The sequence below is a fragment of the Marinobacter sediminicola genome, assembly GCF_031157525.1.
Lineage (GTDB): Bacteria > Pseudomonadota > Gammaproteobacteria > Pseudomonadales > Oleiphilaceae > Marinobacter > Marinobacter sediminicola.
In genome coordinates, this window is the sequence record NZ_JAVIXR010000012.1 from 57,672 (window position 1) to 115,342 (window position 57,671).

General features: G+C 53.2%; 54 protein-coding genes and 1 tRNA gene (2 of these 55 cut by a window edge). 18 read left to right on the forward strand and 37 right to left on the reverse strand.

Translation table 11 applies throughout. The features are described from left to right. Positions 1-230, forward strand: the 3' portion of a protein-coding gene (locus tag RG807_RS14925) for a FecR family protein (protein ID WP_309045601.1). The gene continues 1,408 nt to the left of window position 1, outside the view; 230 of the gene's 1,638 nt are visible here — the last part of the coding sequence; the start codon falls outside the window, past its left edge; it ends in the stop codon at positions 228-230. 31 nt (positions 231-261) lie between these two features. After that, positions 262-2,829, forward strand: a complete 2,568-nt coding sequence (locus RG807_RS14930) for a CHASE2 domain-containing protein (RefSeq protein WP_309045602.1) — start codon at positions 262-264, stop codon at positions 2,827-2,829. 48 nt (positions 2,830-2,877) lie between these two features. Here RG807_RS14930 and RG807_RS14935 read toward each other — a convergent pair whose 3' ends face one another. The 10 genes from RG807_RS14935 to RG807_RS14980 all read right to left on the reverse strand — a co-directional run bounded on the left by RG807_RS14935 (position 2,878) and on the right by RG807_RS14980 (position 14,520). Further along, complete coding sequence (locus tag RG807_RS14935; RefSeq protein WP_309045603.1) at positions 2,878-3,303, reverse strand: fibronectin type III domain-containing protein; 426 nt, start codon at positions 3,301-3,303, stop codon at positions 2,878-2,880. A 327-nt stretch (positions 3,304-3,630) separates the two neighbouring features. Then, positions 3,631-4,842: a YncE family protein gene (locus RG807_RS14940; RefSeq protein WP_309045604.1), complete on the reverse strand. Its 1,212-nt coding sequence runs from the start codon at positions 4,840-4,842 to the stop codon at positions 3,631-3,633. A 179-nt stretch (positions 4,843-5,021) separates the two neighbouring features. Next, a complete protein-coding gene (locus RG807_RS14945; RefSeq protein ID WP_309045605.1) occupies positions 5,022-5,864 on the reverse strand; it encodes a DUF7281 domain-containing protein in 843 nt (280 codons plus the stop codon). Next, positions 5,854-7,098, reverse strand: coding sequence for a hypothetical protein (locus RG807_RS14950; RefSeq protein WP_309045606.1), 1,245 nt, complete (start codon positions 7,096-7,098; stop codon positions 5,854-5,856). The genes RG807_RS14945 and RG807_RS14950 overlap by 11 nt, the downstream gene beginning before the upstream one ends. Continuing rightward, positions 7,098-7,733, reverse strand: a complete 636-nt coding sequence (locus RG807_RS14955) for a condensin complex protein MksE (RefSeq protein ID WP_309045607.1) — start codon at positions 7,731-7,733, stop codon at positions 7,098-7,100. Before RG807_RS14955 ends, RG807_RS14950 begins: the two co-directional genes overlap by 1 nt. Next, positions 7,726-11,451 (reverse strand): ATP-binding protein, encoded by a 3,726-nt coding sequence (locus tag RG807_RS14960; RefSeq protein WP_309045608.1) that lies wholly within the window; start codon positions 11,449-11,451, stop codon positions 7,726-7,728. The genes RG807_RS14955 and RG807_RS14960 overlap by 8 nt, the downstream gene beginning before the upstream one ends. A gap of 147 nt (positions 11,452-11,598) precedes the next feature. Further along, positions 11,599-12,198 carry an NAD(P)H:quinone oxidoreductase gene (gene wrbA, locus RG807_RS14965; protein ID WP_309045609.1) on the reverse strand — a complete coding sequence of 200 codons (600 nt, stop codon included), beginning with the start codon at positions 12,196-12,198 and terminating at the stop codon, positions 11,599-11,601. Between the two features lie 121 nt (positions 12,199-12,319). Next, a complete protein-coding gene (locus tag RG807_RS14970; RefSeq protein ID WP_309045610.1) occupies positions 12,320-13,018 on the reverse strand; it encodes a pirin family protein in 699 nt (232 codons plus the stop codon). Between the two features lie 49 nt (positions 13,019-13,067). Further along, positions 13,068-14,027, reverse strand: coding sequence for a quinone oxidoreductase family protein (locus tag RG807_RS14975; protein WP_309045611.1), 960 nt, complete (start codon positions 14,025-14,027; stop codon positions 13,068-13,070). Positions 14,028-14,061: 34 nt separating this feature from the next. Then, positions 14,062-14,520 (reverse strand): DoxX family protein, encoded by a 459-nt coding sequence (locus tag RG807_RS14980; protein WP_309045612.1) that lies wholly within the window; start codon positions 14,518-14,520, stop codon positions 14,062-14,064. A gap of 164 nt (positions 14,521-14,684) precedes the next feature. Between RG807_RS14980 and RG807_RS14985 the strand changes: the two genes are divergently transcribed. Further along, the gene (locus RG807_RS14985) at positions 14,685-15,584 is read left to right on the forward strand and encodes a LysR family transcriptional regulator (protein ID WP_309045613.1); all 900 of its coding nucleotides are present in this window, start codon (positions 14,685-14,687) and stop codon (positions 15,582-15,584) included. Between the two features lie 37 nt (positions 15,585-15,621). Here the strand turns inward: RG807_RS14985 and RG807_RS14990 are convergent, their stop codons facing one another. From RG807_RS14990 to RG807_RS15000, 3 genes are all read right to left on the reverse strand, one after another. Further along, on the reverse strand, positions 15,622-17,508 hold the full coding sequence (locus RG807_RS14990; protein ID WP_309045614.1) for a monovalent cation:proton antiporter-2 (CPA2) family protein: 1,887 nt from the start codon (positions 17,506-17,508) through the stop codon (positions 15,622-15,624). A gap of 195 nt (positions 17,509-17,703) precedes the next feature. Beyond that, positions 17,704-18,522, reverse strand: coding sequence for a sterol desaturase family protein (locus tag RG807_RS14995; protein WP_309045615.1), 819 nt, complete (start codon positions 18,520-18,522; stop codon positions 17,704-17,706). Between the two features lie 55 nt (positions 18,523-18,577). Beyond that, positions 18,578-19,669 carry an MBL fold metallo-hydrolase gene (locus RG807_RS15000; protein ID WP_309045616.1) on the reverse strand — a complete coding sequence of 364 codons (1,092 nt, stop codon included), beginning with the start codon at positions 19,667-19,669 and terminating at the stop codon, positions 18,578-18,580. 117 nt (positions 19,670-19,786) lie between these two features. Here RG807_RS15000 and RG807_RS15005 point away from each other — a divergent pair, with 117 nt between their 5' ends. From RG807_RS15005 to phnE (RG807_RS15030), 6 genes are all read left to right on the forward strand, one after another. Further along, complete coding sequence (locus tag RG807_RS15005) at positions 19,787-20,821, forward strand: AraC family transcriptional regulator (protein ID WP_309045617.1); 1,035 nt, start codon at positions 19,787-19,789, stop codon at positions 20,819-20,821. Positions 20,822-20,974: 153 nt separating this feature from the next. Next, complete coding sequence (locus tag RG807_RS15010; RefSeq protein WP_309045618.1) at positions 20,975-22,225, forward strand: glycerophosphodiester phosphodiesterase family protein; 1,251 nt, start codon at positions 20,975-20,977, stop codon at positions 22,223-22,225. Between the two features lie 194 nt (positions 22,226-22,419). Continuing rightward, positions 22,420-23,364 carry a phosphate/phosphite/phosphonate ABC transporter substrate-binding protein gene (phnD, locus tag RG807_RS15015; protein WP_309045619.1) on the forward strand — a complete coding sequence of 315 codons (945 nt, stop codon included), beginning with the start codon at positions 22,420-22,422 and terminating at the stop codon, positions 23,362-23,364. A gap of 94 nt (positions 23,365-23,458) precedes the next feature. Then, positions 23,459-24,277, forward strand: a complete 819-nt coding sequence (gene phnC / locus RG807_RS15020) for a phosphonate ABC transporter ATP-binding protein (RefSeq protein WP_309045620.1) — start codon at positions 23,459-23,461, stop codon at positions 24,275-24,277. Continuing rightward, the gene (phnE, locus tag RG807_RS15025; protein WP_309045621.1) at positions 24,274-25,083 is read left to right on the forward strand and encodes a phosphonate ABC transporter, permease protein PhnE; all 810 of its coding nucleotides are present in this window, start codon (positions 24,274-24,276) and stop codon (positions 25,081-25,083) included. The genes phnC and phnE (RG807_RS15025) overlap by 4 nt, the downstream gene beginning before the upstream one ends. Then, positions 25,080-25,889: a phosphonate ABC transporter, permease protein PhnE gene (gene phnE / locus RG807_RS15030; RefSeq protein ID WP_309045622.1), complete on the forward strand. Its 810-nt coding sequence runs from the start codon at positions 25,080-25,082 to the stop codon at positions 25,887-25,889. Before phnE (RG807_RS15025) ends, phnE (RG807_RS15030) begins: the two co-directional genes overlap by 4 nt. A gap of 79 nt (positions 25,890-25,968) precedes the next feature. Here phnE (RG807_RS15030) and RG807_RS15035 read toward each other — a convergent pair. The 16 genes from RG807_RS15035 to rpsB form a co-directional block, all read right to left on the reverse strand. Further along, positions 25,969-26,045 (reverse strand) — tRNA-Met (locus RG807_RS15035). A 67-nt stretch (positions 26,046-26,112) separates the two neighbouring features. Then, a complete protein-coding gene (rnhB, locus tag RG807_RS15040) occupies positions 26,113-26,802 on the reverse strand; it encodes a ribonuclease HII (protein ID WP_309045623.1) in 690 nt (229 codons plus the stop codon). Next, complete coding sequence (gene lpxB, locus RG807_RS15045; RefSeq protein ID WP_309045624.1) at positions 26,803-27,984, reverse strand: lipid-A-disaccharide synthase; 1,182 nt, start codon at positions 27,982-27,984, stop codon at positions 26,803-26,805. Between the two features lie 20 nt (positions 27,985-28,004). Then, a complete protein-coding gene (gene lpxA / locus RG807_RS15050; protein ID WP_309045625.1) occupies positions 28,005-28,796 on the reverse strand; it encodes an acyl-ACP--UDP-N-acetylglucosamine O-acyltransferase in 792 nt (263 codons plus the stop codon). Then, a complete protein-coding gene (gene fabZ / locus RG807_RS15055; protein ID WP_298450381.1) occupies positions 28,796-29,233 on the reverse strand; it encodes a 3-hydroxyacyl-ACP dehydratase FabZ in 438 nt (145 codons plus the stop codon). Before fabZ ends, lpxA begins: the two co-directional genes overlap by 1 nt. Before the next feature lie 11 nt (positions 29,234-29,244). Beyond that, entirely contained in the window at positions 29,245-30,270 is a 1,026-nt protein-coding gene (gene lpxD / locus RG807_RS15060; protein ID WP_309045626.1) for a UDP-3-O-(3-hydroxymyristoyl)glucosamine N-acyltransferase, read from the reverse strand. Positions 30,271-30,318: 48 nt separating this feature from the next. Continuing rightward, entirely contained in the window at positions 30,319-30,813 is a 495-nt protein-coding gene (locus RG807_RS15065) for an OmpH/Skp family outer membrane protein (RefSeq protein ID WP_309045627.1), read from the reverse strand. 63 nt (positions 30,814-30,876) lie between these two features. Next, positions 30,877-33,195, reverse strand: coding sequence for an outer membrane protein assembly factor BamA (gene bamA, locus RG807_RS15070; protein ID WP_309045628.1), 2,319 nt, complete (start codon positions 33,193-33,195; stop codon positions 30,877-30,879). 44 nt (positions 33,196-33,239) lie between these two features. Next, the gene (gene rseP / locus RG807_RS15075) at positions 33,240-34,589 is read right to left on the reverse strand and encodes an RIP metalloprotease RseP (RefSeq protein ID WP_309045629.1); all 1,350 of its coding nucleotides are present in this window, start codon (positions 34,587-34,589) and stop codon (positions 33,240-33,242) included. A gap of 47 nt (positions 34,590-34,636) precedes the next feature. Next, on the reverse strand, positions 34,637-35,821 hold the full coding sequence (ispC, locus tag RG807_RS15080) for a 1-deoxy-D-xylulose-5-phosphate reductoisomerase (protein WP_309045630.1): 1,185 nt from the start codon (positions 35,819-35,821) through the stop codon (positions 34,637-34,639). A 2-nt stretch (positions 35,822-35,823) separates the two neighbouring features. Continuing rightward, positions 35,824-36,663 carry a phosphatidate cytidylyltransferase gene (locus RG807_RS15085; RefSeq protein ID WP_309045631.1) on the reverse strand — a complete coding sequence of 280 codons (840 nt, stop codon included), beginning with the start codon at positions 36,661-36,663 and terminating at the stop codon, positions 35,824-35,826. Between the two features lie 21 nt (positions 36,664-36,684). Then, positions 36,685-37,455, reverse strand: a complete 771-nt coding sequence (gene uppS / locus RG807_RS15090) for a polyprenyl diphosphate synthase (RefSeq protein WP_309045632.1) — start codon at positions 37,453-37,455, stop codon at positions 36,685-36,687. Positions 37,456-37,522: 67 nt separating this feature from the next. After that, positions 37,523-38,080 (reverse strand): ribosome recycling factor, encoded by a 558-nt coding sequence (gene frr / locus RG807_RS15095; RefSeq protein ID WP_298450524.1) that lies wholly within the window; start codon positions 38,078-38,080, stop codon positions 37,523-37,525. A 41-nt stretch (positions 38,081-38,121) separates the two neighbouring features. Further along, complete coding sequence (pyrH, locus tag RG807_RS15100) at positions 38,122-38,850, reverse strand: UMP kinase (protein WP_298450365.1); 729 nt, start codon at positions 38,848-38,850, stop codon at positions 38,122-38,124. Positions 38,851-39,031: 181 nt separating this feature from the next. Next, positions 39,032-39,901, reverse strand: coding sequence for a translation elongation factor Ts (gene tsf / locus RG807_RS15105; RefSeq protein ID WP_298450364.1), 870 nt, complete (start codon positions 39,899-39,901; stop codon positions 39,032-39,034). A gap of 93 nt (positions 39,902-39,994) precedes the next feature. Further along, complete coding sequence (gene rpsB / locus RG807_RS15110) at positions 39,995-40,741, reverse strand: 30S ribosomal protein S2 (protein ID WP_298450362.1); 747 nt, start codon at positions 40,739-40,741, stop codon at positions 39,995-39,997. A gap of 262 nt (positions 40,742-41,003) precedes the next feature. Here rpsB and map point away from each other — a divergent pair, with 262 nt between their 5' ends. The 6 genes from map to dapE are packed head-to-tail and all read left to right on the forward strand — an operon-like array spanning position 41,004 to position 48,141. Further along, positions 41,004-41,774, forward strand: coding sequence for a type I methionyl aminopeptidase (map, locus tag RG807_RS15115; RefSeq protein WP_298450360.1), 771 nt, complete (start codon positions 41,004-41,006; stop codon positions 41,772-41,774). Beyond that, positions 41,775-44,420, forward strand: a complete 2,646-nt coding sequence (locus RG807_RS15120) for a [protein-PII] uridylyltransferase (RefSeq protein ID WP_309045633.1) — start codon at positions 41,775-41,777, stop codon at positions 44,418-44,420. After that, on the forward strand, positions 44,417-45,613 hold the full coding sequence (dapC, locus tag RG807_RS15125; protein ID WP_309045634.1) for a succinyldiaminopimelate transaminase: 1,197 nt from the start codon (positions 44,417-44,419) through the stop codon (positions 45,611-45,613). The genes RG807_RS15120 and dapC overlap by 4 nt, the downstream gene beginning before the upstream one ends. A gap of 3 nt (positions 45,614-45,616) precedes the next feature. Further along, complete coding sequence (locus RG807_RS15130; RefSeq protein WP_309045635.1) at positions 45,617-45,958, forward strand: ArsC family reductase; 342 nt, start codon at positions 45,617-45,619, stop codon at positions 45,956-45,958. 31 nt (positions 45,959-45,989) lie between these two features. Next, positions 45,990-47,018 carry a 2,3,4,5-tetrahydropyridine-2,6-dicarboxylate N-succinyltransferase gene (gene dapD / locus RG807_RS15135; RefSeq protein ID WP_309045636.1) on the forward strand — a complete coding sequence of 343 codons (1,029 nt, stop codon included), beginning with the start codon at positions 45,990-45,992 and terminating at the stop codon, positions 47,016-47,018. Then, positions 47,005-48,141, forward strand: a complete 1,137-nt coding sequence (gene dapE, locus RG807_RS15140) for a succinyl-diaminopimelate desuccinylase (protein WP_309045637.1) — start codon at positions 47,005-47,007, stop codon at positions 48,139-48,141. The genes dapD and dapE overlap by 14 nt, the downstream gene beginning before the upstream one ends. 81 nt (positions 48,142-48,222) lie before the next feature. Here the strand turns inward: dapE and RG807_RS15145 are convergent, their stop codons facing one another. Beyond that, the gene (locus tag RG807_RS15145) at positions 48,223-48,441 is read right to left on the reverse strand and encodes a SlyX family protein (RefSeq protein ID WP_298450348.1); all 219 of its coding nucleotides are present in this window, start codon (positions 48,439-48,441) and stop codon (positions 48,223-48,225) included. A gap of 263 nt (positions 48,442-48,704) precedes the next feature. On the opposite strand from RG807_RS15145, the gene RG807_RS15150 reads away from it, so the two are divergent. Continuing rightward, positions 48,705-49,268, forward strand: coding sequence for a cold-shock protein (locus tag RG807_RS15150; RefSeq protein WP_298450347.1), 564 nt, complete (start codon positions 48,705-48,707; stop codon positions 49,266-49,268). Positions 49,269-49,351: 83 nt separating this feature from the next. Here the strand turns inward: RG807_RS15150 and RG807_RS15155 are convergent, their stop codons facing one another. From RG807_RS15155 to gloA, 3 genes are all read right to left on the reverse strand, one after another. Further along, positions 49,352-49,726, reverse strand: a complete 375-nt coding sequence (locus RG807_RS15155) for a hypothetical protein (RefSeq protein ID WP_309045638.1) — start codon at positions 49,724-49,726, stop codon at positions 49,352-49,354. Continuing rightward, entirely contained in the window at positions 49,698-51,122 is a 1,425-nt protein-coding gene (locus RG807_RS15160) for a hypothetical protein (RefSeq protein WP_309045639.1), read from the reverse strand. Before RG807_RS15160 ends, RG807_RS15155 begins: the two co-directional genes overlap by 29 nt. A gap of 124 nt (positions 51,123-51,246) precedes the next feature. Next, on the reverse strand, positions 51,247-51,687 hold the full coding sequence (gloA, locus tag RG807_RS15165) for a lactoylglutathione lyase (protein WP_309045640.1): 441 nt from the start codon (positions 51,685-51,687) through the stop codon (positions 51,247-51,249). A 106-nt stretch (positions 51,688-51,793) separates the two neighbouring features. Between gloA and RG807_RS15170 the strand changes: the two genes are divergently transcribed. Continuing rightward, positions 51,794-52,690 (forward strand): DUF1853 family protein, encoded by an 897-nt coding sequence (locus RG807_RS15170; protein ID WP_309045641.1) that lies wholly within the window; start codon positions 51,794-51,796, stop codon positions 52,688-52,690. Positions 52,691-52,804: 114 nt separating this feature from the next. Continuing rightward, on the forward strand, positions 52,805-54,682 hold the full coding sequence (locus RG807_RS15175; RefSeq protein WP_309045642.1) for an MFS transporter: 1,878 nt from the start codon (positions 52,805-52,807) through the stop codon (positions 54,680-54,682). A gap of 362 nt (positions 54,683-55,044) precedes the next feature. On the opposite strand, the gene RG807_RS15180 is transcribed toward RG807_RS15175, so the two are convergent. The 4 genes from RG807_RS15180 to RG807_RS15195 form a co-directional block, all read right to left on the reverse strand. After that, the gene (locus tag RG807_RS15180) at positions 55,045-55,392 is read right to left on the reverse strand and encodes a hypothetical protein (RefSeq protein ID WP_309045643.1); all 348 of its coding nucleotides are present in this window, start codon (positions 55,390-55,392) and stop codon (positions 55,045-55,047) included. A 158-nt stretch (positions 55,393-55,550) separates the two neighbouring features. Beyond that, positions 55,551-56,624 carry a hypothetical protein gene (locus RG807_RS15185; protein WP_309045644.1) on the reverse strand — a complete coding sequence of 358 codons (1,074 nt, stop codon included), beginning with the start codon at positions 56,622-56,624 and terminating at the stop codon, positions 55,551-55,553. Positions 56,625-56,689: 65 nt separating this feature from the next. Then, positions 56,690-57,037, reverse strand: coding sequence for a hypothetical protein (locus RG807_RS15190; RefSeq protein ID WP_200369990.1), 348 nt, complete (start codon positions 57,035-57,037; stop codon positions 56,690-56,692). 160 nt (positions 57,038-57,197) lie between these two features. After that, positions 57,198-57,671, reverse strand: partial view of a hypothetical protein gene (locus RG807_RS15195; protein WP_309045645.1) — the final stretch only. The gene runs 600 nt beyond the window's last position; the window shows 474 of its 1,074 coding nt (coding positions 601-1,074); its start codon lies off the right edge, out of view; the stop codon is at positions 57,198-57,200.

Below are 57,671 nucleotides of genomic sequence, written 5' to 3' on the forward strand. Positions count from 1 at the left end.
ACAGCCAGGTGCGCGTGTTCTGGGAAAAGGTCGATACGGCGGCCAATTACCGGTTACAGCTGGCAGAAGAGCCCGGTTTTAACGACATAATTAAAGAAGCTACACTACCAGACACTACAGCAGCCTTGCGTCTTATTCCCGGAAGGCGGTATTTTGTGCGCCTGAAAGCACTTTCTGATGGCCCACTACAGAGCCGCTGGGGACCAGGGAGGGAACTGTACCTGGAATAACTCCGAACACTTAACATGCAAAGCAGGACTCATGAACCGGGATTGGTTGCCAATTAAGACGACTCCATGGACGCTCGGCCTGTCACTCCTGCTCCTGTTTTTGCTCGCCGAAACAACGGAGTTGCCCCAACGTATTGATTACTGGCTCCTGGACTCTGCCCTGCTCGCCAGTCCTGCTTCTATTTCCCCAGACATAGCCATTGTCGCCATTGACGACCACAGCCTCGCCCAACAAGGCCGCTGGCCTTGGCCAAGACACACCCACGCCGATCTTATCAGGAAGCTTCACCAGGCCGGTGCAAGCACCATTGTGTTCGACGTACTGTTCATAGAACCCTCTCCAGACGATGGTGAGCTAAGCAGTGCCATGCAGGCCCACGGCAAGGTAATACTGCCCATTCATCTGGCTCCCTCAAGCTCCCGTCTTTTACTCAGTGAACAGCTTCCTCCTGGCAGCCTGATCTCTGCAGCGGCCAACCTTGGACATGCCCATGTAGAACTGGACCACGACGGAATTGCCAGAGGCCTATACCTGTTTAATGGCATGGGACGACAACTCTGGCCCAGCCTCGCACTCGCAGCATCAGGGGTCGCTCCCCGACAACCTCACACCCAAGGACTACCTGCATTTGTAAACGTGCGGGACGACTATCGAATCGTTCCCCTTGCGGGTGGAGCCGGCACCTTACCTACATACTCCTACAGCGACGTACTTGGTAATCCTCCCGCAACCGATGCATTTCGTGGCAAAACGGTTTTTGTCGGAGCCACAGCAGCAGGCCTGGGTGACATTCTACCGACCCCCTTCTCCGGTTTAAGCCAGCCGATGTCGGGCGTGGAGTTTCATGCAAACACATTTTCTGCCATCAATCAGCGTTTGCTGATTATCACAGCCCCGAAATGGGTTGGCCTTGCTCTGGCGATGATCACACTTATAACCCTGGCCTTGCTATTACCCCGAATACGCCCTGCGCGCACGCTGCCCACATGCCTCATGGCCAGCGGTGCAGTTATTGGCATCTATCTGGTCATGCTGAGCGTATTCCAGGTCAGGCTGTTAGTTGCTCAGGCGTTGATCATTCCTCTATTTGCGTTTCCGATAGCCAGCGGCTTGCGACTGGCCATGGCCAACCAGTTTCTGAACCGGCAACTTGATGAACTGGTGCGCAGCCCCAGGGTCGCCTTACCGGAGCCGTCGAAACGCCCGGCAACCCAGCTTCTTGAGCACTTCCAGGCGCTGTTCCAACCCCAGAGTTGGCTGCTAATGGAAGCCCACAATATTATCTCCCTGCGAACCCTGAATCCGGCCGACGTTCCAGAAAACCTGGAGCCAGGACTTTGGCACCACAATGGCAATCAAAGCTGGATACAGCTTTACCGTGGCAGCAATTACTACACATTAGGATTCACACTCCCCAACGACCTGAGTCGTGAGGCCATACAGCGCTATCTGCGCCGCCTAAAGCTCTCCGACATGGCCCCAGCCGTAATAAAGCCAAAACCCAGTGAAAACATATCTGCCCGCATTGAGCGCGTTAAAGTAGCGACCGACCGCCTGAACCACATTCAGGAATTCATCAGGCGCAGCTTCGAGCACATGCCCGATGGCATCATCGTAACCGACGAACTTGGCATAATCCGGTTTGCCAACGGTCACATTGAAAAGTGGTTCAGAGAGCCCATGCCAAGCTTAGGTGGACTGCCTCTGACACGGCTTCTTGAAGGCCACGATCCGCGTGAAACACCACCGTGGCATGAGACCGTCTCCGAAACGCTGACGCTACTTCAAAGCCGGACCGTGGAGCTCAAAATCCATGAGAAAAACTTTCTGATCCACTTCGCACCCTTTGCGCTTCCCGATAGCGTGCAATACGGAATCATTGCCAACATATCCGACATATCCGAACTGCGGGAACAGCAGCGCCAACACAGAGAAGCCATCGACTTTATATCCCACGATGTACGCTCGCCCCTTGTGTCGCAACTGGCTCTTATCGAGCAACTAAAGCGCGATCCGACTCATATTGATCAAAGCCAGCTAGAGCAATTAGGCCGCCTTGCAAGGCGAAGCTACCACCTGGCTGAAGAGTTCGTTCAACTGGCACGTGCCGAGCAACTTACCGAAACCCGATTTTATGAATGCGAGTTTCTGGCCATAGTAGAAAACGCCCGCGACAGTGTCAGCGAGCAGGCTGTAGAAAAACGAATTTCACTGCAACTGCAAGGAACAGAGGATCTATGGCTGAGAGGCAATGCAGAACTGCTTGAAAGGGCTGTTATTAACCTGCTAACCAACGCCGTGCAATACAGCCCGAATGGCTCAGTAGTCAGCCTTCAGGTGTTTAGAGCCGGGCATGAGGCCTGCCTGACCATTGCTGACGAAGGCGCTGGTATCGATCCGGAAGAGCTGCCTTTCTTGTTTGACCGCTACCGGCGCCAAAAAAGCAGCGAACTGGCAGGTATCCACGGAACCGGCCTGGGGCTTTCGTTTGTAAAAACCGTGGTAGAAAAACACCGTGGCGAGATATACGTTGTGTCCAAACCCGGGGAAGGCTCAGCTTTTACGCTAAAATTACCCATTGCCGATCCCTTGTCATAAGCCCTGTGAGCCAGGGCCTATGAGCAGCGATCCGATCTCACCTTTTCTTCAGGATTTGATTTCCTTGTTAACGAGTGCAGAAGGTGCACTCAACAACCCATTACTGTCCTGAACCAGAATCGTGAAGTACCAGACGCCTGTGTCCAGTCCACTCACCTTGTGCGTCATGTGCGCATCCACCTGGGCATCCGCAATAACAATTTCATGATCCAGAGCGTCTGCATTTTGGCCGTACTGAATAATGTACTTGTCTAGCTCGGCCATTTTGATGCCTTCCCCGTTCACGCGACTATCGGGGGCGCTCCAGCTCAACACTGCGGCCTTCTCGATTCCTGGAGAGACAGACTCATTGCCGGAACCTACGGATCCTACGGAACCTGACCCCGAAGAATCACCACCACCACACCCAACAAGCAAAACTCCTACAGAAAACGCGGCGATCCATGCCTTCGACATTTTAATGACGCGTTTCATATATATTTACCACCAATATATCGTCGTATTTGTTAAATTGTACAAAACGCGGACGATTATCGATGAGAGGCTTGTCACCCCCGTAGTTAAAAATTCGTCAATATCCCGTCACAAAATGGTAATGATACGATCAAATTGCCGAGCGCCCTTGATTGCTCAGGCAATTTTTTGCTCGATGCGTTGAGTAGAAGGTTTCGCAGGGTGGGAAAAAAATATTAGTTGATAATTGGGGGTTGTATTCGGGTATAAAAAAGGCTTGAAGGTAGGGGCGTGTATAGTTTGAGGATAGTGCCAGACAAGGGCCCCAACGGGACCCTTGTCAAAGGATTAGTAGCCGGTACCCCAACCTTGCGGAACCGAACCTTCGCGAATTCTCTGAGGGTGGTCACCAACATCCACGCGAGCAATTTCCTCAGCACGCTCGATGTTGATCACAGATATCTGATCGGTGCCACTCCAGGATACGAAGCAGTTTTCTCCGGATTTGTCCCGGGTGATCCAATAGGGCTTCTTCCCGAGGCCTTCCAGAATTTCGTACTCGAAACTCTCACGATCAACAATGGCCACGTAATCGCTCATGGTGCCAGCAACACAAAGCTTTTCATCGTTGCCGCCCATGGAAATACCGTGGTGGGCAGAATCGTTTACGTAGCGTTCCACGGGAAGGTTGGGCACCAAATTAGGCAAATCGGCCACGCGAGTAATCCGGTCGTTCTCCATGTCGTATTCCACGAAACCATGGAAGAACGAAAGCTGGAAATAGAAGAACTTTTCATCTTCGGTGTGTGCCATCGGGCGAATCGCCGGGCTCATGCCCGGGTAACCGGCCTCTGCCAGTTTGTCGCTGATATCAAAGCTTTTGATTTCCTCAAGCGTGTCGGCGTTAACCACCTTGAAGATGCGGTTTCCCTTGATATCCCTGAGTGCCCCCCTATCGGCCAATGTGAATACGTGGCCAATGCTGGCGTGATAGATTTTCTTTCCATCTTTGGAGTAAACATTTTCGTGGGGTGAATCTCCTGTTGGAAATCTTCCCCGCTCCTTGCCCGTGCGCACATCCAATAAGTGTACAACTTTGCCAGTGGATGCAGACACTGCAACTTCGGTTCCATCTGGCGACAAGGCCATGTGATCCGAACGATACCCTTCAACCTCAAAGCGCCAGACAATCCTGTTGGTTGCAATATCTATGGCAACCACATCCGCAAAGCTGGGGCGGGATACGATCAGTAATTTACCGTCCCGGGTGCTGTACATGTCATCCACATATTGGTCGTTACCTTCACCGATCAGATGACGCACAACCTGAAAGAAAAACAGCTTGTCCGGGCGCCAGATTATTTCCCGCAGGCGCTTTCTCCTGTCAGGAATGCCATTGATGCGGCCAATTCTTTCATAGGTTTCGGCATCAATAACATCAATCATGCCATCCCAGTTGTTGCCGACAAATACTGCCTGACGGGCATTATCTTCAACCCCGGCAAACACGTTAAATGACAACGTAATGAGTAGTAAGAGAGAAACTCTGATTAGTCTCACGATCCAGTCCCTTTTTGTAGTTGTTGGTTCAATCCAGCCCAACCACTGCGAGACAATTCATCTATCCCGGTCGGCGCCAAACTGTAGCAACGCCAAAAAGCATCGTGCATGGCAGAAATGACACAGGCCCGGGCTTCTGGGCCAGCGTCGTTTTTATGGACACTTAAAGGAGTCGGCCGTCAGGCCAACGGCAGCGCTGAAAGCAGTATATTCCGCCGCACCATGTGCTCCTGCATCACCGCCAGCTCTTCGCTCGCCATGTGTTCGGCAATGGCGAGAAGCTCCCCGTCAGCTCGGCCTTTCAGCCTTGTCAGGGCGACGGACTGGTTACGGTGCACTTTGGGTTGGTTAAATGGCGTGTGCTTGCCAAGTTCACGCCAACGGGCAGGGACGAGTGTGCTGCCTTTGCCCTGATCGAGAGCGAGGGACTGCCCGGATGGATCGAAATCGAAAAACCACGCCAGTTTGTCTGCGGGTTGATTGCTGACCAGCTCTGTAACAAAGCGGACATTTTCCCGGTGCCCCCGGTACAGAATGATTGAATTCGTGAAGGAATCCGGAAGCTTGAGATCCGCCCAGTAAGGCATCAATCCCCCGTTTTCGATAATCACTAAATTCTGAGTTTTAACGTGTTCAGCATCCAGGCAGTCCGGTCGAACGCTGAGCACACTGCCCTGAGGTGTTGTGACATTCTCACCGCTCACCCTTAAATGTGCAGTTCCGGCAGTCGCCAACACGAGCAGTTCGCCGAAGACTGAATCAGGGCTGAGCTTTTCACTGGCATTGTGGCTGGCCATTGCCATGCGGCCACCAGCACGGGAATCATATTGCGGGTCTAAACCATGCTCAGCTTTGGCGTATTCTCTAAGCCGTTGGCGCTCTTCCGGCGTGAAGCGAATCTCCTTGCCAACGACCTGCCCTACACCCGTCTCTGCGCATATCTGGTCCCAGACTTTTCCGCGCCTGACCGATGACTTGCCGCCCCTTAACAAACGCTCAATGGCGGCAATTTCAGCCGGCATTGCTATACCTTAGGGTAAGATCTGAGATCATGACGTTGTCTGGATATACCCGATGCGGCATTTGATGATAGATCACCTCAATATACTGCTGATCGCCATCAGACAAGGATTCGATTTCGGACACAATGGCCTGCAGCCAATCGGCTTTATCTATCTTCAAGCCGGTGCTGTTCAAAGCTTCGGAAGCAAGAATACTGCGTTCACCCAGAGCGCCATCAACCACCAACTGAATCAGCTCCTCAATGGCTTCTTCTACCAGGTCGTCTTCTTCAACTTCGGTTTCACCTGCTACGTCAAAGTTGACTGTAGCCACGTCATCGGGAACTGGCTTATCTTCTATCTCAACAGGGGCTGTGCGGGCCTTTGCGGCAATTTCTATCAGTTCCAGATCGTCAGCCGAATCATAAATATCACCAAAGCCCTTTATCTGAAACGGCTCTACCGTATTCAGAAACTCCGGAACATACCTCAAGTCCAGATGGTCGATGGAGGGTTCGAATCCGCGGTTGTTAATAAAGTGCGCTTCAAAGGCACCCACCATTCGGCTTAGCCGTTGATCCTCACGCATGCGCACCAGCATTTTGCGCAGCTGGTTAAGGGCATAAGACAGGTTCTTCTGCGAGGATTCCAGGGTGGCCGGCAAATGCCGCAATAACAGTCGCTTCAAGAAGGCATCGGAACCCGCCTGCTCCGCCAGCTCCCGGATGCGAAAGCTTTCAAACAAGGTGATCAGACGACCAGCCCGCTCGATTACCCGTTCGTTTTCACGTATGCGCAATTGCAAGTCTGTGATGTAAGCGAAGCCGGTATTGATGTAGGTGGCAAAGGCCTCGGTGGCGTTTCGGATATCCTCAATTACGTCTGCAAGGCATTCCTTGATCTCACCTTCCAGCCGATCAATATCACTTAAAGCAGACCGCTTTTTTGCTTCTTTGTATTCCAGGAACAGCTCACTGAGTTGCTGCCAAAGAATATCCACCTGGGCATTGGCGTAACGGCGTCGCTCAGACTCGGTGATGTGATCCAGAAACTGAACCAGCACCTTCTTCAATTGCAGGTCTTCGTTGTCACCAATCCGCCAAACCAGTCGGTGGTGCTCAAGGGTTTCGATCAGGCCAAGGTTGTCATCGGAATCCGGCACCCGGTTGCCGTTTCGCAGGTGGGCCTCCAGAATGGCTTCGCCATATTTGGCCAAGGCGCGCAGTGTTCCGTGGGCATCATGAGCGCGGGCCATCAGTGTAGCCTCATTTGCTCGGAATCGGTGTCGTCAGAGCCCTGAATGCTTTCGTGGGTCTGTATAAATGTCATGGCATCGTACAGCCAGCTCCAACGGCCAGTGGCCCTGAAAAGGCTGCCGCTGGTGCCTACCGACTTCAGGTACCCCATCTTCTCCAGACTGGAGAGCACAGCACGAATCTGGCCAGCAGAGTCTGCACGCTTGGTATGAAACACCTTTTTCTCCGCCAGCGATCTCAGTTTCGATTCCAATGCAGGCGCTGCCGCAATGCGATCCAGAATGGCGCCCTCAGACAGCTTGTCGCCTGGCAAAATCGGGCGGTCGTTTGCTTCCAGCATCATCACAAGCCGCAGAAACTGCACAAAGGCTTCAAGGTTGTTGGCAACATCCCGAAACTGGTGGCGAATCGCATCTTTGGTATCGGAGTCGGAGGTGTCCAGATAGGCGCAAACGAAGGCATCGTGAGCACTGGTCTGACGAAGCGTTCGGTTTATCTGAGCCAGGAATCGATTCACAGAGTCCTGATTAGCCGGCATTAGCAGGTAGTTGTACAGCTCATCGTCACTGACTTCACAGATAACCCGCTCCTGAAGCAAGGCCGTTACGGTTCGCTCGAATAACGGACTACTCATGGCTTGCCACCTCTTCTGTTGCTTTCTCATCCTGGCTCACGCTGGAGAACACCTCCGCATGCTTTCCTTCAATCCCGGAGGATTCGTAGGTGTGAATCCGGCCCTGTTTGAGGGAGATTTTATTCTCAAAGAACTTCCTCAAACTTCTGTCGAGCTTAGGGCAGGCAGAAATCATCGTCAGGTTGTTGGCTTCCAGCATATCCGCCAGATGAGAGATGTTGTTGGGGCTGAGCGTACCCAATTCATCAATGGGCCAAGTAATGCGCGTGTTCAAATCCGGGCACAGGTAACGGGTGAGCCCCATGAACACAGTCATTATCGCCAGATAGGTCAGGCCGGTTGAACTGGCCGACAGGAAGTCCGCATCGGTGCGGATAACTACCTGCCGGTCGTTCTCTTTCATTTCCAGGCGCATGTCGATCATCGACTCGACGCTGTCTTTTACCTTGGCGTCACTGAGCGTGTCTGTAACCAATTTAAAGCGCCGCAGAATGGCATCGCTCGGCAGAGAACGCCGATTCATCTGAATCCAGTTTTGCCACTGACCCACAAACTCTTTCAGCGGCTGCCAGGTCTCGTCCTCGTAGATTCGGGGTTCGAGTACTACCTGTATATCGCTCAGGCTCTCAATTTGCTGGTCGGTATTGATCCTTCGTTTCAGAAGACTGGAAACCGCCTTCACTTCTCTAGCCATGACTTCCAGGCTGTCGAAATACTTCACCAGGCTGCCGGCTTCCGACACAAACTGGTCAATCAGTGCATCGCGAAGCTGGGGTATGTCGGTATCCAACAGCTCTCGCAGATCCGGAACCCGCGCCAGCTTGAAGCTCTCCTCATGGTCCAACACCTCGCCCGTCATCTGTCCGCGCCGATAGGCTGATAGCTTCTGCCACGCCTGCTGGATTTGGGTGTTGTCGTACCGGTTCAAAATGGCTGTAGCCTGATCGAAAGTGCCCACCACCTCTCTGCGCAGCTGCTCCAGCTTTTGGTAAGCACCCTGAAGCTCCTGAGTAAGATCGGCCATATTGCCCGGAAAACCTTCGGAGAACGTATTGCTCTGAAAATGCTTGAGCACGGCATCTGCCGCTTCCGCCTGATCTCGCAGATTTTTGATTGCCGATTGATGCTCAGCTATAGACACCTTCAGCTTGTTGTCCTGCTCCTTCCATGAGCGCTCTGCTTGCTCCCGGGTACGGGCGGCAGCCTCACACTTTGCCTTGGCTTGATTGGCTTGCTCGGTAAGCGCTTCAACCTTGCACCACTCCTGCTCGCGCCATTTGCGATAGCCACGCACAAGGTCTTCAGACGCCACAATGGTTTCGACAGTGTCTTTGAGCTTGGCTAACGCCTCTCGAGCCTTTTGAACTTCCTTGGGATCAATCCCCTCTTCCGAAAGGCGCTGATCGTATATCTGGCGCTTACTCTTGAGCCGTGCTTTGTGGTCGGAATCCGCAGAAGCTATCAGCTCGCTTTGGTGATCTATGCTGGATTGCAGCTCAGACTCTTTCTCTGCCCAATGAGCGCGCATATCCAGCACTTGCTGCTGGAATCCGGATTCAACCTCCCGCACGCCCTCGCCCGTTTGCTCATCGAAGGCCTGAAGCTTACTCTGGACGGTTTCAAGCTCTTTTGTGATCTTTGCGATCCGAGCGGCCTGCGCCTCTTTAACACGCAGGCGCACGTTAGTCAGTTTATTCTGCGCGTTATCGCGAGCACGTTTGACCAGCGAAAACTCAGTTTCCAGCCGGTCGGCAGCGGCGGCACGTTCTTTATAGGTCTCATGCCTACGCTGAGCCTCGCGCTCGGTTTCCGCTCGTTGTTTGAACGCAGCCTGGCGCTCTGTATCTATGTTCCGGCTGCTTTCCTGCAAGGCTTCTTCAGAGGCTGCAAAATCCGGAATTGGCAAGGCATCCAGTGCAAGCTGCCAGCCCATTACTGCCGCGCTGTTCGCCTCATGATCGAGGGTAGGCGCAAGATCTTTTCTGTGCAGCAGATCGGGATTGACGACCTTAGCCAAGCGGCTGCCCCACTCCGGGTCTTGGGCCCGCAGCAGTGATAACCAGGTACCGTCTTCAGGGGCGATCTGCCGTTGGAGTTCGTTAAACGTGCCTTCCAGCGCCTGGACTTTGTCATCCATGTGCTGAACCTGATCCTGCGCAGCTTTCCAGTCCCGGTCTGCCTGATCTCTTTTACGACCAGCTTCTAACCGATTTTCATGGGCCTGGGACACCTGCTCCGATGCTTCTTCTGCGGCCTGCTCCGCAATCGCGATTTCCTGCTGCTCCGTTTCCGTTTGCCCCGGATTTTCCCGCAGTGCTAACAGACGGGCCTGCTCACTCGTCAGTTCCGAGCGCTCCTCCGAACGGCCACCCTTGTACTCAGATAACGCCGTAACCTGACTTGTTTTGATGGAATTCAGTTTCAGATCATACGCATGCTTTGCTGAGGTAAGCGCGTCAGTAGCTTCCCTTAACCGCTGCTGGCGCTGGGCCTGCTGCTTCTCGTGCTCGCGCTGAATGCTCTGCTTTTCCTGCTCGTACTCGCCTTCAATCGCAGAGGCTTTACCCGTCAGGCTGTCGTAATCTGCTTGCGCTGTGGCCAAGCGCTGCCGGTAGTCGGCGAGATTGTCGAAACTCTGGGCCAGCTCTGAGAGCCCATCCTCTTCATATCGGTCGTTCTGTTTGTGCAGGGCTGCCACCTGCCCGTCCAGAGACTCAAATTCGGCATTGTGATCCGTAACCTCGCGGGCCAGCTGGCGATCGCTGTCTTCAAACTCTGCTCTTCGATTGCTTCTATCTGCCTCGCGCCGCTCTTTCTGCTCCCCCAGTTCACTGACCTTCTCCCGGGCCTCATCAACAGACGCGTGCAGGTTGGCTACGGACTTATCCGCCTGTTCAAGAATCGCTCTGCGCTCTGCATCCTTTCTCAAGCATTCACGGATTTTTGCCTCCTCCCCCGCAAAGGCAGAAAGGCTCTGTATATCCGCGATCAGATCTTTGCGATCAATAGCCCGGGGCTTGGCATGCTGGTGGATATTCTCAAACTGAGTTTCGCAGATCATGGTCTTGAAACTGCTAAGCAGCCGGTGCTTGTTCAACACCACATGAGTCAAGCGCTCAATGTTGGTCATCTGGGTGTCGCTGTCACCCAGGCCATGCTCGGCCGCCAGAGCGCGAAGCGCTCGTGCATCCGCAGGCAGCCGCTTCAGCAACTTTTGATTACGCTGAATAATTGCCCGGTAGTTGGTAATGGTGTCGATCATTTTCGACGGATTAACACTTTGACTACGGAGCGCTGCAAACACGTCGTCTGCACTGGCTCCAGCCTGAAGCAGCGGCTTTACTTCCGGCGAGAAAAAAGTGTCCTCAGCGGAACCAGCCACAAACCGATAGCAAGGTTTTCCCTGTGCGTGGCGATACATAACGGCACAGTGCAGCCCCGTACTTCGCCGGTACTCAAAAATAATCAGGCTTTGGAAGGTTGGCAGGTAGTAGTCCAGAAAGGACAGCTTGCCCGATGCCTTGGTAACTATGCGCTCGGGCTCTTCGCCAAAAAACGCCGGTATAAGCGCCAAGACAGAGGTTTTGCCAGCCCCGTTCACACCCCCAAGGTGCGTACGCTCGCGGCAGTCGATTTTGATGGTCCTTCCCTTCACTTGCTTGAAGGAGTGATGCAGGACGATGCTTTCTAATCCGTAGCTAACAGTCTCACCAGACAAACTGATTTCCCCGTAACGGCAGGTCGTTCTTGATACCCGCAGTATACAGTGAATAGTTCACGGACAAAGCCATAGAGCCGGTGCAATCAATTCTCACCGCCGCCGGAAGACTCTATGCCTCCAACGGCGGTGACAGAAGTAGCTTAATTAGCCTTTAAGCTTTACTGCTATTTGTGCGACATGCTCACCTTGATGGCGGGCAATGCCTAGCTCACGTTCGTCTGGCTGGCGTGACCCATCGCCGCCTGCAATTGTCGAGGCGCCGTAAGGGGTACCACCGCCTACTTGTGAGATGTCAAACAGTGCTGGCGTGGTATATCCGATTGGAACAATAACCATGCCGTGGTGTGCCAAGGTAGTCCAGGTAGAGGTGATCGTCATTTCCTGGCCACCACCGGTGCCGGTTGAGGTGAATACACTGGCAACCTTACCTGCCAATGCTCCCTTGGCCCAAAGGCCTCCGGTCTGGTCGAAGAAGGTGCGTACCTGCCCTGCCATGTTGCCAAAGCGGGTGGGTGTGCCGACAATGATTGCATCGTAGTCCGCCAATTCTGCAGGAGTTGCAACTGCAGCTTCCTGATCAACCTTGCCGCCAGCCGCTTTAAAGGCTTCTGCATCCATGGTTTCCGGAACACGCTTTACTGTCACCTCCACCCCGGAAACGCCGCGAGCGCCTTCTGCAACCGCTTGTGCCATGGTTTCCATATGGCCATACATTGAATAATAAAGAACCAGAACTTTTGTCATCTATATGTCCTTTTTCTGCTTGGCTTATGTATACACTTCTGCTTTCAGTGAAAGCGAGGCGCGGGCAAGAACTCACTAAATGTAGTTGCCCCGCCCGCATCCAACAAGCTGGCCTGCTTGCTTAGGCCACATCTACCAGAACGATTTCGCTATCTTCCAGAGCCTTCACGTTCAGCAGCTCTTCATCTCTAATCGCAACCCCGTCACCAGCAGAAGCTACCACTCCATTAACCTCTATCTTGCCGGTAGCAGGTACCAAATAAACCTTACGCCCTGGGGCGATGTGATATTCAGTAACCTGGTCTGTTTCCAGCGTTGCTGCCACCATGCGAGCATCCGTACGAATTGGCAGAGCCTCATCGTCACCGGGCATGCCGCTAGCCAGAGTTACAAACGAACCGCTGCGCTCACCCTTGGGGAAAGGCTTAGTGCCCCAAGTAGGTGGTAAGCCCACCTCGTTGGGCATAATCCAAATCTGGAAGATCTGGGTTGCCACGTCTTCTTTATTCATCTCACTGTGGGCGATGCCTGTTCCTGCACTCATCACCTGCACATCACCTGCCTCAGTACGGCCCTTGTTGCCCAAGCTGTCCTGGTGAGTGATGGCACCTTTGCGAACGTATGTAATAATCTCCATGTCGCGGTGCGGGTGCCGTGGAAAACCCGAGTGAGCAGCAATCGTATCGTCATTCCATACTCTGAGGTTTCCCCAGTTCATGCGGTTAGGATCGTAATACTCAGCAAACGAGAAATGGTGGCGAGTATCCAGCCAGCCATGATGAGCGCCGCCGAGTTCATTATAGGGTCGAAGTTCAATCATTTTAGAACCTCCTGTTTACTGTATTTTGTGAATGAAAGCTTGCCTTGCCTCAAGGGATCAGAACGATCTTTTCAGAGCCGCCTTCATTTACCTTGTTGTAGGCCTCAACTGCTTTCGAGAGCGGCAGTTCCGTAAAGTCATCAGGTACTGGTAGTTCACCGTCAAACGCCGCACTTATTTTCTCAAATATTTCTGCGCACTCTTCCAGGCTGTACAGCAGCGAATTAATGCCAATCACTGAGCCGCCGCGGCGGTACAGATCAAGAATAGGCATACTAATCAGCCCATCCACTGGCGCTGCAATAACCGCGATCCGCCCAAATGCTGCAAGCGTGTTAACTGCCGCTGACAACCAGTAGCCGGTGGTGTCGAAAATCACCTCAGGCGCCAGCGTCTGAAAATGCACCTGTGCCTGCTCTGGTAACTGACCCGCCTCTGGCAATTCAAAAGCATCAACACCTTGCGCTTTCAGCTCTCGCACAACATCGGCTCGGCGCGCGGCCATAACCACTTCGGCACCCCTTGCCTTAGCCAGCGCTTGCGCTGCTTTTGCCACTGCTCCGGCGCCAATGATCAGGAACCGTGTACCCGCTTTAACCTGGCTACGTTCCAGAGCATCCCATGCAGTGATGTAGGGAACACCGAAGGTTGCCGCCTGAGCAAAGCTCAGTGATTTCGGCTTTGGCGCTACTGCATTCGCCGGTACAACCACATACTGGGCATGGCAACCGTCCTGGGTGAAACTGAAGCCTTTCCCGGTGCCACCCCAAACCGCTTTACCCAGAAGCTCTTTGGGCCCCTCCACCACTACACCTGAGAAGTCCCTGCCGGGAATGCGCGGCGTTGTGGTGTAAGGAAAACGCCCGAGAACGTTTTTCAGATCGCTGGGGTTCAGGCCAGCAGCCCGAACCTCAACCAGAACCTCACCGGCACCAGGTACCGGTTTGGCCAATCTCTTTACTTGCAACGAATCGAGTGAGCCGGTTGCTGAAAACTGTAGAGCTTGCATAATCGACCTCGATAGCAAAATTTAAAGTTGTGCCTTATCGACGAGTACCGCCCAACCGTTCCAGCAGCACGTTATCCAACGCAAACCGGCCACCGCCCTGAATCGCAAGAGCCAGCGCCACTACGAACAAGGTCAAGCCAAACTCGTAACCATTGTTGGCCATGAACAAGCCGTTACCTATGTGCACGGCAAAAATGGCAACCAACATGGCAAAGGCAATAACTACTGCGGCAGGGCGTGTCAGCAGACCCACAACCAGTGCCAGCCCTCCGAAGAATTCTGCGCTGCCAGCCATCAAAGCCATCAGATATCCTGGCTCCAGGCCAATGCTGGCCATCCACTGACCGGTCCCTTCAAGACCGTATCCGCCAAACCAGCCAAAGAGCTTCTGAGCACCGTGTGCTGCCAGGGTCAGTCCAACCGGGACCCGCAATACCAGCGAAGCAAAACCGCCGTTGGAATTGAACAATGCTTGAGTAAGTTTGGAGCCCATGATTATTCCTCTACTAGTGACTTGTTGGTTTGCTGCTGAAGCGTCGCTCCAGATGATGTAGCTACCTTACTATCACCAAACCGGCAGAATAAGAGGGTATCTGTTGCATTACTATCAACGCAGCGTTGATAATTGTCTAAAAACCACAAAGTCAGGATATACCTATGGATCGCCTCGATGCCATGCGTGCTTTCGTTACGGTAGTTAGTGAAGGCGCCTTCACCCGCGCCGCCGAAAAGCTGGACCTATCCCCTCAACTGGTCAGCAAGTATGTTTCCCAGCTGGAAGAGCACCTTGGCGTACGCTTGCTCAACCGCACCACCCGGCGCCTTCACCTGACAGAGGCAGGAGCAAGTTATCACGAGCGAGCACAACAGGTTTTACATGACATTGAAGATATGGAGTGCCAAGTGGGCGATCTGCAAACTGAGGCTCGTGGCATTCTAAGAATCAGTGCGCCTGTATCTTTTGCCATTCGCCATATGGCGCCGGTATTGAGCGAGTTCCAGAAAGCCCACCCCGGCGTAGGCATCGACTTGCAGCTTAATGACCGCAAGGTCGACCTGGTTGAAGAAGGGTTTGATGTAGTACTGCGGATCGGCCACCTGAAAAGCTCGTCACTGATCGCCAAAAAGATTGCGCCAATCAGGATGGCAGTATGCGCGTCCCCGGACTACCTGAAACAGAATGGCACGCCAAAGCAACTGGAGGATTTGCAGGGCCACCGCTATCTGCGCTACAGCTACATCGAACTCGATTCCAGCCAGCCTCTGCACCGGTGGCTGCAAAACAACGGTCAAAACGACAGCAACGGCATGACCAGCAATAACGGCGACGTACTGGTGGATTCGGCTATTGCAGGAGCGGGCATCGCCTTACAGCCAACATTTATCTCTGGCACGGCGATCAAGGAAGGCAAGCTGCAAGTTATACTGCAGGATTTTGAACCTGAGCCCATGGGGCTGTATGCAATGTATGCACACCGCCAACTATTGGCGAGCAAGGTTCGGAGTTTTGTTGATTTTATCGATGGGTATTTCGGCGACCCGCCCTACTGGGATTGAGGTCCGATCATCTTTGACTTCAAGCAGTTCTGAGCACCTATCTCGATTCAGGTGGCGTCCAAACTGGGACATCCTCGGGCTTCGGCTCTTCCCATTCGCCATGCATCGCATTGCTCAGGGCGCTTTCCAGCTTCATAAACAGCTCGCCATATTGCGGGCTGAAATGAATGCCTTCTTTAATTTCCTTCCAGGCTTCGAACAACTCATCTTCATGAGCGCGCTCGTTATCAACAAAGGTCCAGGTCATCTGCCTTGCCCGCAACGGGTGTACGCCCATGGCCGTGAGGGCATGACTGCCAAGCTCCAGTGCTGAGTAATAAGTTTCACTCACCACATCGTCCGCACCGGCCGACCGTAACTGATAGCCATGGCCGCGATCGAATGCCCGTGCCAACACCCAAACCCCGGGGAAGAACTGCTTTACATGTTCCACCATGGCCACTGTGCGCTCTCTGTCATCAATCGCTACAATCAACAAGCGAGCTTTGGCGATGCCGGATTTCTCCAACAAATCGGGCCGACTGGCATCCCCAAAGAAACTCTTGATATTGATCTGCCGTACGTTCTCAATCTGCTCAAGCTCGTGATCAAGCACCACAATGGGGACGTTATTGGCTCGCAGTAAACGGCATACAATTTGGCCAAACCGCCCCACCCCTGCCACGATTACGGGCGCTTCTTCATCAATCGTATCGGCATCCCGCTCATCACTTTTGGAGCGCCGGTAACGTGGCAACACGATGTAGTCGTATACGATGAACAACAAAGGGGTCAGGAACATGGAAAGCGCAACAACCAGCGACAATATCTGGGACGTTTCCAGAGGAATTACATGGCTTTGCACACTATAGGTGAGCAGCACAAAGCCAAACTCGCCCGCTTGCGCCAGCCCGAGGGTAAACAACCAGCCGTTGCTGCTGCGAATCCCGAACAACTGCGCAAGCGCAAATAGCACCAACGCCTTGCCGGCAATAACAGCTAAACCTAAGGATACGACTGTGCCCCACTCGGCTGCCAACACATCAAAATTGATACCGGCGCCAACGGTGATAAAAAACAGGCCCAGCAATAATCCCTTAAACGGCTCAATATTGGCCTCCAATTCATGTCGGAATTCACTGTTGGCCAACACTACCCCGGCGAGAAAAGCCCCTAAGGCGGGCGACAGGTTTACCACACTCATCAGCGCCGCGATGCCAATCACCAACATCAGTGCTGTGGCCGTGAACACCTCGCGCAGCCCTGACTTCACCACATAACGAAACAAGGGCCGGCTCAGGTAGTAGCCGCCAACAATAACAACCGCAACCGCCCCTACCACAACCAATGCATGTCCCCAACCAGGCAGGTGCGCAACAAGACTCAGCCCCGAATCCGAATGCGACGCAGAGCTCGCGCTTTCCCTAAGGCTGGGCAGTGCCAGTAGCGGGATAAGAGCAAGCATGGGGATGACGGCTATATCCTGAAACAACAGAACCGAAAACGTATTACGGCCACCCTCCGTTTTCGACAGTCCCTTTTCATCTAGGGTCTGCAGCACAATCGCCGTCGACGACAGCGCAAAAATAAGACCAATGGTCAGCGCAGTCTGCCAAACAACGCCCAGCCACCAGGCCACTGCCATACCGGCAGCGGCCGTCAGAGCCACCTGCAATCCGCCAAGCCCTAACAAACGAACCTTCATTGCCCAAAGTGCTTTTGGGTCGATCTCCATACCTATCAGGAACAGCATCATCACCACACCAAACTCGGCAAAGTGCTGAATTGTGGTCGTTTCTTGGCCGACGAGCCCCAGTACAGGCCCTATCACAACACCTGCCACCAGATAACCGAGTACAGAGCCAAGACCAAGGCGCTTTGCCAATGGCACCGCAATCACAGCAGCCAGTAGATAGATAAATGCTTGAATAAAATAGGAGGTCATTAGATTGGAGTCATCTTCGAAAATAGGAGCAAAACTTTCTCAGGCTACTCTGTTGCGTGGTGCCTTTGTCAACAGAGTGCCAGAAAAGTCAGGTTTTCGAACAATATACACATATACTTCAAACATACACATATTGCAGACTTCATTTTCGGATTACAGCTGCCTTTGCCAGTACGTTTCTCTGGTGCCGGCCTGCTAAATCGCCTTATTTTGCTGATCAATCTCTGCAGCCGTTAACCCGCGCTTCTTCGCCCTCAGGTAGTTCAGGTACGCAGGTATGTAGGTTTTACCCATGTACTTATCAAGATACGGCAGAAAGCCTGCGTAGTTACCTTTGAACTTCGCGTGGTGAAAATCGTGATAAACAGGGCCTTCGTATACAGGTAACAGATGCACCGGGTTCCAGGGAATGTCATAGCCAATGTGGCCGTCTGCACCTTCAATTTGCCGGATGATCACCCAAAGCCACACAACATAGATATGTGCGCCCAAAAGAATAGGGCCTATCAAGGTGAGCGTTGCGGTTAACGTATATTCCAGCCAATGCATGTAGTTACCGTTGATCCCACAGGTGTTGCGGATCCGGTGGTGCACACTGTGCACATTTCTTAGCAGCCACTTGTTCTCATGCATGTACCGGTGCATCCAGTAGTACAGAAAATCATCCAGTAACACGAAAAACAGCAACTGCGCCAAAATCACATACCAGGCAGGCAACTCGTTTTGGTGCACGCCGGTATTTTTTAGCAACGGCCAACTCAGCACCAGCAACGATGCCAGGATAATATTGTTAATAAGAATGCGCCCAAGGGACGGCAGCAGGAACTTTTTAACCTCAAACGGTTTCTGCTGAATTTTGTATTTTCTCAACGAGACCGGGTCCAGCCAGGCAACAATTGTCCAAGGCGTTGCAACAAGCAAAAACGCCGCCATGCTGATGGCCAGTGTGGCCATAGGAAACTGCCAGAACCAGGGGTCGTTATAGAACCCGTCCCATAATCCAGATATATTCATACCGAATCCAAGCTTCCAGAACCCATGATCAAAATACCCATATCACAAAGCAGGGTTACTTCTTTTTATGCACAGAGCCAAAACTCAGGTCACCATTGGTAACCGTTGGCCGATACCCTGGGAAGCCCCAATAACTGGTTAGCTCGGATGAGTTAGCCATGTTAGGAAAATCTGTATACAGCGGATGGCTACCGGCAATGGTTTTCTCAACCACCATAGAAATGTATTGATCCAGCCCGCCCTCAAGAGTATTGCCGTTCAGAATCACTTCCATGCCGGTTTGCTGGGCGTATTTTTTCAAGCCAGGAATCCGTGAATGCAGAGGCGCGTAGCAATCCGGACCAACACCATTTTCGCTGGTTACTTTTAGCCCTTCCGGGGTATGGGCCACGAACGAGTGGTTCCCCACTGTATGGCCAGGAGTGCGAATGAGTGCCAGCCCATCACCGATCATTACGTCCCCATCCAGTTGAATGATGCGTTCTTCCGGGACTCCGGCCAGTCCATTCGGGCAGTACCAGTCAATTTGTGGCGGCATTAGAAAGTTGGCGGCCGCCCACTCTGCGCTCATCACCAGAAGCTTCGCATTGGGGAACAGGCCTGGATTCTTGCTGTCGCCTAACCAGCGGCGAATGTCCTGGGTGTGCAGATGGTCGTAACTGATGTAGTCCACGTCTTCCGGCGTCAGACCAGCCAGCTTCAGACAGGCTTCGACGGTGTTGATTTCAGGCGCAAGAAACTTCTTAACCAGCTCTTTAAGAGGGCCAGCCTTGTCGATCACCTTCCGGAAATACGGGGTTTCTGCGTTCGCTTCGGCATCTGACGGTGACAGGAGTATCGTTTTCACACCCTCTTCACTATCAACTTGCACAATAAACACGCGATTCAGGATGTGAATAAAGGGGCTCGGAACCACATTGCAGTTCAGAAATGCATACTTGGTGGGATAAGGCACACGGATTAACCCCATGCTCTGATAGAACCTGGCCTGGGGTTTTGCCAGCATGTCGTTGCGGAAACCGACCGCCGCTTTCCGCATCGCTTCCAGCCGGTAGTGCGCAGTATGGCACTTGCGAGCCTCTTCAAAATGCTTGATCGGCTTGATGATGCTGCTTTCAATCGTACTGGTTTTGAGAATACTGCCCATGTGCCGCCTATTTATAATTGTATTGGGATCTATGACTCGAATTGAAAAACATCCTAGCCTGCCTTAACCTGACTTAATTGTTGGATCGCGAATAAAAATTACTATAAGGCGGCAAGATTGATCAGCAAACCAAAGCGGGATACTTCGCGAGACCACCCACTCAACTTTGTGGTTGGCGCGTACATTCAGCCAATTCTCGTCGCTTACCTACAACAAGGCGGACGCCTATCTCCTCTTTCTGATGCCGCGGCTGTGAATGACTTGTGGATGATCAATCCTCCGGAAATAATCGCCGTAGAGGACTACTTCCGTCTATTTCTCAGTGCAAGTGACCTTCTTCATGATCCCCTGCTCGGCATAAAGGCAGGTCAAAGCGCAGGCCTGGAAAACTTTGATGTGCTGGGCGAAGCTCTGGCCAATTTACGCGCAAAATCTCTGACACTGGGCCACGCATTACATCAGGTGATGACTCTTGAGCGGCTAGTGCACCGGTTGGGGACCTCTCGCATAGAATCAGTCGGCGGGAACATACGGCTAATCTGGAGGGCTCACTTCCAACAGCACAAGGCCGCCCGGTTAGTTTGCGAAAGTGTACTCGCGGGAATAATTCATCTGGCGGAACAACTGACGGGGCGATTGATACCCGTAATGGAGGTGTGCTTTGTTCACTCGAGGCCGGTCGATTATCACGAAGCAGAGTACCAGCAAGGATTTAGAGCCCAGTGCCGTTTCAGCCAGAACGATAACAGCATTACGATCGCCGCAGACGTACTGGCCTGGCCTTTAATAAACATCGCCCGTCCTTCCGTTGCCGACTCCGCTGCAGGGCAAGTTGTTGATCAGGTAAAAAATCACATTGGAAAGAATCTGCTAAACAGTCCGAAGCTCCCCCAGATTTCCGCCATTCTCGGACAGAGCGAGCGCAGCTTGCAGCGACAGCTAAAGCACCAGGGAACCAGCTATCAACAGCTGTTGGCCGATGTTCGCTTACACCATGCGCAGGATTATCTAACGTATTCAAATTTAAGCATTCTGCAGATCAGCCAGCTGTTGGGGTTCCGGGAGCAGAGTTCGTTTAACCACTTCTTTTTAAGGGGCAGTGGCATGTCTCCTAAAAAGTGGCAGGAAGTGAAGCGGGGTAGGGGTGGCTGAAACTAATGAGGGCGGGAGCAGACTGTCATCAGGCGTTCATCAAGTGCGGGCAATATTAGCGCCTGTAAAGCCTGAGATTCATTAGCCGCCCCATTTTCGCGAACCAAAGCGGTGCCGGGGCAAGCCCAAAAGATTCAACAGAAGGACTCTGTTATGAAGATATTATTCGTATTGCCCCTGGCTATAGGGGCTCTCACTCTGGTATCCGGCTGCAACGACAACAACTCGAACGCGCCCGAAGTAACACCTGCGGAAACAAGCCAACCGCTGGTTCAGCTTGGGCCCAGACCTTACTTTCTGGTTAACGACATGGATGACGGTGAACTGAAGAATGCGCTGCAGGCTTGTGAGTCTTTGCCTCCAACCTCAAGCAACTTCTCCATTGCCCACCGGGGTGCGCCCTTGCAGCTTCCTGAACATACCCGCGAATCCTATGTCGCAGCGGCCAAAATGGGAGCGGGAATCGTTGAGTGTGATGTTGCCTTTACCAAGGATCGGCAGTTAGTTTGCCGCCACGCACAGAACGACCTGCACACTACCACCAACATCGTGGCCGTGCCGGAGCTGAACGCCAAATGTACCAAGCCTTTTGTGCCTGCTAATCCAGGCGCTGGCACAAAGGCTGAGGCCGAGTGCCGCACCAGCGATATCACGCTGGCAGAGTTCAAATCGCTCCGGGGTAAAATGGATGCCTTTGACGAGAATGCCACCACGCCCGAGGAGTACCTGGGCGGTACTGCTAATTGGCGAACGGATCTTTATGCCACAGAAGGCACCCTATTAAGCCATCGCGAAAGCATCGAACTGATTAAGGAGCTGGGCCTTAAGTTCACACCTGAACTGAAAACGCCGGTGGTTGATATGCCTTTCGAGGGTGACTACACCCAAGAGGATTATGCCCGACAGATGATTAACGAATACATCGCCGCTGGCGTGAAGCCCGAGGATGTATGGCCGCAATCGTTCCTGTTGGACGATGTCGTTTTCTGGGTTAATCAAATGCCTGAGTTTGGCCGCCAAGCCGTATTCCTAGATGAGAAAAGCAACGACCCGGATAACGTATCCATGGCGTATATGGAAAGCCTCACCCAAAAAGGTGTTCCTATTCTGGCACCTGCCCTCTGGAAAATGCTCACTCTTAACAGCCACCAGGAGATTGTTCCGTCCGAATACGCACTCAATGCCAAGGCTGCCGGCCTGGATTTGATTGGTTGGTCACTGGAGCGCAGCGGCCCACTCGCTGAAGGTGGGGGCTGGTATTACCAAACCATCAACGATGCCATTAACAATGATGGCGACATTTATAAAGTGATTGATGTATTGGCTCAAGACGTGGGTGTTATCGGGATTTTTTCAGACTGGCCTGCAACGACAACCCATTATGCTAACTGCATGGGCCTGTAATAGCCCCGTAGTCGAACGTTCATAATTGCAATACCAAAGCCAGCGGATGACATCATCCGCTGGCTTTTTTCTCTGGACCCACCTTCGAGCCCCCTGCTGACGTGACAACCCCAGCATTTTGGTCTTGTCACGTAACCATAACAATCCTTGGTTAGGATCTGGCCGTCGAAGATTCATAACCTGAGGATGCAAATATGAAAAAGTTAATGTCTCTTACATGTGCTGCTCTAATGACCCCTATGCTCGCCCAGGGCGCATTCAAACTGGACTCCCGATACAGCGACAATGACGGCGATCTGATTGCCGACATTCCTGCCAAGTCTGAGCAGATCGATCCTTCCACTCTGATTTTTGCTTACACCCCAGTAGAAGACCCGTCTGTTTACGCTGAAGCCTGGTCAGATTTTCTAGACCACCTGTCTGATAAAACCGGTAAAAAGGTTCAGTTTTTCCCGGTCCAGTCGAACGCTGCGCAAATTGAAGCCATGCGCGCGGGTCGCCTCCACATTGCCGGTTTCAATACCGGATCCAACCCGATAGCCGTTGCCTGTGGCGGCTTCCGCCCTTTCACCATTATGGCATCCGCTGATGGTTCATTCGGCTACGAGATGGAAATCATTACCCACCCCGATTCCGGCATTACCGATGTAGACGGAATACAAGGTCGTGAACTGGCCTTTACCTCCGAAACCTCCAACTCAGGCTTCAAAGCGCCCTCTGCAATATTGAAAGCAGATTATGATCTTGTGCCAAATAGAGATTTCACGCCGGTGTTTTCCGGCAAGCACGACAACTCTGTTCTTGGTGTAGCCAACAAGGACTATGACGCCGCCGCGGTTGCTAACTCCGTTATGGCGCGGATGCTGAACCGGGGCGTCGTCAACGAAGATCAGATTGTATCCCTGTACAAGTCTCAGACCTTCCCCACTACAGGGTATGGGGTCACGCACAACCTGACGCCAGAACTACAAGACAAAATCCAGCAGGCGTTTTTCTCCTTTGAATGGGCAGGCACCTCCCTGGAAGAGGAATTCTCCAAGTCAGGTGAAGCTCAATTCATCCCGATTACATTTCAGGAGCACTGGGAAGTTATTCGTAAAATCGATGATGCCAACGGTGTGGTTTACAACTGCCGCTAAACGCTCAAACCGAAAACCGCTTTCAGCGGGTTGCACATGTCGCGAGATGTGGCCAACCCGTTGACTCTTCTATTATCAGCAATGGCAGAAAATTGTGCTTGAACTGAAAGCCTTATCAAAAACCTACAAAACCGGCGACCGGGCACTGACCAACATCAGCTTCTCAGTGCCTGCAGGTCAGGTTGTGGGCCTGATCGGCCCCTCTGGCGCCGGCAAGTCGAGCCTGATCCGGTGTATCAACCGTCTGGTTGAACCCAGCTCTGGCAGCATTTACCTCGGCGAAACAGAACTGACCAAGCTCAGCGGCCGGACTTTACGCCAGGCTCGCCGGCGTATTGGTATGATTTTCCAGGAATATGCGCTGGTTGAGCGCCTTACAGTAATGGAGAACGTGCTCTCGGGCCGCCTGGGATATGTCTCCGGCTGGCGATCCTTCCTGCGCCGGTACCCGCAGGCCGACATAGATCAGGCCTTCAGCTTGCTGGAGCGGGTCGGCCTGGGTGATCACTACAACAAACGGGCAGATGAACTTTCTGGCGGTCAGCGCCAACGAGTAGGTATCGCCCGGGCGCTGGAGCAAAACCCGGAACTTCTGTTGGCCGACGAGCCCACCGCGTCTCTCGACCCAAAAACCTCCCGCCAGATCATGCGCCTGATTCAAGGCGTCTGCCGGGAGAGAAACTTACCAGCCATCATCAACATTCACGATGTGGTGCTGGCGCAAAACTTCGCCGATCGAATCATCGGGTTGCGGGCTGGCCAAGTAGTATTTGACGGCCCATCGTCAGCCTTGTCCCACGAGGCACTGACCCGCATTTATGGCGCAGAGGATTGGGACCAGGTTCAACAAAGCAGTGAGCCACAGAACGACGAGTTTCTGTTCAGTCACGCCAAAGTGCTGGAGCTAACATGACCGGCGCAATCACGTCTTTGAGGACCTGGAAGCGTCCTCCGGTACTTCTTAAAGACCCACGATGGCGCTGGACCATTTTGTTAGGGAGTGCGATCTACCTGGTTCTGGCGATTAGCTCAGTGGAGGTCAACTGGTTTCGGGTTTATGAAGGCCTTGAGCGCGGCTGGAAGTTCATTCAAGGGTTTCTATCGCCGGATTTCAATTCCCGCTGGCGAGACATCCAGGCCGGGCTGATCGAAAGCCTGACCATGACTCTGACTTCCACCGTGGCCGGTGTATTGATCTCGGTGCCCATCGGTCTTGGCGCTGCCCGCAATCTGGCGCCGTTGCCGATGTATACGATCTGCCGGAGCATTATTACGCTGTCCCGCTCATTCCAGGAAATCATCATCGCGATCCTGCTGGTCGCCATGTTCGGATTCGGGCCCTTTGCCGGGTTCCTTACCCTGACATTTGCCTCAATCGGATTCCTCTCCAAGCTGCTTGCGGAAGACATAGAAGACTGTGACAGCGCCCAGATAGAAGCCATTCGCGCGACCGGCGCAGATTGGTGGCAGGTGGTTAACTATGCCGTCCAGTCTCAGGTTATGCCACGGCTGATCGGCCTTTCTCTGTATCGGTTGGACATAAATTTTCGGGAATCGTCGGTCATCGGTATCGTTGGTGCCGGCGGTGTTGGAGCCACTTTGAATACAGCTATTGATCGCTATGAGTACGACTCAGCTGGCGCCATCCTGATTATCATCATCGCTATTGTATTAGTGGTGGAATACTCCTCATCCTACATCCGACGGTGGGTCCAATGATCACCAATGCAAACACGCAAACATGGCAGTTCCGCACCCCTAAACAGTACATGTTGCGGTGGGCTGGCTGGTTCTGGCTGGTGGCTTTGACAGTGTTCTGCTGGAACCTGATGACGGAAGACACCATTTGGGCCTTTGTAGCAGACGCACCCCGACAAGCTTCGGATATCGGTGGCCGAATGCTCCCACCGCGCTGGGGCTATCTCAATGAACTCTGGCAGCCGCTCTGGGATACGCTGAACATCGCAACCCTTGGTACGCTGATCGGAGTAATCATTGCGATACCCGTTGCCTTCCTGGCCGCTGAGAACACAACCCCGAGTCGCCATTTTGTGCGCCCGCTGGCCTTGCTGATCATCGTGACCTCACGCTCGATCAACTCGCTTATTTGGGCCTTGCTGTTGGTGGCAATTATCGGCCCGGGACTGTTGGCTGGCATTGTCGCGATCGGTCTGCGCTCCATCGGCTTCGTCGCCAAGTTGCTGTACGAGGCCATCGAAGAGATCGATGAAAGCCAGGTGGAAGCAGTGCGCGCAACAGGTGCCTCTGGAACCCAGGTGATTGACTATGCAATTATCCCGCAGGTTCTGCCGGCATTCTGGGGCATTTCAGTGTTCCGCTGGGACATCAACATTCGCGAATCTACCATTCTCGGGTTGGTAGGTGCCGGTGGCCTGGGTTTGCAACTCCAGTCATCCTTAAGCACCTTAGCCTGGAACCAGGTAACGGTAATATTTCTCGTTATACTCGCGACGGTGGTCGTTTCTGAATGGGTATCTGCGAAAGTCCGGCAGGCGGTGCTCTAAAGGAGCACGACCGCCAGTAGGGTGAGTAACCCAAAACGAAAAAAGGCAAATCAGTAAGTTACTGATTTGCCTTTTAATATGGTAGCGGGGGCAGGATTCGAACCTACGACCTTCGGGTTATGAGCCCGACGAGCTACCAGACTGCTCCACCCCGCATCAAACTGGTTGTTGCCGAGTCACCTCGATCAACGTGCGCGTATATTAAGGACTTGTGGGCGCGTTGTCAAATACTGTTTTCAAACAGGTCTGTTGGGTAGTGAAGGTTTTCTGCCTCCGATGCCTCGGGATTCTTGAAAAACCCAACTTGCTCCATCGCTTCCTGAACTGGCCGGAACGATTTGCGGTGTTCTGGCGTTACTCCCAACCGGAACAAGGCTTCCATGTGCACGGGCGTAGGATACCCTTTGTGTTTGGCAAGGCCGTAGCCGGGATACTCCCGCTCCAGAGCTTCCATTTCCCTGTCCCGTGTCACTTTCGCGAGTATGGATGCGGCGCTAATGGCCTCTACCCGACTATCCCCCTTTACCACCGGCTCGGAGGGCCAGTGCCACTTCGGGCATTTGTTTCCATCCACCAGTACGTATTCCGGCGCAACACCTAAGCCAGCCACAGCACGTTCCATGGCGATCATGGTGGCTTGGTAGATGTTGATCTGATCGATCTCATGGGCCTCGCAACGGCCCAGGCTCCAGGCACTCGCATGCTCAATGATTTCTTCGTAAAGGGCATTACGCTTTTTTTCGGTGAGCTTTTTTGAGTCTGCCAACCCAGCGATGGGCCGATCAGGATTCAGAATGACTGCAGCAGTCACGACGGCACCAATGAGAGGCCCGCGCCCTACTTCATCCACACCAGCCAATAGCCGACCCTCATACGCGCACTTGAACGGAGGTAATGCAGGTGCTCGCGCCATCTAGCCGGCCCTTTCTTCAACAAGCATGGAGATTGCACTGGCAGCTTTCTCGTCAGCATCTTGCTTCAAGGTGTGGTGTAGCTCAGTAAATGCATGCACTAGCCGATAGCGTTCTTGCTGGTTCTCCATTCGCTCCAACACCGCAGTGCCAAGTGATTCCGGTGTCGCGTCATCCTGCAACAGCTCCGGGACCAGAGATTGCTTTGCCAACAGGTTCGGCAGCGCCACATGGGGCACCTTCACCAAGCGGGAAATCACTGCCCAACTAACGTTGCTCAAACGATACCCCACAACCATAGGCTTTTTCAGCAGCATGGCCTCTAGGGTCGCCGTTCCAGACGCAAGCAATACAACGTCGGACGCAGCCATCACTTCCCGGGAACGTCCTCGTACGATAGTAACCTGAAGTTTTACATCGAGTGCTTCGATAAGATCGCGAACCTGCTGCTCCCTTTCACGGTTCACACAAGGAATCACCAGCTGCACATCCGGCCGTTTGGTTTGAATCCAGCGCGCAGCTTCCAGAAACAAAGTACCTAATCGTTCGACTTCACCAGCCCGACTACCCGGCAAAACTGCCAGTAAAGGCGCGCTCTCATCAAGCCCAAGATCCTGGCGGGCCTTCCCTGTTTCCGGCACCAGTGGAATGCGATCTGCAAGAGGATGCCCTACAAAGGCAACGGGCACCTGGTGCTCTTCATAGAACCTGGCCTCAAACGGCAACAGGGTGAGCATAAGGTCTACCGACTTGGCGATTTTGAAAATACGGTTCTGCCGCCAAGCCCAAACCGAAGGGCTGACGTAATGAACAGATGGAATACCCGCCTCTCGGCAGCGTCGCTCGATGGCCAGGGTAAAATCCGGGGAATCAATGCCAATTACCACATCGGGTGGCGTGGCAAAAAAATAACTCAGCAGGCGAGCACGAATACGAAAGAGTTCCCGAATGCGGCCAAGAACTTCCACCAGCCCCATAATAGAGAGCCGTTCCATGGGAATCAGGGAGTGGAACCCCTCCGCAATCATTTCATCGCCACCGATGCCCACAAAGCGTGCGTTGGGGTAGCGTTTGCGAAGTGATCGGATCAATCCAGCGCCCAGAATGTCCCCAGACGCTTCACCTGCGATAATGCCAAAGGTTATGCTGCGGTCACTGACAACCGCGGCCTGGGGATGCTCCATCTAACAAGACTCCTGCCAGCTTAGCGGATAATGCCACGATGAGCGCCGCGCAGGGAGTCAATCAGCACCCGCACTTCTGGTGTGCCTGAGTATTCTTCTTCCAGTTTCTCCACTGCCTGCTCCGTCGTCAGGCCTTGGCGATATATAACCTTGTAAGCCCGGCGCAGGGTCATCAGCACTTCTTTGTCGAATCCGCGTCGCTTGAGGCCTTCAACGTTCATGCCGTGGGGCTCCGCCGACTGACCGGCAGCCATAACGTAAGCCGGGATATCCTTGAGTACGATACTGCCGCCAGCCGCCATGCTATGGGGCCCAATGTGGCAGAATTGGTGCACCATGGTGCCGCCGCCTAGAATGGCATGGTCACCAACCGTCACATGGCCTGCCAAGGTTGCGCAGTTAGCGAGTATAATGTCGCTGCCAATAACGCAGTCATGGGCTACATGCACATAAGCCATGAGCAAGTTGTTGCTGCCGATACGGGTCTCACCTTGGTCCTGAATTGTGCCGCGGTGAATGGTGCAGTTCTCGCGGATCGTATTATTGTCCCCGATAATCAGAGTGGTTGGTTCACCCGCGTATTTTTTATCCTGACATTCTTCTCCTATGCTGGAGAACTGAAAAATGCGATTATTTTTGCCAATAATCGTTGGCCCTTTCACAACCACATGGGAAAGGATTTCTGTGCCTTCACCAATTTCCACATTTGGGCCAATGTAGCTCCAGGGACCAACCGTTACGTTATCCGCAAGTTTGGCTGATGGATCTACTATCGCTTGGGGATGAACGCCCGACCAATCATTCGTCGCCATTAAACTTCTCTCTCAGCGGTCAGTATCTCTGCCACACAGACGACTTCACCATCGACCAGTGCGCGACAATCAAATTTCCAGATACCGCGTTTTTCCGAGATGATTTCCGACTCCATGCACAGCCGGTCTCCGGGTAACACGGGGCGCTTGAACCGCGTCTTACTGGTGCCTGCCAGGTATTGTACCAGCCCATCTGAGGGCTTCCGCCCCACTGTCACAAAACCGAGAATGCCCGACAACTGCGCCATGGCTTCGATAATCAGTACCCCAGGCATTATCGGGTTGCCGGGGAAGTGACCGTTAAAGAACGGCTCGTTGTAGGAGATATTTTTATAACCTTTTATCGATTTGGACTTTTCGATCTCGGTCACCCGATCCACTAACAAAAACGGATAGCGGTGTGGCAGGTGTTCCAGTATTTCATCAATATGCATCATTATGATCGGCCTCAGCCTTCAGTTTTCTTTTCCAGCTCTTTGACGCGCCGTGCCAAAGTATCCAGTTGACGGAATCGCACGGCATTCTTGCGCCATTGCCGATTAGTATCTGCACTGGTTCCCGAAGAATAGACTCCCGGCTCCGGGATATCTCCGGTTACCATGGTCATGCCAGTAAGATGCACCTGGCTAGTGATTTCCAAGTGGCCGGCTACTCCGGCGGCGCCGCCAAATACACAGTGGCTGCCAATCTTTGTGCTGCCCGCAATGCCAACCATTGACGCCATCGCGCAATGATCACCAATGCGCACGTTGTGGGCAATCTGAATCAGGTTATCAAGCTTTACACCATTGCCGATAACCGTGTCATCCAGAGCACCGCGATCAATAGTCGTGTTTGCGCCAACCTCAACATCGTCACCAAGAACAACGCGACCTAGCTGCGCAATTCGATGCCATTGGCCTTTTTCGTTGGCGAAGCCAAATCCGTCAGAGCCTATCACTGCGCCGCTGAGAATATGGCAACGCTTCCCAATCACGACATCGTGGGCTAAAGTCACCCGGGGCCTGATGATGGAGCCAGCCCCAATATTGGTGCGCGCACCAATCACACTGCCCGCTCCGACGACAACCGCTTCGCCAATAACAACGCCCGCCTCAACAACGGCATTAGCGCCAATACTGGCACTGGCGGCAACGGCTGCACTGGGATCAACCACTGCTGCAGGATGAATGCCCGGCCGTGCAATCGGTGCAGGGTCAAACCAGTGGCTGAGCCGAGCATACCCCAGATAGGGATTATCAAGTACCAGGACATTGGTCGGGCAATCATCCGCAGCTGCAGGCGACAGAATGACCGCCGCCGCCTGAGTATCTGCCAGGTGTTTTGCATAGGCGGGATTTGCCAGAAAACTGAGCTGATTCGGGCCAGCAGCCTGGAGAGTTGCAATGCCGAACACCTGAATTTCAGGATCGCCTCGCAGCTCCGCGCCCACGGCTTCTGCTATCTCTCCAAGCCGGTAAGACTTTTCTGTCATCTCGCGCTCCAAAACACGCCTGTGAGCCCCTGGGCTCTCCAGCAAGAGTTAACGGTTCAGCTTTTCCAGAAGCTGTGGGGTCAAGTTCATTTCCGGCTTCACATAAACAACAGCTTCGCTAGGCAGAATCAGATCCAGACCGTTTTCTTCCAGCAACTCTTTTACTGCTGCATCCACTTCCGGGCGGGCTTCTTCGAGAAACGCCTGCTTCCGCTGATTAACAGTAGTATCAAGACGCTGTTTCAGGAAATTGAACTCTTTGACTCTTTCCTGGAATTCACCAGCAAGCTTGTTACGCTCACTTTCATTCATCATTGCACCGTCTTTTTCCAGACGCTCTTTCAACTTTCGTGCTGCTTCCTGAGTCTCGCGAACCTTTTCTTCATCGCCAGCAAAATCTCTCTGCATAGCTTCACTGAAAGACTTTGCGTCGTTTGAAGAAAACAATGCCTGGCGAAGATCTACAACACCAATGCGGGTTTCTGCTACGGCTGGCAGAGCGATCACCATGGCTGCTGCAAACATCAGTAAGTTTCTGAACATCTTGGGTCTCCTGAGTATCATTCGTTTTTGTTTCTCGTAACGCTTAATCGGAATGTCCGGGAATCAGAATGTCTGGCCAAGTGAGAACTGGAACACCTGAGTGTCGTCACCCGGCTTATCGTTCAGCGGCTTGGCAAGACTGAATGCCAATGGGCCTACCGCGGTAATCCACTGAAATCCAACGCCCACAGAGAATCGCAATTCCTTGAGATCCGGGTCAAATCCACGGTCCGGGTCGAATACCTGGCCACCGTCCAAGAAGAATGCGGTGCGCATGGAGCGGCTGTCACCGGCAAATGGCGTCGGGAAAATCAGCTCCAAAGATCCTTCTGTGAGGAGATTACCACCGAACGGATCGGGATCGGAAAAATCGTTGTCTGCGGGGCGCGCGCGCGGCCCCAGTGAATTCGCTTGATAGCCCCTTACCGAGCCATAGCCACCAGCATAGAAGTGCTCATAGAACGGCATCATTGGATCTTCACCATATCCATTACCGTAACCCACTTCTGTTCTTGTATGCACAACCCAGCGGTTGTTGTCCGATACCGGATAGTAGAAATCCGTTCTGTGGGTGGCTTTGTAGAACGTAAGGTCACTGCCAGGCACGGCCACGTCAATTGACAGGGAATGGCTGTGGCCCGCAGTTGGTAAAACACCCCGGTTCAACGTACTGCGACGCCAACTACCAAATAAGAAATAGTTGTTAAAGCTATCGCCTTCCTCTGCAATAAATTCAGTCACATCTTTCGATGTAAATACACCACCTTTCAGCTTGGAGTTGGTATAACCCACCCCGAAGTTCAGCCTGGTAATGTTATCGGTCGGATAACCAAAGGTGAGACGCCCACCGTATTCATCCAACAGGTAGGACGTGATGTCCTCCTGCTCAAAATCAGTCTCCCGGGCAAACACACTGAATCCACGGCTCACGCCATCTACAGTGTAGTACGGGTCCATATAGGAGATATTTGCGCTTCTCACCGCATCACTGACGTTTACTCCAAACGATGCCCGCTTACCGGTGCCGAAGAAGTTATTTTCGGCAACATTGGCGCCAAGAATAATGCCAGAGTCCTGTGAAAAGCCCACAGACGCTGAAAGGCTGCCGGTTGGCTGCTCTTCAACAGAATAGTTCACATCAACCAGGTCATCGGTTCCTGGCACAGGAACCGTATCCACATTGACCATCTTGAAAAAACCAAGTCGCTCAAGACGAGTTTTAGAAAACTCAATGCGATCCGACGAGGCAATACCGCCTTCCATTTGCGTCATTTCCTGACGCAAAACATCGTCACGGGTAGAGACGTTTCCGCTGAAATTGATGCGACGAACATAAGCCCGCTTGCCAGGCTCTACAAAGAAGGTAACGGCGGCGGTGTTATTTGGGCCTGGCTCAGGCACGGCATTTACGTTTGCGAACGCATAACCTTCTCTACCCAATCGGAACGACAGCGTTTCCGAAATAGCCGTCATACGGGCACGGGAGAATACATCGCCCGCCTCTACCGGGATCAATTCACGCAGTTCTTCCTCACCAACAATGAGATCGCCGCGCAGTTTTATATCAGAAATCGTATATTGCGGGCCTTCATTGAGAGCAATGGCGATAAATACCTGTCGCTTGTCTGGCGAGATAGAAACCTGGCTGGACTCAACGCTGAAGTCCAGATATCCGCGGTCGAGGTAGAATGAGCGCAGGGTTTCCAGATCACCGCTCAGTCGTTCCCGCGCATATTTGTCGGAATTAGTGAGGGAGTTCCACCAGCTGCTGGTGCGCAGTTCAAACAGATCTCGCAACTGTTCATCGCTGAACTCCCGGTTTCCTACCAAGTTGATATGCTGAATAGCCGCAACTGTGCCTTCGTTAATATCCAGGCGGACTGCCACACGATTTCGCGGAAGCACTTCAGCCGTTGCTTTGACTCGAGCGTTGTAGCGCCCTTGCCCAATGTAGGAGCGCAAAATTTCCAGTTCCAGGCGTTCCAGTGTTGCCCGGCGGAATACCTGACCTTCCTGAAGCCCGGCACCAGCCAAGGCATCCATGAGCATGCCAGTTTCGATGTTCTTGTTGCCTTCAATCTCGATCGACGTGATCGAGGGGCGCTCCCGAACTGTAAGTATGAGGATCCCGGCGTCGCGACTCGCTTCTATATCGGTAAACAACCCTGTCCGGAACAGTGATTTAATCGCATCGGCCAGTTCGGCTTCGTCCATCTGCTCGCCGATATTAACGGGGAAAGCGGAGAAAACAGTACCTGCAGAAACTCGCTGCAAGCCTTCCACCTCAATATCTGCAACCGTAAATTCATCTGCAAATGCTGGCTTCATGCCGGTTGCGGCAACAGCGAGGCCAACAGCTAAGCCTAGAAGAGAACGTCTCATTCAATTATTTCGCCTGGTTAATGCGCGTAAGGAGCCCGCAATTCTCACAACCGCATCAGGTCGTTGTAAAGAGCAAACACCATTAATGTGAGGATCATTGCCATACCAATTCGTAATCCAAGCTCCTGGACCGCATCCGAAACCGGCTTTTTGCGGATTGCCTCAATGGTGTAATACACGATATGGCCACCATCCAGCACAGGAACAGGTAACAGATTCAAGATTCCCAAGCTAACGCTCAGGTAAGCCAAAAATCGAATAAAGTCTTCAAATCCTGAGCTGACACTGGCTTCAGCTACACGGGCAATCGTAATTGGGCCACTGAGGTTACTGGGTGAGAGCAACCCTGTAACCATCTTTTTAATAGCAACCAGTGTAAGGCGGGTGTCTGCCCAGGTTTCGTCCAACGCAACGGGGATGGCAGCCAGAGGGCCGTAGCGAACGTCGCGCATTACGCTGTCTGGCCACGAGACTGCCTCAACGCCAGCGCCTACAAAGCCGATCACTTCGCCACTATCCTGCTTTTTCTCAGCCGGTGTAATCTGTACAGACTGCTCCAAACCAGCACGTTCAATGGTAAGGGTCAATGTTTGCTCGGGTGAGCTACGTATCGATGCAACCAACTCGAACCAGTTCGCAATGGGCTCGTCATTCACAGCAAGAACGTGATCACCGGTCTGCAAGCCCGCAATCTGGGCACGGCCGCCGTCTGCGATCTGGCCAAGTATCGCTGGAACATCTGGCCGCCAAGGCGTGATACCAAACTCACCAAGCGGGTTCGGCGTTTCGTCACTGAGGCTCCACCCACCCAGCTCGCCACTCAAAGTTCCCTGAGCGCCAGCACTGGAAACATCCAGGGTGATTACTCCCTGCTCGCCAGCACGCTCAAGAATACGCATATTCACATCACGCCAGGAGCTCACTCGATGCCCGTCTACAGCGTGGATCTCCATGCCTTCCCGCAGGCCGACATTACTGGCAACACTTTCCTCGGCAACACCACCCACAATTGGCGCAACATGAGTAACACCCACTACGCCAAGAAGCCAGTAGGCCAAAATAGCAAAAAGGAAGTTTGCAGCCGGCCCTGCCGCAGCAATGGCAATCCGCTGGGAGGGTGTTTTGGATGTAAACGCCTGATCTCTGATCTCTTCAGGGACTGGTCCCTCTCGCTCATCCAGCATTTTCACATAGCCGCCCAGCGGAATGGCGGCTATTGCGAATTCAGTGCCGTGGCGATCGTACCAAGAGAACAGGGGCTTCCCAAACCCCACTGAGAAGCGCAGCACTTTCACACCGCAGCGGCGCGCAACCCAGAAGTGGCCATACTCATGCAGGGTAACGAGTATCCCCAATGTAAGCGCAAGAGCAAGTACGGTTTGAATAATCTGCATAGCATTCCTGGTTTAAGCGCCAGCCCGGCGAAAATCTCTAAGTTACATCAGACCGTTAACAGGCGGATCTGTTCCTGCGCCCGTTGCCGTGCCTCTGAGTTCTTCGCGAAGATGGTATCAAAACTGTCCGCAGGTACCACTGGTGTTACTGACAGAGTTCGCTCAATGACAACCGGAATGTCCGTAAATGCGAGGTTCCCTTTCAGGAACTCACTCACCGCCACCTCATTCGCAGCATTCAACACGGCAGGCGCGGTTCCTCCCTGCTCAAATGCTTCTGCGGCTAACCGAAGGCAGGGGAAGCGCAAAAGATCCGGTCTTTCAAAATGAAACCGCCCTATAGCGAAAAGATCCAGTGCCGCGACCCCGGCATCAATACGCTCGGGCCAAGCCAATCCATTGGCGATGGGAGTGCGCATGTCCGGGCTGCCGAGCTGAGCCAGTACAGAGCCGTCAACGTACTCTACCATTGAGTGAATGATGCTCTCCGGGTGCACATGGACCTCAATGCGATCTGGCGTGGTATTAAACAGCCAACATGCCTCGATCAACTCAAGCCCTTTGTTCATCAAAGTTGCAGAATCAACCGAGATTTTCTGCCCCATGGACCAGTTTGGATGAGCGCAGGCTTGAGCAGGCGTCACTGAGCGCAGGTCTTGAGCGCTGGTCTCCCGGAAAGGGCCACCGGAAGCGGTGAGCAGAATACGTGTAATACCGGCACCTTCAGGGTCGCGCACCTTTGCTGCCGGCAGGCATTGAAAGATCGCGTTGTGCTCGGAATCTATCGGCAACAGCTCTGCGCCAGAAGCCGATACGGCATCCATGAAAAGCTTGCCAGACATTACCAATGCTTCTTTATTGGCCAGCAACACACGTTTGCTTGCACGCACGGCGGCAAGTGTCGGCGCAAGGCCTGCCGCACCAACAATGGCTGCCATAACGGTGCAGACTTGCGGGGCTGAAGCCACCTCACAAAGCCCCGGCTCACCACTTAGCACGGATATTTGGGGGAGATCTGAAAGTAACTCGGTCAGCTTTTGCGCCGCAGCGGCATCTGCCATTACCGCTACTTTCGGGAGAAATTCGCGACACAGCACGGCAAGCTCTTCAGCGTGGGTACTGGCTGTAAGCGCATACACTGAAAACCGATCGGGATGACGGCGAATGACCTCGAGGGTGGAAAGTCCGATTGAACCGGTCGCCCCCAGTACCGTAACAGAGCGATTTACCATACTCACAAGTGCCCGACTGTCAGCCAGCCAAGTTGCGTAATAATAAGCGCAAACACGGGAGCGGCGGCAGTAAGGCTATCAATACGATCCAGTATCCCGCCATGCCCTGGCAGCAGAGCACTGCTGTCCTTGATACCTCTGAAACGCTTGAGCATGCTTTCCAGAAGGTCCCCAAGCACAGACACCAGACCGGTTACCAACGTTGCCGCAATTAGCATCATGGTTTCAATCATACTTGCGGAAGCAAGAGAGCTCGCAGCCAAAGCCAACACAGTTACAGCCACCAAACCACCGTATACGCCAGCCCAGGACTTGCCAGGACTGACTCTGGGGGCGAGCTTCGCCTTACCGAAAGCCCTGCCTGCAAAGTAAGCTCCAATATCTGCCACCCAGACAACGCAGAACACATACAGAATCACCAGGAGGTTATTATCTGTATTGCCGAACTGAAAGCCAGCGGCTCGAAGATGGTTCAATCCAACCCAAGCAGGCACAAGAACCAGCACGCCCATTAGAGCTCGCACAGGCCTGCTGCCCCACCACCCTGAACCTGCCGGGTAGTTGCGCACCAGTAAAAAACACACAACCCACCATAGAAGCGCCAGCCAAAGCACCGGAACGGCAGACACATCAAACAGACCGTAGAGAATGGCAGCGATAAAGGCCGCATAACCGATCCGCATCGGCTGCTGCTCGAATCCAGACATATTGGCCCATTCCCAAGCGCCCAGCGTAATGATCGCGGCCATGAATAAAGCAAATCCCAGAGGTGGCAGAAAAAAAATGCCCCCAATAGCGATGGGCGCGAGAATAAGGGCGGTGATAATTCGGGTTTTTAGCACAATTTAGGTCGCTGTCATTCGTTATTGTTGTGACGCCTTGGCCACGATCTGGTCGTCCGTCTGACCAAAGCGGCGCTGACGTCCGGCGTAAGCCTGTAATGCCTTGCACATTTCTTCTTCTTTGAAATCGGGCCAGAACACAGGCGAGAAGTACAACTCGGTATAGGCGAGATGCCAAAGCATGAAATTACTGATCCGCTGCTCACCAGCCGTCCGAATCATCAGATCCGGCATTGGGAGATCACCAATGCTCAGGTGTTGCTGTATAAGGTCATCGGTAATATCAGCAGGTTCAAGCTCGCCGCTCTTCACCAATTGAGCAACCTGCTGCGTTGCCTGGGCAATATCCCAATGGCCGCCATAGTTTGCAGCGATGACAAGAGTCATTCTGGTGTTGTTGCGGGTGAGCCCCTCTGCCTTGGCCATATGCTCTTGCAAGGTTGCATTAAACGCGGAACGGTCACCAATGATGCGCAAGCGGATATCGTTACGATGCAACTTTCTGACTTCCCGCTCCAAAGCAAAAAGAAACAGCTTCATGAGAGCGGATACTTCATCTTTTGGGCGCCGCCAGTTCTCGCTTGAGAAGGCGAACAGCGTAAGGACTTCAACGCCTTCGCGGGCACAGGTTTCAACAACGGCCCTGACAGACTCTACCCCGGCCTTATGCCCCGCAACTCCTTTAAGCAGGCGTGATTTTGCCCACCGGTTGTTACCATCCATGATAATGGCCACATGCCGGGGCCGGCTATCAGCCGACACCGGAATTTCTGCGGATACTGATCCCGTCATGAAATCCCCTGTACAGCCAATAGAACACCCCTACTGGCCGTGTCTCGCTTGCAGTGAACCGTGGCGATCAAACCGCCATCAGATCCTCTTCTTTAGCTTTCAGCATCTTCTCGACTTCAGCGATGTAGCGATCTGTCAGCTTCTGGATTTCGTCCTCGCCCTTGCGCACATCATCTTCGCTGATGTCTTTGTCTTTCAGCAGGTCTTTCATCATGCTGTTTGCATCGCGACGGGCATTACGGATGGAGACACGGCCATTCTCCGCATCCGCTTTCGATTGTTTAACCATATGCTTACGGGTTTCTTCCGTCAGCATCGGCATAGGTATACGAATCAGATCGCCGCTGGTTGCAGGGTTCAGACCGAGATCTGAAGCCATGATGGCCTTCTCGATAACGGGCACCAGGTTCTTTTCCCAAGGCGACACCGCCAACGTACGGTTATCTTCTACGTTAACACTCGCCACCTGCTTCAGCGGTGTCTCCTGCCCGTAGTAGTTAACCATCACACTGTCCAGAATCGACGGGTGGGCCCGGCCGGTACGGATCTTGTTGAACGCCGAGTGCAGAGCTTCGAGGCTCTTTTCCATTTTCTTCTCGGCTTCAGCTTTTATGTCGTTAATCACGTAATCATCCTCAATTCGTTCGTCGGGCTGCATAAAACCCGTTATTCGATCAATGTACCTTCTTTCTCGCCGGTCACGATGCGCGTCAGGGCGCCCGGACGGTTCATATCAAAAACACGCAGCGGCATCCCATGATCCCGCGCCAGGAGGATAGCGGTCAGATCCATCACGCCCAGCTTTTTGTCGAGCACTTCATCATAAGACAGTTTGTCGTACTTTTCTGCAGTCGGATCAAGGTAAGGATCCGCTGAGTACACACCATCTACTTTGGTTGCCTTCAGTACGGCATCTGCCTGAATCTCGATACCACGCAAGCACGCCGCAGAATCTGTTGTGAAGAAGGGGTTGCCGGTACCTGCACAAAAAATAACAACGTCACCATCTTTAAGATCGCGGACAGCGCGGCGGCGATCATAATGCTCAACAATACCACTCATGGGAATGGCTGACATAACCCGGGTACGTATGTTTGAACGCTCCAAAGCGTCGCGCATGGCAAGGCCGTTCATTACCGTGGCCAGCATACCCATGTGGTCGCCAGTAACACGATCCATTCCAGCCTCGCTCAGCGACGCCCCTCTGAACAGGTTGCCGCCGCCAATAACGAGGCCAACCTGAATGCCGATGCCAATCAAAGCACCGATTTCAAGCGCCATCCGATCAAGAACTTTGGGGTCAATACCGAAATCATGCTCGCCCATCAGGGCTTCGCCACTGAGCTTGAGCAGAACACGATTGTATCTTGGCTGGTTTTTTGATGATGTCGGCATACTGATCCCCTTTTCGTCTGTTAACTGCTATCCGGCGTGATACGCATTGCAGGCTCGCATCTGACATACTCCTTGAAAAAGGGGGATCTCAGATACAAGCCCGCCACGAGAGCCGGAAAAATCCAGCCAACGTGGCAGACTCAGGTGGCGCTGTAACGGACCGTCACAGCGCCGAGAAAAATCAGGCCTTGCCAGTACCGGCTGCAGCAGCAACCTCAGCAGCAAAGTCTACTTCTTCTCTTTCAATGCCCTCGCCCACTTCGAGGCGAACAAAACCAACCAGCTCGCCGCCGGCCGCTTTAATAAGCTGGCCTACAGTCTGCTCCGGGTTTTTAACGAAAGGCTGCTCAACAAGGCTGTTTTCCTTGAGGAACTTCTGAATACGGCCGCCCATCATTTTCTCAACGATTTCGGCAGGCTTGCCTTCCATGTCTGGCTGAGCGCGGATGACTTCTTTCTCTTTCTCCAGCTCTTCAGCCGGCATATCTTCAGGCTTGGCGACACGCGGGTTAACTGCAGCAGCGTGCATCGCGATATCACGAGCAAGCTCAGCATCGCCAGCCGTCAAAGCTACAACAGAAGCAATCTTGTTGTTGCTGTGAACGTAGCCACCCACTACCGGACCTTTAACTGAAACCAGGCGACGGACAGTAATGTTTTCGCCGATTTTCTGAACCAGTGCTTCGCGCTTGGATTCCAGCTCACCTTCCATCAGCTTGGCAACGTCTGTCTCGCCTTTTTCGAAGGCAACGTTCAGCACGTCGTTAGCAAAATTCAGAAGGTTCTCGTCGCGGGCAACGAAGTCTGTTTCAGAGTTAACTTCCAGAATATAGGCAACGGTGTTGTCGTCGGAGATCTTGATCAACGAAACACCTTCAGCGGCGATACGGCCTGCTTTCTTGGCAGCTTTCAGACCGGAAGACTTGCGCAGCTCTTCAATTGCCGCGTCTACACTGCCCTCAGATTCAACCAGAGCTTTTTTACACTCCATCATGCCAAGGCCAGTGCGGTCGCGCAGTTCTTTGACCATTGCAGCGGTAATAGCAGCCATGTTCAGTCCTCTTAACTTTTCTGAAATCGGTGGGAAGACATGCCAGGACAATCTCCCTGGCATGTCTTATATCTCATCAGTGATGCAGATGTATCACTCGGCAGCCGGAGCGGCGCCTGCAGAGTCTTCGGCAACTTCAACAAATTCGTCAGCGCCGCCAGCCTGAGCAGATTCCAGGCAAGTGTCAGCAACCGCTTTCACGTAAATCTGGATTGCACGAATAGCGTCATCGTTACCCGGGATTACGAAATCAACACCATCCGGGTTGCTGTTGGTATCAACAACACCGATAACGGGGATGCCCAGCTTGTTGGCTTCTTTAATGGCAATGCGCTCGTGATCAACGTCGATAACGAACAAAGCGTCAGGCAGACCGCCCATATCTTTGATACCACCAATAGACCGCTCGAGCTTATCCATTTCACGGGTGCGCTCAAGAGCTTCTTTTTTGGTCAGCTTATCGAAAGTACCGTCTTTGCTCTGGGCTTCCAGTTCACGGTAGCGACGGATGGACTGACGAATGGTCTTATAGTTGGTCAGCATGCCGCCGAGCCAGCGATGGTTAACAAAAGGCTGGCCGGAACGCTCGGCTTCTTCCTTGATGACCTTGGCTGCGGCGCGCTTGGTGCCAACAAACAAAATCTTGTTCTTGCTCTCTGTCAGTTGCTGAACGAAGTTAAGCGCTTCATTCATGGCAGGAACAGTCTGCTCAAGGTTGATGATATGAATCTTGTTACGGGCGCCGAAGATGTACTTCGACATTTTTGGGTTCCAGTAGCGAGTCTGGTGACCAAAGTGAGCACCTGCCTTGAGCAGGTCACGCATATTTACCTGAGCCATGATATTACCTTAGTTTAGCTTCGGGTTAGTCTTACACGCGTCCAATTACCCCAACCAGGCTCCCTATATAGATTTAAAGCGGGAGCAGGCACCCTGGGGCAACGTGTTGACACGTGCTCGAATTTGCCGGATTTGTTTCCAGCGGGCGCGTTTATACCATAAAACCACCAGCCCACGCCATTATTTTTGAGCCTTTGCTTCCTTGTGCCCTGAGCCCGGGGCCCTTAAAATGCTCGTTTGACACAAATCAATAGGAAGCCCAATGCAAGTATCGATCAAGACTCCGGAAGAAATTGAAAAGATGCGTGTGGCCGGCCGCCTGGCAGCTGAAGTTCTAGAAATGATCGGGGAGCACATCAAGCCCGGTGTTTCCACCGAAGAGCTCAACCAGATCTGCCACGACTACATCGTCAACGAGCAAAATGCGATTCCCGCACCGTTGAACTATAAAGGCTTTCCTAAATCCGTATGCATTTCAGTTAACCATGTTATCTGTCACGGCATCCCTTCAGAAAAGAAAGTTCTGAAGGACGGCGACATCGTGAATATTGACGTTACGGTAATAAAAGATGAGTACCACGGCGACACCAGCAAAATGTGGATCGTTGGCAAGCCAAAGCCCGGTACTGAGCGCCTGATCAAAATCACTCAGGAATGTCTCTATAAAGGTATTGAGCTGGTGAAGCCCGGCGCTCGTTTGGGCGACATCGGCCATGTAATCCAGCAGCACGCTGAAAAACACCGCTATTCGGTGGTGCGGGACTATTGCGGCCACGGGATTGGAAAAGTGTTCCATGAGGAGCCGCAAGTTATGCACTACGGCAAGCCGGGCACTGGGATGGCACTGCAGGAAGGCATGACCTTCACGATTGAACCCATGATCAACCAAGGCAAGTACCACACCAAGCTGCTGCCAGACCAGTGGACTGTGGTCACCAAAGACCATAAGCTTTCAGCGCAATGGGAGCACACCATTCTGGTCACTGCCGATGGCTATGAAGTTCTGACCAAGCGGTCGGAGGAGTCCTTCTAAGTGACGCGCCAGGAACTGGAAGCCAGAATCAGCAGGGACCCTTCCCCGGTTATGGCAGCCAGGGAGCTGTTAAAAGAATGCTACAACGAAGATGCCGAAGCCTTCAGGCAGGGTGCCGACGTGCGCGCTCTGGTTCGCTCCAGAGCTGACACGATCGACACCGTTCTGAAGCTGATCTGGAACCGCTACCCTTTCTCCGGCTCATCCGACATTGCGCTGATAGCAGTTGGTGGATACGGCCGGGGTGAACTGCATCCCCATTCGGATATTGATCTTCTTGTGCTCACCCGCGAGGGTATCGAACCGGGCTGGCAGGAGGATCTTGGCGCCTTTGTCACACTGCTCTGGGATCTGAAGCTCGACATCGGTCACAGTGTTCGCAGCATTGAAGAAAGCAAAGCCGCAGCGCGAGGCGATGTCGCCACACTGACCAACCTGCTTGAAACCCGCACAATTGCCGGGCCGGACGAGTTACGCAAAGAGCTCAGCGAGCAAGCGTACTCCGATAACATCATTACCGACCGCGATTACTTTATTGCCAAGCGCAAAGAACAACAGCGGCGCCATAAAAAGTATAGCGACACCGAGTACAACCTCGAGCCCAACGTAAAAAGCTCACCCGGCGCCCTGCGGGACATACAAACCATTGGCTGGATAACCAAACGGCACTTTGGCCTGCAGAGCATCGCCGACCTGACCCGCTTCAGCATCCTTACCGACGAGGAGCACCAGGTTCTGCTGGAAGGCGAAACTCTGCTATGGCGATTGCGCTATGGCCTCCAGTTGATCGCAGACCGTAACGAAAACCGCCTACTATTCGACCATCAGCGCGCTTTGGCCCAAATGCTGGGTTATAAGGACGAGGGCAAGCGACTGGATGTCGAGCTGATGATGCAGTCCTACTACCGTGCTGTACTGGCGCTGGCAGAATTGGCAGACGTTATTCTTCAGTTTTACGACGAGGCCATACTCGGCACGGGCACCGAAGACAACATTCAGCCGATCAACAATCGTTTCCAGATCCGCAACAACTATATAGAAGCAGTCAATAACCAGGTTTTTGCCTACTCGCCCTACGCCATTATGGAAATTTTTGTGTTGATGGCCCAGCACCCTGAAATCAAGGGCATCCGGGCTACGACTATCCGGTCTTTGCGGGCGCACAGGCACCTGATTGATGACGCCTTCCGGTCTGATCTGGCGGTTACATCCTTGTTCATGGAGCTGATGCGAACACCCCATGCGCTGGACGAAATTCTCTCAGCCATGAAGAAATACAACGTGCTGGGGCGCTATTTGCCAGAGTTCGGTCTGATTATTGGCCAAATGCAGCACGACCTTTTCCACATATACACGGTTGATGCTCACACCATGCGGGTGGTGCGCAACATGGTGCGGATGAGCGGCCCGGACGCCCGTGACGACTATCCATTAGCGGCGCGTCTCATCCATGGTCTGCCCAAGCGCGAGCTGCTCTATATAGCTGGCCTGTATCACGACATTGCAAAAGGCCGCGGCGGAGACCATTCAGAGCTTGGCGCCATGGACGCTGAAGCTTTCTGTCAGCGCCACCATTTGAGCGAACGCGATACCCAGCTGGTTTCCTGGCTGGTGGAAAACCATCTGTTGATGTCCATGACGGCTCAGCGTAAAGATATTTCTGATCCCGACATCATTCGCTCCTTTGCCCGAGCGGTACCGAGCCAGGCGCACCTGGATTATCTTTACATCCTTACTGTGTGCGATATCAGCGCCACCAACCCCAAGCTTTGGAACACCTGGCGGGCATCTCTGCTGCGTCAACTGTATATAGAAGCCAAGCGAGCCCTCAGGCGCGGCACCGAGATTCCGGTAGACCGGCAGGAGTGGGTGCGCGCAACCCAGTCTGAGGCAAGGCAACTTATTCATGCCCAGAACATCAATGACGAACAGATAGACGCTATCTGGGATACCGTTGACGAGGATTACTTCCTGCAGGACTCAACGGTTGACATAGCATGGCAAACTGCAGCCATCATCAATCATGGCGACACGCCCGGCCCGCTCGTGCTTATCCGGGACACTCACGGTGGCCCCACAGACGGCTTTTCCCAGATCATTATTTACATTAAAGATCGAGCTACTCTGTTTGCGGCAACCACGGCCGTACTGGAACAACTTAATCTCAACATTGTGGATGCGCGCATCAGTTCGAATGATGGTCCTTTCACAATCAGTTCCTATGTTGTGCTGGATGAGAAGGGCCAGCCGTTAGGTATCGACCCGGCCCGCAAAGAGCGGGTGCGCAAGCGCCTGATCGAAGAGCTGGACGACCCAGAAGATTACCCCGACATTATTCATCGCCGTACACCACGGCAGCTCAGGCATTTTGCGTTCCCAACCGAGGTGCTTTTCTCCAACGACACCGTTAACGAGCGCACAGTGATTGAAGTGGTGACACCTGACCGCCCCGGCCTTCTGGCTCGGATTGGGCAGGTACTGCTGGATCACCGCATACGCCTGAGCAATGCCAAAATCGCCACCCTGGGCGAGCGGGTGGAAGACGTTTTCTTTGTGACTGATGAGCACGGCGAGCCAATCAGCGACCCTTCCGTATGCCGCGCCCTGCAGCAAGACCTGTGCAAAATGCTGGATGAAATTCAATGAACCCGAATTTGAACAAGCTTCACCCCTACCCTTTCGAAAAACTGGCAAAACTCAAAGCTGGTATTTCTGCACCTGAGCACTTGCCGGCCATCTCTCTTGGCATAGGTGAGCCCAAGCACCCGGCCCCCGGCTTTGTGAAGCAGGTGATTGCTGACAACCTGGATCGTCTCGCTAACTATCCCACCACCCGTGGCCTTGACGAGCTGCGAGAAGCAATAAGCCAGTGGGCTACGAAGCGATTCCAACTGAAAGCTGGTTCCCTGAGCCCGGATCAAAACATCGTGCCGGTAAATGGCACCCGGGAGGCTATTTTCTCTCTGGTTCAGGCGGTGGTTGATGCCAGCCTGCAAGCAACTGTTGTAAGCCCCAACCCTTTCTATCAGGTTTACGAGGGTGCAGCTTTTTTGGCAGGGGCTACACCGGTATACCTTCCTTGCGACGGCTCCAACGGCTTCATTCCTGATTTTGACACGGTCCCCGAACCTGTATGGCGAGACTGCCAGGTGCTGTTCCTGTGCTCACCTGGCAACCCTAGCGGTGCGGTCATACCGAGAGAGACACTGACAAAAGTTATTGAGCTCGCAGACAGATACGATTTTATTGTTGCCTCAGACGAATGCTATTCAGAACTCTACCCTGATGAAAACAATCCACCTGAAGGTTTGTTGCAGACTTGCGCAGCAATAGGCCGCCACGACTTCGCGCGCTGCGTTGTTTTCCACAGCTTGTCGAAACGCAGCAATCTGCCGGGTTTGAGATCCGGTTTTGTAGCAGGCGACGCAAACATACTGAAAGGTTATCTGAACTATCGCACCTATCATGGCTGTGCCATGCCGGTTCATAACCAACTCGCAAGCATTGCCGCCTGGCAGGATGAAGACCACGTGCGGGAAAATCGGGCGGCTTATCGCGCAAAATTTGAAGCGGTGGTACCCATTCTGCGTGAGGTCATGGACGTAGATTTTCCCGATGCCGGGTTTTATCTGTGGCCGATCACACCCATGGATGACGAAACCTTTGCGAAAGAGTTATCGGCTCAGCAAAACGTCCACGTTCTTCCCGGCCGCTACTTGTCCCGCACAGTGGACGGCTACAACCCGGGAGAGAACAGGGTTCGCATGGCATTGGTTGCACCGTTGGAAGAATGTGTGGAAGCGGCAAAACGCATTGTTGAATTTGTAAAGGCAAACTGAGTTATGAAACTGTACGGCATCCGCAACTGCGACACCGTCAAAAAAGCCCGTAAATGGCTTGATGACCAGGGAATTTCTTACGAATTTCACGACTTCAAAAAAGAAGGTCTGGACAGGGATCGGCTATCCCAATGGGAAGAGGCAGTGGGCTGGGAAACCCTGCTGAACCGCCGAGGCACCACCTGGCGCAAGCTCAGCGAAGAGGTTCGTGATACTATTGGCGCCCTTTCTGCCCACGACATCATGCTGGAAAACACCTCCATCATTAAACGTCCCGTGGTCGAACATAACGGCGCAGTTTATGTCGGCTTTAACGCCGACGACTGGGCAACAACCATCAAATAGCAACTATCAGATAGACAGGAGCAATCACTGCATGAGCTTTGCATTCGGTATAGGTATCGGCAGCCAGAACAACCAGGGCGAATGGCTGGAAGTTTTTTACCAGCAACCGATGATCACACCGGAAACAGAGCTGATAGATGCAGTCGAAACTGTACTGAACTATCAGGGCGGCAATCAGGTCATCCAGGCCACCGCTGAGCAGCTTACCCAACTAGCCACTGCCCTACGCCAGATCGGCGCCACAGAGCAGGCGTCACTGGCAGAGAAGGCTGCCGGCAGCAAGCGCCCAGTGGTCGTGACGGTACTGCAAACAGACGGTACTGCATCCAGCACGCCAGAGGTTTACCTCAAGCTGCACCTGATTTCCCATCGACAAGTAAAGCCCCACGGGCTCAAGCTTGACGGCATCTTCGGCCTGTTGCCGAACCTTGCTTGGACTAACGAAGGCGCGATTGATTTGAACGAGCTGCCAGACCGCCAGCTTAAAGCCCGCCTTGAAGGTCGGACTCTGGAAGTAAAATCTGTCGACAAATTCCCACAAATGACGGACTACGTGGTACCCAGCGGCGTTCGTATTGCGGACACCGCGAGAGTGCGCCTTGGTGCCTACGTGGGCGAAGGCACAACCGTAATGCACGAAGGCTTTATCAACTTCAATGCCGGCACAGAAGGTACGAGCATGGTTGAGGGCCGCATTTCTGCGGGCGTTATGGTTGGAAAAGGTTCCGATCTGGGCGGCGGTTGCTCCACCATGGGCACCCTTTCCGGTGGCGGCAACATGGTTATTTCCGTGGGTGAAAACTGCCTGATCGGCGCGAATGCAGGCATCGGCATTCCTCTGGGTGACCGCTGCACGGTTGAATCCGGCCTATATGTTACAGCCGGCACCAAGGTTGCCTTACTCGACGGCAACAACGAGCTAGTGGAAGTGGTAAAAGCCCGCGATCTGGCCGGTAAGCCAGACTTGCTCTTCCGCCGCAACAGCCAATCCGGCGCTGTGGAATGCAAAACCAACCAATCCGCCATCGAGCTGAATGAAGAACTGCATGCAAACAACTAATTCCCCAACGCTCGACTTGGCCATTGACCTGATCAGCCGCCCTTCGGTATCTCCAGAAGACGCCGGCTGCCAGGAGTTGATGATGTCTCGCCTGGCCCCTCTTGGATTTAGCGGCGAACACATGCGCTTTGGCGATACCGACAATCTCTGGGCCCGCAAAGGCACTGAGGGCCCTGTTCTGGCGTTTGCCGGCCATACCGATGTGGTGCCTACCGGGCCGGAGAAAAACTGGGCTCACCCACCGTTTGACCCGGTTATAAAAGACGGTTACCTCCTTGGCCGTGGCGCTGCAGATATGAAAGGCAGCCTTGCGGCATTCGTTACTGCCTGCGAGCGTTTCGTGAGCACCCATCCAGATCATCGTGGCTCCATTGCTCTGCTGATCACAAGCGATGAGGAAGGCCCGGCCCAGAACGGCACCGTAAAGGTGATCGAAGCACTGGAAGCCCGTTCAGAAAAGATGGACTGGTGTTTGATTGGTGAGCCATCGAGCACGCAAGAAGTGGGTGATGTGATCAAGAATGGACGGCGCGGCTCCTTGCACGGCTACCTCACTGTGCATGGCACCCAAGGCCACGTGGCCTACCCGCACTTGGCGGAAAATGCCATTCATGCCGTTGCACCCGCTCTGCACTCCTTGGCTAACGAGTTCTGGGATAACGGCAACGATTACTTCCCACCCACCACTTTTCAGATCACCAAAGTGGAAGCCGGCACCGGTAGTAACATCATTCCCGGTGAGTGTTTGGTGCACTTCAACTTCCGTTACTGCACAGAGAACACTGCAGAAAGCCTTGAAGAGCGGGTTGTCGCTACGCTTGATCGACACAACCTGAAATATGACCTGCAATGGCATCTCAGTGGCCGACCTTTCCTCACTGATAAGGGTGCATTGGTCTCCGCCACTCAAAGCGCCATCCGCAATGTGACCGGGCGTGAAACCGAGCTCTCTACCTCAGGGGGCACGTCTGATGGGCGTTTCATTGCACCTACCGGCGCACAGGTTGTGGAACTGGGACCGATCAATGCGACGATTCACAAGGTGAACGAGTGTGTGAAAGCTGACGATCTGGACACCCTCTCCCAAATCTATGAACAGATTCTGGTGGAACTGCTCGCCTGAACTGCAGATTCAAGACAATCTGAAACCAAGAGGCCAGAGCTTATGCCCTGGCCTCTTGGTTTGTAAGAACGCATTCATGAATCAATAATGCGGAGGCGGAGCCTCTTCCTCTTCACGCTTGATATTGGATGAAGAAACATCCTTTATCTGACTGTGCAGTAATCGCTTGGCATTCCAGAGTTCACGAATATCCATCTCCTGTTTTGCCACCTGCTCGCTCAAGGTATTGATAACGTCGTCCTGAAAGGCAAGCCGTGTTTCAAGTTCATCCAGTCTGTTTTGAAGGTCTTTTTGGCTCATCAGGTACTAAAGCTCCGTCAGATGAATAATTCACGTAGATGGGTAGAAAGTGCAGCCAAAATGCCTTCTAACGACATTCTGTGGCATTCGGCACAACAGGCGCTTGGTAAGCAGCAGGGATAATCTGCTATCATGCCGCTTTTGCCCGCCCGAGTTCCCGTTTTCCAGGAAATCAGGCGGTAATCACTGGCCGGATAAACGATTTTACCCGATATCCGGTTTTTTATCGTCAGCGTTAATGAAATATGGAGAATTCTCAGTCAATGCGTAATCCAGCCAAAGCGATCCTTGTTGCTATTCTGATCGCTATTCCCGCCCCATTTATCCTAGGCTTTCTGCTGGTTTCTTTTACCCCGGAGCTGTTCCAGATCCTGTCTCAGTCCCAGAGCAATGAATTGGCAACAAGCACGCCGTTCGTTCTCGGCAGCGCGCAGGGTATCGCAGCATACGTTATCAGCTTAATTGTTTTTGGCATTGTCGGCTTTGTGGCCGTTGCCATCGCAGCCAAGCAGCCCACACGGGGCTCGTCGAAGCGCGCCAGCTCACCATCACGTAGCCAGAGTTCCAACCAGAACTATGCCGATGATGAAGCCGACTACGACGACGACAGCCCGGAAGGCGACGAAGAAGGCACTGTAAAGTGGTTTAACGTCAAGAAGGGCTTCGGCTTTATTGTCCGCGACAGCGGAGACGAAGTATTTGTTCACTTCCGTGCCATTCGTGGAAGTGGCCGCCGCGTGCTTCGCCAAGGCCAACTGGTTCGATTCAGCGTTGTTGACGCCGACAAGGGCCTGCAAGCAGATAATGTTTCTATCCTGAGCGACTGAAACCTGATCTGATGTAAAAAGGCAGCCTGCTATTTATTTAGCGGCTGCCTTTTTTCGTTCTGAGCCTCTTAATTCCTGGGCACTCAGTTCCAAACAACAAGCTGCTCGCCGCGACTATCCAGCCGCCACCATTTCTCATCTTCCGCTGGCTCGCCTTCTTTCCACTCTCCCGGGCTGCAGCGGATTTCAGTGTCCATGGTTCGCCATGCACTGCGTGCACACTCCAGATCGCTGTTCCAGGGTAGCTGCTCACCTTCTATAATTAGTGATGTAAATCGCTTCCCGAACGCCTGGGGATAGAGGGTTACTTTCAGCTGAGCTTCCCCAAAAATAGCCGTACCCTTGGTAACGGATGCAACATCACTGTCATCGAGTACCAACTGCTTTACATGGCCTTCAAGCCAGCGATGAACGGCGCCTGTTTCCAAGTCACGAATGTAGATTTCCAGATCCTGCACTCGCAGATTCTCCATGGTGGTGATCACAATGGGGCCCATAGTGAACCGGCCCGGGCCGCGCTGCAAGCCAGCGTTCCAGTTCATACCGTAAATCCTCCACCATTAGTCGGTTCAAGGTTCCGGCAGCTTTGCGTTCATGCCAGGCTACTTCAGCAGCCGTGCGCAGCAAATGTATTTCCTCGAACGACTGCTCAATCTCTTCGAGTGGTTCTTGTCGCGCCATAGCAACAAGGCTCTGACGCCGGAGCGTGTCGGCCTGCCCGGACAACGCTACGGATCCTACCGGGCCACGCCGCGCAAACAGTTCCAGCCGTGCCGCAGCTCGCTCCACCCACTGCAACATTCCTCCGGGCGTACACACACATCGACTGTGCCGGGATGAGGCAAATTGAATCACGGGTTGAGAGAGCAGTATATTCCAGCGGCGCTCGATGTTTGCTTGATGGGCAACCAGAATGGCTTTGCGCTGCAGCTCGCTGGATAGCGGCATGTTACATACCTCCAGCGTACGCCCAAGCTGTTGCTCCAGAGCACGGCATGGCTTTTCGCTGCCTTGTGGCGTATCTGGCCCCAACAGCACTATAGGCCCTTGCCATCGCTGGACAAGCTCGGATGCCAGACCCAATGGGCGATCCATCAATGCCAACAAATCCACCGGCGCTACATTATCCAGCACCAAAACCGGCCAAGGCTTTTTACCATTGGCGGGAATGACCGCAAGCTCGCTGGCCATCACCTCCGTTTCACTGCGCAGATCCATCTCAACATATGGCTGCGCCAGTGACGACAACAGGGACCGCAGCCAAACAGACTTGCCCGCGCCACGCTCTCCCCTGACCCAAACCACCACCCCCGGCGTTGCTGCAAGAGTAATGGATACATCTTCTGCAAGCTCGATCCAATCCGCATCGGTGATCACTACCGGCGCGGCCTCTTCATCCTCAATGCCCGGCCTTTCCGAACGTCCGCCTTCACTACACATATCACTCGATTCAGGCCACCGTGACACCAACTCCAGCACAGCAACGTAAGCCTTTTCCTGCAGGCGCTCGGCATGTCTTGCGAGCACTTCCAGAAGCTGAGGCCAATCAAGCCAGGCAGGCGTATCAAAGGATTCTCGAGCGGTTGCCAGCCAGTAGATGAGCTGGGAGGACAGCAGGCCTTCACCGCCTACTTCAGTCACTATGGGTTGTTCACATTGTATGGTGCGGATCAGCTCGTCCATATCCACGCCTGAGCCGCGCAAGAAGTTCCTCACGGAAGGGCTGGATTCCAACAAAGCGAGCAGGAAATCTTCAACCGTAATGACTACGCCGCCACGACGATCAACATCTTCGCGGGCATTCAGTAATGCAGTCTGACATTGGGGGGCGAGGCATCCTTGCCAATCTTCCATCAAACGTTTCCCTGTTTTATCGCATCGTCCTGATGCTTGAAGCGTTAGTTAAAACTAACTTTTAGTATCTTCGCAATTCTATGGTTGTTTCGCGCTATCTGCAATTCCAGCGGGCATACCGCACTCACCAGCTGCCGGTATTCTCCATACTCACCCAAGGCTCTTTAGGCGCCAACGGCTCGCCTTTCTGTAGTAACTCTATGGAAATATTGTCTGGTGAACGGATAAACGCCATGTACCCATCCCGAGGTGGGCGGTTGATCGTAACGCCACCGGCCTGCAGCGACTCACAAAGCGCATAGATGTCATCCACTCGATAAGCCAGATGGCCAAAGTTACGACCACCGTCATACTCTTCCGGATCCCAGTTATAGGTCAGCTCCAGCGTAGGCGCCTTATGCTCACGCGCTTGAGCTTCGTCCTTTGCCGCTGCGAGAAACACGAGCGTAAATCGGCCTTTCTCACTGTCTCTACGGTCGATCTCAACCATACCCAGCAAGTCACAAAAAAAATGCAGGGATTTCTCAAGATCCCTTACGCGGATCATCGTATGTAGGTACTGCATACTGCCTCCTTCCGTATCCTTTTGCTTCAAGCGGTGAACCCTGCGCTTTGACTGGCACGGGACTGCCGCATCTTTATTACCACACAGTTTACGGTATTCTGGACGGATGGACGCAAACCTCAAGCCCGAACTGATCAGCCCTTACCGCACACCAGCGATCAACCACCTCGCCTGGTTGTGCCAGGCACAGCAACTGGCACATTCGCCGATCACTTTTGAGCCTGCAGTGTATCTGCCTTCGAACTACCCTGACCTGCTCAAGCTATGGGATGAAGATCCTGAGGCTGCACCTCCGTTACTGAGGGAGCCGCCACAGCGCAGGCTGGGATTCTATTTCGAACGACTGTATCAGGTTTTGCTGGAAGACCTGCTCGGCTGGCCCATTCTGATGAAGAACCAACAGATACAATCTGCCGGGCACACCATCGGAGAGCTGGATTTCGTGGTGCACAATCGTGCAGAAGACCGCATTGAACACCACGAAATTGCCATCAAGTTCTACCTTGGCGTGCCAGAGTCCAACGGAACGACCCTCTGGTACGGCCCCAATGCCAGAGACCGACTGGATATAAAAACAACGAGCCTGCTCGAACAACAAAGCCGGCGCACATGGTTGCCGGAAACACTCGCAATGCTCTCCGAATCTGGCATTACCGGCCCGCTGACACCACGGATTTTCATGCCGGGGTATTTGTTCTATCCCGATGCCTCCCAGGCAACAGCGCCGGATTATGTTCCCAGCGAGCATCTGCGTGGGCGGTGGCTGTATGTTTGCCACGCAAAAGCACTAGACACATCGCATTGGGTTGTACTCAACAAACCACACTGGATTGGCGGCTGGTTTCAGGGCGAGAAGCCAGATGCCGAACTTGCTATGGATGCTCTGAGGCGCGTAGAAGACAGAGGCATTCCGCAGCTGTTTGCCGTATTGCGGGAAGATCCGCGGGTCGGCAATTGGCACGAGGTGGATCGGGTGTTTGTGGTGCCGGAAGATTGGCCATGATTTTCGTACCAATTTCAGGAAACGCCTGCCACAATAAGCCAATAATATCAGCACTATGCAGATCAAGCTTGCAAGCAAAGCAGGCCGCTAAAACACTGATAAAGGATAGGCATCATGGATGACCACAGCCAATTTCGACTGCTTTCAAAGCGCCGGTTCCTGCCGTTTTTCCTGACGCAATTTTCCGGCGCCTTCAACGACAATCTGTTCCGCAATGTCCTGCTGCTTTTAATTACCTATACCGCAGGTGGTTTGATGGGCCTGCCGATTGATGTGGCGGTAAATATTGCGGCCTTCGTGTTCATTGTGCCGTTCTTTCTGTTCTCCGGTATTGCTGGTCAATTGGCGGACAAATACGAAAAGTCCCAGGTTATCCGATGGGTAAAACTGGCAGAAATTGCAATCATGGTGCTGGCCGCTGTTGGCTTGTGGCACGGATGGTATGAGGCTTTGCTGCTGTTATTATTCCTGATGGGTGTACAGTCCACCTTCTTTGGCCCGGTCAAATATGCCCTCCTGCCCCAAGTGCTCACAAACGATGAGCTCGTGGGCGGCAATGCTCTGGTAGAAATGGGCACCTTCGTTGCGATTTTGGTGGGTACGCTTGCGGCCGGCTTGTTAATGGGCAGCGAGCAGCCGGAGAAACTGGCGGCAATCGGTGTAGTGGTTCTTGCCGTTGTTGGTTATCTGGCCGCACGAAAAGTTCCGGTGACGGGCGCTACTAACCCAGAGATGACCATTGGTTTCCGGCCACTGCGAGAAACCTGGAACCTGATGCGGCTGGCAGCCGAGAATCACTCAGTGTTGTTGTGCATCATGGCCATTTCCTGGTTCTGGTTTCTGGGCGCCGCCTACCTCACCCAATTCCCCAGCTTCGCGCAAACGGATCTGATGGGCGACGAAACCGTTGTCACCTTGCTGCTCGCCGTATTCACCATCGGGATCGCATTGGGCTCAGTTGCCTGTGAACGGCTGTCCGGGCATCGGATAGAACTGGGCATAGTGCCCATCGGCTCGCTGGGCATCAGCCTGTTCGGGCTTGATCTGTACTTCAACATGCCCGCCAATCCGGTACCGACCGACTGGTGGATGATCATCACCGACAGCCAGCACCGGCAACTGGCCATTGACCTTCTGGGTATCGGCTTCTTTGGTGGCCTGTTTATCGTGCCGCTATATGCCTTTGTACAACAGCAAACCCCGGAGCCCCGGCGGGCCCGCGTAATTGCGGCATTGAACGTATTCAACGCCCTATTCATGGTAGTCAGCGCTGGTATGGGTATTTTAATGCTGGGCGTGATCGGGCTCAGCATTCCGGAGTTCTTTCTGGTGCTCTCCATCATGAACCTGATCGTGGCTGGCTTCGTTTATCAGCAGGTTCCCGAGTTCGCTTTGCGGTTTATTGTCTGGATACTGTCACACACCATCTACCGGGTGCGCCACGAAGGCCTTCGCCAGATTCCCGAGGAAGGCCCGGTACTGTTGGTTTGTAACCACGTAACCTATATGGATGCATTTATCATTGCCGGCGCAGTGCGCAGGCCCATCCGTTTTGTAATGGACCACCAAATCTTCAAAACGCCCGTTCTTGGCGCCCTGTTCAGGCTCGCCAAAACCATCCCGATTGGTCCCAAAGCCAAAGTGCCTGAGATTTACGAGACAGCTTTCAACCGCATCGACGAAGAGCTGGATGCTGGTAACGTGGTGTGTATATTCCCGGAAGGAAAACTGACATCTGACGGCGAAGTAGGCACCTTCAAAAACGGGGTTGAAATTATCATCCAGCGCAGGCCCGTAACGGTTGTGCCCATGGCACTTCGGGGGCTATGGGGCAGCTTTTTCAGCCACTGCGGCGGGCCGGCGCTGAGCCACCTTCCGAAACGTTTCTGGTCGCGGATCGAATTGGTGGCTGGCGAGCCGGTTTCGGCAGAAAAAGCGACTGCTGAGATGTTGGAGCAGCGGGTTAAAGGTTTGAGGGGGAGTGGTCAGTGAGCTGCTGACCCTCTGGCCTTCGATCGCCGATCCCAAGCATCATTCAAAAATATACATTCCGTTTTCATCCTTCTTCACATCCATAAATCCCATGTGAGGAAACAGTCGAACCTTTATTGAATACGAGAGCACGCACCCTGAAATCGCCAACAGAACACCCACGACTCTTTTTGAGCTTCTCGAAAATCTCATTTCGGCTAAATCCCTGCTTTATGAGTTCTTTTATTTGATAATCCATTGTCTACTCTCCTTGTAACATCAAATTGGCCATGGGCCTGCCAGGTACTCAGCACAACTTCCAGACAGCCTTTCGCCAGTTTCTTCGGCGATCAGGCGGTCACCCTGCCAGAGGGGGATACCCATCAACCAGAAGCGTCAACACTCTGTAACTGAATAACACCACCGTTCAGCGCTGAACTCATGATTGCTGAAACCAAAATGAATGGAACCGCCACGAAATAAGTAGGGAATCCGGCATCACCAAATATATTGATCAGCGCTACCACGCCAACCGTTGCCGCCCCAATGGTTAGTATTAAAACCGATACTTTTGCTTTTAGCTCTGATTCGGCATCCGCATTAATCTTTACCAGTACCCCACACTGGGAACACTCAACAGGCTCAGATTTCCCAAGCATTTCCATCTGATCTGCAGCAAGTTGATTCCTACCATCGCAGGCTGTGCATGTCGCTTCTACACAATCACTCATTTTCACCATCCCTGGAGTTGAATTAATTTTTAATCTTTGTCTACTGTATTGATTCGTGTGTCGCCGCTGAGCCCCTCTGCCTACCAAGCTTCCCAGGCTCTGCGCCTGCCTCGGTTAGCTTCCTGGCCGCAAGGTCAGGCCATTAAGGGCTTTTTGTCTCAAATTGGCCAAGAGCCATCAGGGCGCTTCTGGCGATATTCTTCCATGGAGACCCTGCCCAATTGAGGCGTGAGCTTGCACCTGCGCTTGCTCCAAGGATACTCGGTTTGTCGCTTCAGCCACTCAACCCCTTCGCCCTTTTTCCAAGCATCTATATCCAGGTCACGCCAGAAGCGGGGGTTGCGGCCGGTTTGCTTATCATGTTCCGCAGTGACCGGATCCAGGTGCCGGAAGGGTTCCAACCTAGGTACATCGGGCAGAGGCCGGGATACATCCATATAGGTCTGGAGCACATCCCAGAGTGCCAGCACCTCAGACTTGCTGGATTCGATGGAGCTGAAGGCGGTGTTGTGGAAGGATTTTTGAGTATAACGATGCAGAAAAATGAGCCGATAAAACACTCCACTTTGCTGGATCACTCGATCCACGTAGGCATCGAATTCCACGAACGGGGCCTCGAAATGCCGCCCTCCTCCCAGAGCCATGCGAACCTGGCCGGTGGTGCGGTTAAACTCGCTGCAGCCGTCCTCCAAAGTTTTATCCAGCTTTTTGTTGATGGTTTTCTCAAAGGGCTTCAGAACGAAGCCCATGCCGGTGCTCATAAGCCAGTTGGTGGTTACTGGCGTTGCCCAGATCGCAAAAGCAAACCACGAAAGCGATAATATTCCCCCGATAATTACTAAAATCTCGGAAGCAATGTTCAGGTTGTCGTTTGCCGTAATGAGCCCCCAGCCCACAACTGCGATACCGCTGAACCACAAGAAAAAGACCCAAATCACCGGAAACAACAAAACCAAAAACTTGAGGCCCAATTTTTCATTCAGAAATCGAATCCGCTGATGGTCCCACCACCAATCTTTAGAAGTGAATTCCGGGTCGGTTTTTTCGTAATCCTGAAGCGTTTCAGCGTCTTGAATTGTACCCTGATAGGGGATAATGCCCGCATAGCTGCCAACTGGCTGAAGCTCTTCGCCGATACGTGTGCGTTCTTTTGGCGATTTCGGAAGAGGACTAATTTCCATGGCCCGAAACGCCTTATCCGTGATGTCGGGCATCGGTTTTAGCTCGCTCATACCGGTGTTTTTCAAGATAGATCGCCCTGACTAGCCTTCCTTGCCTGGAAGCGCTTCCATACCCATCAACCAGAAGCGTCAACACTCTGTAACTGAACAGCACCACCGCTCAGTGCTGAACTCATGATTGCAGAAATCAAAATAAATGGAATCGCCACGAAATAAGTAGGGAATCCGGCATCACCAAACATATTGATCAGCGCTACCACACCAACCGTTGCCGCCCCAATGGTGAGTATTAAAACCGATACTTTTGCTTTTAGCTCTGATTCGGCATCCACTTTAATCTTGACCAGTACCCCACACTGGGAACATTCAACAGGCTCGGATTTCCCAAGCAATTCCATCTGATCTGCCGTAAGTTGATTCCTACCATCGCAGGCTGTGCATGTCGCTTCTACACAATCACTCATTTTCACCATCCCTGGAGTTGAATTATTTTTTAATCTTTGTCTACTGTATTGATTCGTGTGTCACCGCTGAGCCCCCTCTGCCTGGCAAGCCTCTCAGGCTCTGCGCCTGCCTTGGTTAGCTTCCTGGCCGCAATGTCAGGCCACTAAGGGGCTCTTTGTCTCAAATTGGCCAAGAGCCCGCTGGGCGATTCTGGCGATATTCTTCCATCGAAATTCTGCCCAGTTGGGGTGTCAGTTTGCACACCCTACTATCCCACGGATACTCTCGTTGGCGCCTAAGCACCTCCTGTCCCTCACCGGTTTTCCATTCCTCCAGGTTCAAGTCACGCCAGTAGCGGGGTTTGCGGCCAATATCTTCGTCATATTTGCGAGTCACTGGGTCCAGGTGGCGGAAAGGCTCCAAGCGAGGGACATCCGGCAGAGGCTGAGACACGTCCATGTAGCGTTGAAGCATGTCCCACAGCGCGTAAACTTCGGTTTTCCGGGCTTCAATGCCGCTGAACCAGAGCTTATTGAAGGTCTTCTGGGTATAGCGATGCACGAACATCAACCGGTAGAAAATACCACCCTGCTGGACGACTCTCTCAACATAGGCATCAAACTCTACGAAGGGCGCTTCGAAAAAGCGTTTTCG

Excerpts from the sequence above, each read along its gene's own strand:
- RG807_RS14930 (WP_309045602.1), top strand. The coding sequence starts at position 262 with ATGAACCGGGATTGGTTGCCAATTAAGACGACTCCATGGACGCTCGGC.
- RG807_RS14935 (WP_309045603.1), bottom strand. The coding sequence starts at position 3,303 with ATGAAACGCGTCATTAAAATGTCGAAGGCATGGATCGCCGCGTTTTCT.
- RG807_RS14945 (WP_309045605.1), bottom strand. The coding sequence starts at position 5,864 with ATGCCGGCTGAAATTGCCGCCATTGAGCGTTTGTTAAGGGGCGGCAAG.
- RG807_RS14950 (WP_309045606.1), bottom strand. The coding sequence starts at position 7,098 with ATGGCCCGCGCTCATGATGCCCACGGAACACTGCGCGCCTTGGCCAAA.
- RG807_RS14955 (WP_309045607.1), bottom strand. The coding sequence starts at position 7,733 with ATGAGTAGTCCGTTATTCGAGCGAACCGTAACGGCCTTGCTTCAGGAG.
- wrbA (WP_309045609.1), bottom strand. The coding sequence starts at position 12,198 with ATGACAAAAGTTCTGGTTCTTTATTATTCAATGTATGGCCATATGGAA.
- RG807_RS14970 (WP_309045610.1), bottom strand. The coding sequence starts at position 13,018 with ATGATTGAACTTCGACCCTATAATGAACTCGGCGGCGCTCATCATGGC.
- RG807_RS14975 (WP_309045611.1), bottom strand. The coding sequence starts at position 14,027 with ATGCAAGCTCTACAGTTTTCAGCAACCGGCTCACTCGATTCGTTGCAA.
- RG807_RS14980 (WP_309045612.1), bottom strand. The coding sequence starts at position 14,520 with ATGGGCTCCAAACTTACTCAAGCATTGTTCAATTCCAACGGCGGTTTT.
- RG807_RS14985 (WP_309045613.1), top strand. The coding sequence starts at position 14,685 with ATGGATCGCCTCGATGCCATGCGTGCTTTCGTTACGGTAGTTAGTGAA.
- RG807_RS14990 (WP_309045614.1), bottom strand. The coding sequence starts at position 17,508 with ATGACCTCCTATTTTATTCAAGCATTTATCTATCTACTGGCTGCTGTG.
- RG807_RS14995 (WP_309045615.1), bottom strand. The coding sequence starts at position 18,522 with ATGAATATATCTGGATTATGGGACGGGTTCTATAACGACCCCTGGTTC.
- RG807_RS15000 (WP_309045616.1), bottom strand. The coding sequence starts at position 19,669 with ATGGGCAGTATTCTCAAAACCAGTACGATTGAAAGCAGCATCATCAAG.
- RG807_RS15010 (WP_309045618.1), top strand. The coding sequence starts at position 20,975 with ATGAAGATATTATTCGTATTGCCCCTGGCTATAGGGGCTCTCACTCTG.
- phnD (WP_309045619.1), top strand. The coding sequence starts at position 22,420 with ATGAAAAAGTTAATGTCTCTTACATGTGCTGCTCTAATGACCCCTATG.
- phnE (WP_309045621.1), top strand. The coding sequence starts at position 24,274 with ATGACCGGCGCAATCACGTCTTTGAGGACCTGGAAGCGTCCTCCGGTA.
- phnE (WP_309045622.1), top strand. The coding sequence starts at position 25,080 with ATGATCACCAATGCAAACACGCAAACATGGCAGTTCCGCACCCCTAAA.
- rnhB (WP_309045623.1), bottom strand. The coding sequence starts at position 26,802 with ATGGCGCGAGCACCTGCATTACCTCCGTTCAAGTGCGCGTATGAGGGT.
- lpxB (WP_309045624.1), bottom strand. The coding sequence starts at position 27,984 with ATGGAGCATCCCCAGGCCGCGGTTGTCAGTGACCGCAGCATAACCTTT.
- lpxA (WP_309045625.1), bottom strand. The coding sequence starts at position 28,796 with ATGGCGACGAATGATTGGTCGGGCGTTCATCCCCAAGCGATAGTAGAT.
- fabZ (WP_298450381.1), bottom strand. The coding sequence starts at position 29,233 with ATGATGCATATTGATGAAATACTGGAACACCTGCCACACCGCTATCCG.
- lpxD (WP_309045626.1), bottom strand. The coding sequence starts at position 30,270 with ATGACAGAAAAGTCTTACCGGCTTGGAGAGATAGCAGAAGCCGTGGGC.
- RG807_RS15065 (WP_309045627.1), bottom strand. The coding sequence starts at position 30,813 with ATGTTCAGAAACTTACTGATGTTTGCAGCAGCCATGGTGATCGCTCTG.
- bamA (WP_309045628.1), bottom strand. The coding sequence starts at position 33,195 with ATGAGACGTTCTCTTCTAGGCTTAGCTGTTGGCCTCGCTGTTGCCGCA.
- rseP (WP_309045629.1), bottom strand. The coding sequence starts at position 34,589 with ATGCAGATTATTCAAACCGTACTTGCTCTTGCGCTTACATTGGGGATA.
- ispC (WP_309045630.1), bottom strand. The coding sequence starts at position 35,821 with ATGGTAAATCGCTCTGTTACGGTACTGGGGGCGACCGGTTCAATCGGA.
- uppS (WP_309045632.1), bottom strand. The coding sequence starts at position 37,455 with ATGACGGGATCAGTATCCGCAGAAATTCCGGTGTCGGCTGATAGCCGG.
- pyrH (WP_298450365.1), bottom strand. The coding sequence starts at position 38,850 with ATGCCGACATCATCAAAAAACCAGCCAAGATACAATCGTGTTCTGCTC.
- tsf (WP_298450364.1), bottom strand. The coding sequence starts at position 39,901 with ATGGCTGCTATTACCGCTGCAATGGTCAAAGAACTGCGCGACCGCACT.
- rpsB (WP_298450362.1), bottom strand. The coding sequence starts at position 40,741 with ATGGCTCAGGTAAATATGCGTGACCTGCTCAAGGCAGGTGCTCACTTT.
- map (WP_298450360.1), top strand. The coding sequence starts at position 41,004 with ATGCAAGTATCGATCAAGACTCCGGAAGAAATTGAAAAGATGCGTGTG.
- dapC (WP_309045634.1), top strand. The coding sequence starts at position 44,417 with ATGAACCCGAATTTGAACAAGCTTCACCCCTACCCTTTCGAAAAACTG.
- RG807_RS15130 (WP_309045635.1), top strand. The coding sequence starts at position 45,617 with ATGAAACTGTACGGCATCCGCAACTGCGACACCGTCAAAAAAGCCCGT.
- dapD (WP_309045636.1), top strand. The coding sequence starts at position 45,990 with ATGAGCTTTGCATTCGGTATAGGTATCGGCAGCCAGAACAACCAGGGC.
- dapE (WP_309045637.1), top strand. The coding sequence starts at position 47,005 with ATGCAAACAACTAATTCCCCAACGCTCGACTTGGCCATTGACCTGATC.
- RG807_RS15145 (WP_298450348.1), bottom strand. The coding sequence starts at position 48,441 with ATGAGCCAAAAAGACCTTCAAAACAGACTGGATGAACTTGAAACACGG.
- RG807_RS15150 (WP_298450347.1), top strand. The coding sequence starts at position 48,705 with ATGCGTAATCCAGCCAAAGCGATCCTTGTTGCTATTCTGATCGCTATT.
- RG807_RS15160 (WP_309045639.1), bottom strand. The coding sequence starts at position 51,122 with ATGGAAGATTGGCAAGGATGCCTCGCCCCCCAATGTCAGACTGCATTA.
- gloA (WP_309045640.1), bottom strand. The coding sequence starts at position 51,687 with ATGCAGTACCTACATACGATGATCCGCGTAAGGGATCTTGAGAAATCC.
- RG807_RS15170 (WP_309045641.1), top strand. The coding sequence starts at position 51,794 with ATGGACGCAAACCTCAAGCCCGAACTGATCAGCCCTTACCGCACACCA.
- RG807_RS15175 (WP_309045642.1), top strand. The coding sequence starts at position 52,805 with ATGGATGACCACAGCCAATTTCGACTGCTTTCAAAGCGCCGGTTCCTG.
- RG807_RS15180 (WP_309045643.1), bottom strand. The coding sequence starts at position 55,392 with ATGAGTGATTGTGTAGAAGCGACATGCACAGCCTGCGATGGTAGGAAT.
- RG807_RS15185 (WP_309045644.1), bottom strand. The coding sequence starts at position 56,624 with ATGAGCGAGCTAAAACCGATGCCCGACATCACGGATAAGGCGTTTCGG.
- RG807_RS15190 (WP_200369990.1), bottom strand. The coding sequence starts at position 57,037 with ATGAGTGATTGTGTAGAAGCGACATGCACAGCCTGCGATGGTAGGAAT.